52 protein-coding genes and 2 pseudogenes (1 of these 54 only partly in view) are annotated in these 57,671 nt (G+C 52.8%); 18 read left to right on the top strand and 36 right to left on the bottom strand.

All coding sequences use genetic code 11. From position 1 onward, the window contains the following. Window positions 1-675, top strand: the 3' portion of a protein-coding gene (locus ED901_RS21235) for a valine--pyruvate transaminase (RefSeq protein WP_056775902.1). The gene continues 585 nt to the left of window position 1, outside the view; the window shows 675 of its 1,260 coding nt (coding positions 586-1,260); its start codon lies beyond the left edge, outside the window; it ends in the stop codon at window positions 673-675. 70 nt (window positions 676-745) lie between these two features. On the opposite strand, the gene ibpB is transcribed toward ED901_RS21235, so the two are convergent. Further along, a complete protein-coding gene (ibpB, locus tag ED901_RS21230; protein ID WP_122097140.1) occupies window positions 746-1,180 on the bottom strand; it encodes a small heat shock chaperone IbpB in 435 nt (144 codons plus the stop codon). Between the two features lie 140 nt (window positions 1,181-1,320). Beyond that, complete coding sequence (ibpA, locus tag ED901_RS21220) at window positions 1,321-1,731, bottom strand: small heat shock chaperone IbpA (RefSeq protein WP_122097139.1); 411 nt, start codon at window positions 1,729-1,731, stop codon at window positions 1,321-1,323. A 393-nt stretch (window positions 1,732-2,124) separates the two neighbouring features. Here ibpA and ED901_RS21215 point away from each other — a divergent pair, with 393 nt between their 5' ends. Further along, window positions 2,125-2,502, top strand: coding sequence for a YceK/YidQ family lipoprotein (locus tag ED901_RS21215; protein ID WP_056775908.1), 378 nt, complete (start codon window positions 2,125-2,127; stop codon window positions 2,500-2,502). A 41-nt stretch (window positions 2,503-2,543) separates the two neighbouring features. Here the strand turns inward: ED901_RS21215 and ED901_RS21210 are convergent, their stop codons facing one another. From ED901_RS21210 to dnaA, 6 genes are all read right to left on the bottom strand, one after another. After that, complete coding sequence (locus ED901_RS21210; protein ID WP_122097138.1) at window positions 2,544-3,809, bottom strand: DUF3748 domain-containing protein; 1,266 nt, start codon at window positions 3,807-3,809, stop codon at window positions 2,544-2,546. 170 nt (window positions 3,810-3,979) lie between these two features. After that, window positions 3,980-4,795, bottom strand: a complete 816-nt coding sequence (gene yidA / locus ED901_RS21205) for a sugar-phosphatase (protein WP_122097137.1) — start codon at window positions 4,793-4,795, stop codon at window positions 3,980-3,982. A 142-nt stretch (window positions 4,796-4,937) separates the two neighbouring features. Beyond that, the gene (gene gyrB / locus ED901_RS21200) at window positions 4,938-7,352 is read right to left on the bottom strand and encodes a DNA topoisomerase (ATP-hydrolyzing) subunit B (protein ID WP_122097136.1); all 2,415 of its coding nucleotides are present in this window, start codon (window positions 7,350-7,352) and stop codon (window positions 4,938-4,940) included. Between the two features lie 19 nt (window positions 7,353-7,371). Further along, entirely contained in the window at window positions 7,372-8,460 is a 1,089-nt protein-coding gene (gene recF, locus ED901_RS21195) for a DNA replication/repair protein RecF (protein ID WP_056775916.1), read from the bottom strand. A 9-nt stretch (window positions 8,461-8,469) separates the two neighbouring features. Beyond that, window positions 8,470-9,570 carry a DNA polymerase III subunit beta gene (gene dnaN, locus ED901_RS21190; protein ID WP_013573353.1) on the bottom strand — a complete coding sequence of 367 codons (1,101 nt, stop codon included), beginning with the start codon at window positions 9,568-9,570 and terminating at the stop codon, window positions 8,470-8,472. A gap of 4 nt (window positions 9,571-9,574) precedes the next feature. Continuing rightward, window positions 9,575-10,966 (bottom strand): chromosomal replication initiator protein DnaA, encoded by a 1,392-nt coding sequence (gene dnaA / locus ED901_RS21185; protein ID WP_056775918.1) that lies wholly within the window; start codon window positions 10,964-10,966, stop codon window positions 9,575-9,577. A gap of 684 nt (window positions 10,967-11,650) precedes the next feature. Between dnaA and rpmH the strand changes: the two genes are divergently transcribed. The 5 genes from rpmH (at window position 11,651) to mnmE (ending at window position 15,508) form a co-directional block, all read left to right on the top strand. Beyond that, entirely contained in the window at window positions 11,651-11,794 is a 144-nt protein-coding gene (gene rpmH / locus ED901_RS21175) for a 50S ribosomal protein L34 (RefSeq protein WP_072158100.1), read from the top strand. A gap of 18 nt (window positions 11,795-11,812) precedes the next feature. Next, the gene (gene rnpA / locus ED901_RS21170) at window positions 11,813-12,172 is read left to right on the top strand and encodes a ribonuclease P protein component (RefSeq protein WP_072158101.1); all 360 of its coding nucleotides are present in this window, start codon (window positions 11,813-11,815) and stop codon (window positions 12,170-12,172) included. Beyond that, a complete protein-coding gene (gene yidD / locus ED901_RS21165) occupies window positions 12,136-12,393 on the top strand; it encodes a membrane protein insertion efficiency factor YidD (protein WP_072158102.1) in 258 nt (85 codons plus the stop codon). The genes rnpA and yidD overlap by 37 nt, the downstream gene beginning before the upstream one ends. A 2-nt stretch (window positions 12,394-12,395) precedes the next feature. Beyond that, on the top strand, window positions 12,396-14,030 hold the full coding sequence (yidC, locus tag ED901_RS21160) for a membrane protein insertase YidC (protein WP_056775922.1): 1,635 nt from the start codon (window positions 12,396-12,398) through the stop codon (window positions 14,028-14,030). A 113-nt stretch (window positions 14,031-14,143) separates the two neighbouring features. Further along, window positions 14,144-15,508 (top strand): tRNA uridine-5-carboxymethylaminomethyl(34) synthesis GTPase MnmE, encoded by a 1,365-nt coding sequence (gene mnmE, locus ED901_RS21155; RefSeq protein WP_122097134.1) that lies wholly within the window; start codon window positions 14,144-14,146, stop codon window positions 15,506-15,508. Between the two features lie 73 nt (window positions 15,509-15,581). Here mnmE and ED901_RS21150 read toward each other — a convergent pair whose 3' ends face one another. Beyond that, window positions 15,582-16,181, bottom strand: a complete 600-nt coding sequence (locus tag ED901_RS21150; RefSeq protein WP_122097133.1) for a short chain dehydrogenase — start codon at window positions 16,179-16,181, stop codon at window positions 15,582-15,584. Between the two features lie 98 nt (window positions 16,182-16,279). Between ED901_RS21150 and ED901_RS21145 the strand changes: the two genes are divergently transcribed. Then, on the top strand, window positions 16,280-17,167 hold the full coding sequence (locus ED901_RS21145) for a LysR family transcriptional regulator (RefSeq protein ID WP_122097132.1): 888 nt from the start codon (window positions 16,280-16,282) through the stop codon (window positions 17,165-17,167). On the opposite strand, the gene ED901_RS21140 is transcribed toward ED901_RS21145, so the two are convergent. Beyond that, window positions 17,161-18,441, bottom strand: coding sequence for a cytochrome c (locus ED901_RS21140; protein WP_240993993.1), 1,281 nt, complete (start codon window positions 18,439-18,441; stop codon window positions 17,161-17,163). The genes ED901_RS21145 and ED901_RS21140 overlap by 7 nt on opposite strands. Window positions 18,442-18,588: 147 nt before the next feature. Continuing rightward, window positions 18,589-20,484 (bottom strand): methyl-accepting chemotaxis protein, encoded by a 1,896-nt coding sequence (locus ED901_RS21135; protein ID WP_122097576.1) that lies wholly within the window; start codon window positions 20,482-20,484, stop codon window positions 18,589-18,591. Window positions 20,485-20,807: 323 nt separating this feature from the next. On the opposite strand from ED901_RS21135, the gene ED901_RS21130 reads away from it, so the two are divergent. After that, window positions 20,808-21,533 (top strand): 4'-phosphopantetheinyl transferase superfamily protein, encoded by a 726-nt coding sequence (locus tag ED901_RS21130; RefSeq protein ID WP_122097131.1) that lies wholly within the window; start codon window positions 20,808-20,810, stop codon window positions 21,531-21,533. Window positions 21,534-21,625: 92 nt separating this feature from the next. Beyond that, a complete protein-coding gene (locus ED901_RS21125; RefSeq protein ID WP_122097130.1) occupies window positions 21,626-22,195 on the top strand; it encodes an NADPH-dependent FMN reductase in 570 nt (189 codons plus the stop codon). Window positions 22,196-22,258: 63 nt separating this feature from the next. On the opposite strand, the gene ED901_RS21120 is transcribed toward ED901_RS21125, so the two are convergent. Both ED901_RS21120 and ED901_RS21115 read right to left on the bottom strand, forming a co-directional pair. After that, on the bottom strand, window positions 22,259-23,596 hold the full coding sequence (locus tag ED901_RS21120) for an NCS2 family permease (protein WP_056775940.1): 1,338 nt from the start codon (window positions 23,594-23,596) through the stop codon (window positions 22,259-22,261). Window positions 23,597-23,922: 326 nt separating this feature from the next. After that, window positions 23,923-24,726, bottom strand: a pseudogene (locus ED901_RS21115) (sugar phosphate isomerase/epimerase family protein); the annotation flags it as partial. Between the two features lie 121 nt (window positions 24,727-24,847). Between ED901_RS21115 and ED901_RS21110 the strand changes: the two are divergent. Next, a complete protein-coding gene (locus ED901_RS21110) occupies window positions 24,848-25,540 on the top strand; it encodes a TetR family transcriptional regulator (protein WP_122097128.1) in 693 nt (230 codons plus the stop codon). A 67-nt stretch (window positions 25,541-25,607) separates the two neighbouring features. Here the strand turns inward: ED901_RS21110 and phoU are convergent, their stop codons facing one another. The 23 genes and pseudogenes from phoU to ravA form a co-directional block, all read right to left on the bottom strand. Further along, window positions 25,608-26,336 (bottom strand): phosphate signaling complex protein PhoU, encoded by a 729-nt coding sequence (gene phoU / locus ED901_RS21105; protein WP_056775944.1) that lies wholly within the window; start codon window positions 26,334-26,336, stop codon window positions 25,608-25,610. Window positions 26,337-26,346: 10 nt separating this feature from the next. Beyond that, the gene (gene pstB / locus ED901_RS21100; protein WP_013577692.1) at window positions 26,347-27,114 is read right to left on the bottom strand and encodes a phosphate ABC transporter ATP-binding protein PstB; all 768 of its coding nucleotides are present in this window, start codon (window positions 27,112-27,114) and stop codon (window positions 26,347-26,349) included. An 87-nt stretch (window positions 27,115-27,201) separates the two neighbouring features. Beyond that, window positions 27,202-28,089: a phosphate ABC transporter permease PstA gene (pstA, locus tag ED901_RS21095; protein ID WP_122097127.1), complete on the bottom strand. Its 888-nt coding sequence runs from the start codon at window positions 28,087-28,089 to the stop codon at window positions 27,202-27,204. Between the two features lies 1 nt (window position 28,090). After that, window positions 28,091-29,047, bottom strand: a complete 957-nt coding sequence (pstC, locus tag ED901_RS21090) for a phosphate ABC transporter permease PstC (RefSeq protein ID WP_056775946.1) — start codon at window positions 29,045-29,047, stop codon at window positions 28,091-28,093. Between the two features lie 94 nt (window positions 29,048-29,141). Next, on the bottom strand, window positions 29,142-30,182 hold the full coding sequence (gene pstS / locus ED901_RS21085; RefSeq protein ID WP_122097126.1) for a phosphate ABC transporter substrate-binding protein PstS: 1,041 nt from the start codon (window positions 30,180-30,182) through the stop codon (window positions 29,142-29,144). A 210-nt stretch (window positions 30,183-30,392) separates the two neighbouring features. Beyond that, a pseudogene (gene rluF / locus ED901_RS21080) lies at window positions 30,393-31,118 on the bottom strand (23S rRNA pseudouridine(2604) synthase RluF); the annotation flags it as partial. Window positions 31,119-31,217: 99 nt separating this feature from the next. After that, complete coding sequence (glmS, locus tag ED901_RS21075; RefSeq protein ID WP_122097124.1) at window positions 31,218-33,047, bottom strand: glutamine--fructose-6-phosphate transaminase (isomerizing); 1,830 nt, start codon at window positions 33,045-33,047, stop codon at window positions 31,218-31,220. A 132-nt stretch (window positions 33,048-33,179) separates the two neighbouring features. After that, entirely contained in the window at window positions 33,180-34,547 is a 1,368-nt protein-coding gene (gene glmU, locus ED901_RS21070; protein ID WP_122097123.1) for a bifunctional UDP-N-acetylglucosamine diphosphorylase/glucosamine-1-phosphate N-acetyltransferase GlmU, read from the bottom strand. A gap of 271 nt (window positions 34,548-34,818) precedes the next feature. Further along, complete coding sequence (locus tag ED901_RS21065; RefSeq protein ID WP_056775953.1) at window positions 34,819-35,241, bottom strand: F0F1 ATP synthase subunit epsilon; 423 nt, start codon at window positions 35,239-35,241, stop codon at window positions 34,819-34,821. Window positions 35,242-35,274: 33 nt separating this feature from the next. Then, window positions 35,275-36,657: a F0F1 ATP synthase subunit beta gene (atpD, locus tag ED901_RS21060; protein ID WP_056775954.1), complete on the bottom strand. Its 1,383-nt coding sequence runs from the start codon at window positions 36,655-36,657 to the stop codon at window positions 35,275-35,277. Between the two features lie 32 nt (window positions 36,658-36,689). After that, window positions 36,690-37,553: a F0F1 ATP synthase subunit gamma gene (gene atpG, locus ED901_RS21055; protein WP_056775955.1), complete on the bottom strand. Its 864-nt coding sequence runs from the start codon at window positions 37,551-37,553 to the stop codon at window positions 36,690-36,692. A gap of 71 nt (window positions 37,554-37,624) precedes the next feature. After that, entirely contained in the window at window positions 37,625-39,166 is a 1,542-nt protein-coding gene (atpA, locus tag ED901_RS21050) for a F0F1 ATP synthase subunit alpha (RefSeq protein ID WP_122097122.1), read from the bottom strand. 12 nt (window positions 39,167-39,178) lie between these two features. Next, on the bottom strand, window positions 39,179-39,712 hold the full coding sequence (gene atpH / locus ED901_RS21045; protein ID WP_056775957.1) for a F0F1 ATP synthase subunit delta: 534 nt from the start codon (window positions 39,710-39,712) through the stop codon (window positions 39,179-39,181). Between the two features lie 14 nt (window positions 39,713-39,726). Continuing rightward, the gene (gene atpF / locus ED901_RS21040; protein ID WP_056775959.1) at window positions 39,727-40,197 is read right to left on the bottom strand and encodes a F0F1 ATP synthase subunit B; all 471 of its coding nucleotides are present in this window, start codon (window positions 40,195-40,197) and stop codon (window positions 39,727-39,729) included. 65 nt (window positions 40,198-40,262) lie between these two features. After that, window positions 40,263-40,502 (bottom strand): F0F1 ATP synthase subunit C, encoded by a 240-nt coding sequence (gene atpE / locus ED901_RS21035; RefSeq protein ID WP_004093904.1) that lies wholly within the window; start codon window positions 40,500-40,502, stop codon window positions 40,263-40,265. Window positions 40,503-40,552: 50 nt separating this feature from the next. After that, window positions 40,553-41,335 (bottom strand): F0F1 ATP synthase subunit A, encoded by a 783-nt coding sequence (gene atpB / locus ED901_RS21030; protein ID WP_056775961.1) that lies wholly within the window; start codon window positions 41,333-41,335, stop codon window positions 40,553-40,555. A gap of 22 nt (window positions 41,336-41,357) precedes the next feature. Next, window positions 41,358-41,756, bottom strand: a complete 399-nt coding sequence (gene atpI, locus ED901_RS21025; RefSeq protein ID WP_056775962.1) for a F0F1 ATP synthase subunit I — start codon at window positions 41,754-41,756, stop codon at window positions 41,358-41,360. A 648-nt stretch (window positions 41,757-42,404) separates the two neighbouring features. Then, on the bottom strand, window positions 42,405-43,025 hold the full coding sequence (gene rsmG, locus ED901_RS21020; protein ID WP_122097121.1) for a 16S rRNA (guanine(527)-N(7))-methyltransferase RsmG: 621 nt from the start codon (window positions 43,023-43,025) through the stop codon (window positions 42,405-42,407). Window positions 43,026-43,156: 131 nt separating this feature from the next. Then, window positions 43,157-45,046 (bottom strand): tRNA uridine-5-carboxymethylaminomethyl(34) synthesis enzyme MnmG, encoded by a 1,890-nt coding sequence (gene mnmG / locus ED901_RS21015; RefSeq protein WP_056775964.1) that lies wholly within the window; start codon window positions 45,044-45,046, stop codon window positions 43,157-43,159. A gap of 379 nt (window positions 45,047-45,425) precedes the next feature. Beyond that, entirely contained in the window at window positions 45,426-45,869 is a 444-nt protein-coding gene (mioC, locus tag ED901_RS21005) for an FMN-binding protein MioC (protein WP_056775965.1), read from the bottom strand. A gap of 88 nt (window positions 45,870-45,957) precedes the next feature. Further along, on the bottom strand, window positions 45,958-46,419 hold the full coding sequence (gene asnC, locus ED901_RS21000; RefSeq protein WP_056775967.1) for a transcriptional regulator AsnC: 462 nt from the start codon (window positions 46,417-46,419) through the stop codon (window positions 45,958-45,960). A gap of 14 nt (window positions 46,420-46,433) precedes the next feature. Beyond that, window positions 46,434-47,909: an ATPase RavA stimulator ViaA gene (gene viaA, locus ED901_RS20995; RefSeq protein WP_056775968.1), complete on the bottom strand. Its 1,476-nt coding sequence runs from the start codon at window positions 47,907-47,909 to the stop codon at window positions 46,434-46,436. Between the two features lie 2 nt (window positions 47,910-47,911). Next, complete coding sequence (ravA, locus tag ED901_RS20990; RefSeq protein WP_122097119.1) at window positions 47,912-49,420, bottom strand: ATPase RavA; 1,509 nt, start codon at window positions 49,418-49,420, stop codon at window positions 47,912-47,914. 267 nt (window positions 49,421-49,687) lie between these two features. Between ravA and kup the strand changes: the two genes are divergently transcribed. From kup to rbsR, 7 genes are all read left to right on the top strand, one after another. After that, window positions 49,688-51,556, top strand: a complete 1,869-nt coding sequence (gene kup / locus ED901_RS20985) for a low affinity potassium transporter Kup (protein ID WP_112165435.1) — start codon at window positions 49,688-49,690, stop codon at window positions 51,554-51,556. Between the two features lie 214 nt (window positions 51,557-51,770). Next, on the top strand, window positions 51,771-52,190 hold the full coding sequence (rbsD, locus tag ED901_RS20980; RefSeq protein WP_112165437.1) for a D-ribose pyranase: 420 nt from the start codon (window positions 51,771-51,773) through the stop codon (window positions 52,188-52,190). Window positions 52,191-52,197: 7 nt separating this feature from the next. Then, window positions 52,198-53,703, top strand: a complete 1,506-nt coding sequence (rbsA, locus tag ED901_RS20975; RefSeq protein WP_122097118.1) for a ribose ABC transporter ATP-binding protein RbsA — start codon at window positions 52,198-52,200, stop codon at window positions 53,701-53,703. 6 nt (window positions 53,704-53,709) lie between these two features. Beyond that, on the top strand, window positions 53,710-54,681 hold the full coding sequence (gene rbsC, locus ED901_RS20970; RefSeq protein ID WP_056775976.1) for a ribose ABC transporter permease: 972 nt from the start codon (window positions 53,710-53,712) through the stop codon (window positions 54,679-54,681). Between the two features lie 23 nt (window positions 54,682-54,704). Beyond that, window positions 54,705-55,595, top strand: a complete 891-nt coding sequence (rbsB, locus tag ED901_RS20965) for a ribose ABC transporter substrate-binding protein RbsB (protein WP_056775977.1) — start codon at window positions 54,705-54,707, stop codon at window positions 55,593-55,595. 70 nt (window positions 55,596-55,665) lie between these two features. Further along, window positions 55,666-56,595: a ribokinase gene (rbsK, locus tag ED901_RS20960; RefSeq protein WP_122097117.1), complete on the top strand. Its 930-nt coding sequence runs from the start codon at window positions 55,666-55,668 to the stop codon at window positions 56,593-56,595. Beyond that, the gene (gene rbsR / locus ED901_RS20955; protein ID WP_122097116.1) at window positions 56,596-57,606 is read left to right on the top strand and encodes a ribose operon transcriptional repressor RbsR; all 1,011 of its coding nucleotides are present in this window, start codon (window positions 56,596-56,598) and stop codon (window positions 57,604-57,606) included. The last annotated feature ends 65 nt before the right edge of the window (window positions 57,607-57,671 follow it).

Raw genomic sequence — 57,671 nt, 5'->3', positions numbered from 1 at the left:
ATCACCGACGAAGAGCTGATCCGCCTCGACGCACTGGCACAGCAAAAGAATATTCCACTGTTAATCGATAACGCCTATGGCGTGCCGTTCCCTGGCATCGTCTTTACCGACGCCACGCCGCTGTGGAATCCGAACATCATTCTGTGCATGAGCCTGTCGAAACTCGGCCTGCCAGGGTCGCGTTGCGGTATCGTGATCGCCGATGAGAAAATCATCAAAGCGATCAGCAACATGAACGGCATTATCAGCCTGTCTCCGGGCAGCGTCGGCCCGGCCATCGCTCATGAGATGATTGCGCGCGGCGATTTGCTGCGTCTTTCCGAAGAGGTGATCAAACCCTTCTATTTCCAGCGCGTGCAGGAAACCATTGCCACGCTGCGCCGTTATCTGCCGGAAGAACGTTGCCTGATCCATAAACCGGAAGGGGCGATTTTCCTGTGGCTGTGGTTTAAAGATTTACCGATCACCACCGAAGTGCTGTATCAGCGCCTGAAACAGCGCGGCGTGCTGATGGTGCCAGGCGATTACTTCTTCCCAGGGCTTGAGCATCCGTGGGCGCATACGCATCAGTGCATGCGCATGAATTACGTGCCGGACGCCGAGCAAATCGAGCGCGGCGTGCAGATTCTGGCGGAAGAAGTGGAAAAAGCGCACGCGGAAACGCAGGCACTCTGAGCCGATTTACAGGCATAAAAAAACCGGAGTTCGTCACCCCGGTTTTCTGTTTACGCTCAATGTTCAGATCTTATGACGGCTGGTTTTCCAGTGCAGGTTTTTCACTGCCGATCGCGATTTTCTGCGGTTGCAGCGCTTCCGGTACATCACGCACCAGGCTAATGTGCAGCAAACCGTTGACGAACTCGGCTGCTGACACATGCATATGCTCAGCCAGCGTGAAACTCAGGGTAAAAGGTTTGATGACCAGGCCCTGATGCAGGTATTCCACCTTCGTCTCCGCCTGTTCCGGCGTACCGCTGACGGTTAAACGCGGCCCTTCCACTTCTATATTCAGGTCACTTTGTTTAAAACCGGCCAGTGCCAGCGAGATGCGATAATGGTTATCGTCTGACTTCTCGATGTTATACGGCGGAAATGCCTGATCTGAACCCTGCATTGAACTGGCTAATTTATCGAAACCAATCCACTGACGCAGTAACGGGGAAATATCATAATTACGCATGGTGTAACTCCTTCTTTGAAGCGAGATTAACAATTCCGTCCTCCATTTTGGATGTGACGGTTCAGCTCCCTGACGGCGAGCCTAAACTTTTTCATTTTCTGACGGTCAATATCCTGATTAACGGGATAGCGACCGTTGAATTAACGAATGTCGATACGGCGCGGTTTTGATGATTCAGGAACAATACGTTCCAGATCGATATACAACAGGCCATTGGACAAATTAGCGGCTTTAATTTGGATATGCTCTGCCAGCTGGAATTTGCGTTCGAAATTACGCTCAGCAATGCCCTGATATAAATAAGTGCGGTCGGTTTCTGTCGGCGCATGCGCACCTTTAACCACCAGCATGTTGTCGTGAGCCGTGATGTCCAGCTCGGATTCTGCGAAACCGGCTACCGCGATAGCAATCCGGTAATGGTTTTCGTCAACCAGCTCGACATTATAAGGGGGATATCCGCCACCCTGATTCTGACCCGATTCGATGAGATTAAATAAACGGTCAAAACCAATGGCAGAACGGTACAACGGGGATAAATCGAAATTACGCATTCTTACTTCTCCTGATATTCAGCGAGTGTTTGTTTTAGCCCTCCGGTCGGACAGGCTGCAACGCATTCCTTCATAACAAACGGTCATGAGAAAAGATCCCTTACGGCGTATCTTTGTGCGTCTCCCTTTAAAAATGGAGACGAAAGGAATATTTTCAAGCGGGGAAAAACAAAAAAATTTCGTTTTCGTTGAACCGGAATAGCCAAAATACAGCACAACGACAGGCGAAAAATCAGGGACAGCAGGCAGTTTCCTGCAGGATTTCAAATAGTAATTACACTTAATGGGATCGCAGCCACAGAGCTACAGCTTGCTTTGTTAATTTTTTGTGTTGAGTGTTATAAGTCACCTTGACTTAAAAGCTCAGCCTGACAGCATAAGATGAGTTCTAACATGATGAAATTTGCATTAACGCCGCTGATGACAGGATGTGTTTTTTTAGCGACGAGCGGTTGCTCCAGCGTGATGAGCCATACAGGGGGTGACACCGGATATTATTCCGGCGCCCGTGCTGATGTGAATATGATAAAAAGCGATGACACCAGCTGGGCCATGACGCCGCTGCTGTTGATCGACTTACCTTTCAGTGCCGCGCTGGATACGCTTCTGCTGCCTTATGATTATTATCGCAGCGGGAAAGTGACGACGCGCGATCGCGTCAAAGCCAGCGAAGAACGCAATATTGCGCTGAGTAACGGGGTCGATATCGATCACATCCCGCCAATGACCACCTCCGATCGCGGTCACAAATCTTCGGCACATAAAAAGTAACCCCATGTAACCGGCCAGAACAGGCCGGTTTTTAACAAACGTTAATCACTGTCTGCCACGCAAATCTGCGCATATCCTTCCAACTGACGCATAAACGCTACTTTACGGCCATCCGGTGAATACACGACTGCATCAGCGCACGGCGCAATATCCGATCGTGGCGTTAACCGCTGCATCTCTCCGCTTTGCACATCCAGACGCATCACGCTGTTATCGCAGATCAGCGCCAGGGATTTTCCGTCCGGGCGCCAGCTGAACGCAGACTGAATTCCCTGAACGCCATGGCTGATTTGCACCGGCTCGCCGCCGTTGGGGGAAACCGTCCACACCTGCACCACCGCGTTATGATCTTTCATCAGAAAGGCTATCTGTGTGCCGTCCGGCGACGCACGCAGCCAGTGGCGCGGCTGGGTGGCGATGCCGTTTTCGGTAAACGTGATTCGCCGCTGCTTTACCCCCGCCGGTGGCGCAGGCAGCGTTTCAAGCGTGCCCTGCAAGGGTTTATCACCGGCCTTGCGGTAATCCGCATCATTTTCCGGCAAATCCACCACAAAGATTTCCGGGTGCTTTTCGCCCTCGGCTGAAAGCGTGTCGCCGATAAAGGCCAGTGCCCGGCGCTGACGGGAACCATCGGCTTTCACATAGCCTTCCTGTCCGATCCAGCCTTCTTCATAAGCGCGGTTGATGTCATCGCTGCCGGGCTGAGGAGCAGGGGTGGTGTCGCTGACCAGCACGCTGAAATGGCTGCCGTCGTATTCGCGGGGATGCTGTTTTGCTAAGGTCACCGGACAACCGGCAAGGGCGACGCCGACATTACGCAGATCAAGCACCGGATCGTGCTCATGCAAAACGTGGTCGTTATAGGTGAAACTCAGACGGGAGCCGTCCGGGCTGAAAACATGAACGTGCGTCCCCCCGCGCAACGCGCCGGGAGTGTAAGGCGCGGTGATGTCCATGGCATCCAGCGTGACGGCCTGTTCGCGCGCGGGTTCAGAGACGATGACTCCGCGACGATGATGGAAATCATACTGCCACTGGGCATCCGGATTTTCCGGGCCATGAATAAACGCGTAACGGGCGGGCTCATCCGGGCTGACCGTCACCACACCCACGTGTGCGCCGTCCTTCGCCTGGTAAAGCACCTGAGTTTCACCGGTTTCCACATTCACCCGCTCAATGGTTGAGCCGGTAAAAGAACCGCCATGCGGACGCACGTCATACACCAGCCACTGGCTGTCCGGCGTCCAGACGTTGATATTGGTGAGCTGATGCCCGCGGGCATCCGTAGTGAGTTGTTTTTCGGTCATGCGTTCAGGTGTGCCCTGCCGTTCAAGGAGTGCCTAAGAATAGGGGACTCAAACGGCAGTGGCAATCTTCAGCAATCGCCGACACCTTTCACTTCCCCGACCAGGAAGAGATAAGACAACGCCCCCATAATGCACCGGGGAAGAAAACAGGCCGCAACTATCAGAGAGGATCAGTGGCCCAGCACGAACTTATTCACGGCAAACGCCACACCGTCTTCGGTGTTGGTTTTAGTGACGAACTGGCTGACGGCTTTCACGCTATCGAGCGCGTTCCCCATCGCGACGCCAATGCCCGCAAACTCCAGCATAGCAATGTCGTTTTCCTGATCGCCCAGCGTCATTACGTTTTCGCGCGCGATGCCCAGTTTTTCCGTCAGCGTCTTCACGCCTTCGCCTTTATTGACGCGCTTATCCAGGATTTCGAGGAAGTACGGCGAACTTTTCATGATGGTATAGCGCTCTTTGGCTTGCGCCGGAAGCTGGCTGATGGCGCGATCCAGCAGTTCAGGATCGTCAATCATCATGATTTTTGGGAAGGTCAGCGACGGATCCATCTCCTCAGCCGGACAGAATTGCAACGGTATACCGGTGGTGAACGACTCATGCACGGTATAGCGGCTGACGTGGCGGTTGGCAGTGAACAGATCGGTTTTGGTCAGCGCCTGGAAATGCACGCCCAGCTCACGCGCGAGTTTCTCAAAGTAGTGATAATCGTCAATTTCGAGGGCTATTTCGGCAATCACGCTGCCATCTTTCGCATTATGCACCAGCGCGCCATTGTTGGTGATGCAGTAACAACCGTCCTGCTGCAAATCCAGTTCCTGCAAATAACGCTGCACGCCAATGAAAGGACGCCCGGTCGCCAGAACGATTTGCACGCCTTTGGCACGCGCATCGGAGAGCGCTTTTTTTACCGCAGGCGTGACTTCGTGCTGCGGATTGAGCAAGGTTCCGTCCATATCAATTGCAATCAATTCAATAGCCATAGCATCCTCAGAGTTTGATTAATCTTTCTCAATGCTAACGCGATCACCCGCTGTAAAGCCAGTCAGAATGCGGGCTGCGTCAGACGAAAAAAAAGTCCGAAGCGGTTTCCCGGTTCGGACTCTTTATCAGCTTATGCCACTATCAGATATCGATATTGGCCGCTTTCAGGGCGTTCTCTTCGATGAAGGCACGGCGCGGTTCAACCGCATCGCCCATCAGGGTCGTGAACAACTGGTCAGCCGCAATGGCATCTTTCACGGTCACGCGCAGCATGCGACGTTGTGTTGGATCCATTGTGGTTTCCCACAGTTGCTCAGGGTTCATTTCGCCCAGACCTTTATAACGCTGAATCGACAGACCGCGACGTGACTCTTTCACCAGCCATTCCAGCGCCTGCTCAAAGCTGGTCACTGGCTGACGGCGTTCGCCACGTTCGATGTAAGCGTCTTCTTCGATCAGGCCACGCAGTTTTTCACCCAACGTACAGATTTTGCGGTATTCGCCGCCCTGAATGAAGTCTGCATCCAGATCGTAATCGGTATCCACGCCGTGAGTACGAATACGCAGGATTGGCTCGAACAGCTGGTGTTCGAGATTTTCACGCACAATCGCACTGTAGCTGCTGCCGTGCTGCTCTTTTTCGTTGAGCAGGGACACCAGCGTTTCGATCCATTCCTTCACTTTCGCTTCGTCAGCGAGCTCAGCACCGGCTAAGGTTGGCTGATAGATCAGGTTGTTCAGCAGCGCACGCGGATAACGACGTTCCATACGGCCAATCATTTTCTGCACGCTGTGATGTTCAGCGACCAGTTTCTCCAGCGGTTCACCCGCCAGGGCTGGTGCATGGGCGTTGGCGTGTAACGTTGCCCCGTCCATCGCAATGGAGATCTGATACTGATCCATCGCTTCATCATCTTTAATATACTGTTCCTGCTTACCTTTTTTCACTTTGTACAACGGCGGCTGTGCGATAAACACGTGACCACGTTCCACAATTTCAGGCATCTGACGGTAGAAGAAGGTCAGCAGCAGGGTACGGATGTGTGAACCATCGACGTCGGCATCGGTCATGATGATGATGCTGTGATAGCGCAGTTTGTCCGGGTTGTATTCGTCACGGCCAATGCCACAACCGAGCGCGGTAATCAGCGTCGCCACTTCCTGAGAAGAGAGCATTTTGTCGAAGCGCGCTTTCTCAACGTTGAGGATTTTACCTTTCAACGGCAGAATCGCCTGGTTCTTACGGTTACGGCCTTGTTTTGCAGAGCCGCCCGCTGAGTCCCCTTCCACTAAATAGAGTTCGGAATGAGCCGGGTCACGTTCCTGGCAGTCAGCCAGTTTGCCTGGCAAACCAGCCAGATCCAGCGCGCCCTTACGACGGGTCATTTCACGTGCTTTACGGGCTGCTTCACGCGCACGGGCTGCATCAATGATTTTCCCGACAACGATTTTCGCATCCGCCGGGTTTTCCATCAGATAATCCACCAGCTTCTCGTTCATCAGTGACTCAACGGCTGTCTTCACTTCGGAAGAAACCAGTTTGTCTTTGGTCTGAGAAGAGAACTTAGGATCCGGCACTTTCACCGAAACCACGGCGATCAGGCCTTCACGGGCATCGTCGCCGGTGGCACTGATTTTGGATTTTTTGCTGTAGCCTTCTTTATCCATGTACGCGTTCAGCGTACGGGTCATCGCAGAACGGAAGCCCACCAGATGGGTGCCGCCGTCGCGCTGTGGGATATTGTTGGTAAAGCAGTAAATATTTTCCTGGAAACCGTCATTCCACTGCAACGCCACTTCCACACCGATATCGTCTTTCACGGTTGAGAAATAGAACACCGTCGGGTGAATTGGGGTTTTGTTTTTATTCAGGTATTCCACAAAGGCTTTGATACCGCCTTCATAATGGAAGTGATCGTTTTTGCCGTCGCGCTTATCCAGCAAGCGGATCGCCACACCCGAGTTCAGGAACGACAGTTCACGCAGGCGTTTCGCCAGAATGTCGTACTCGAATTCAGTATGATTGGTAAAGGTGTTAAAGCTCGGCCAGAAACGCACGGTGGTACCGGTTACGTCGGTATCGCCCACGACTTTCAAGGGTTCCTGCGGCTCACCGTGCACGTAAGTCTGGGTGTGCACTTTGCCTTCACGACGGATAACCAGCTCCAGTTTTTCCGACAGGGCGTTAACGACGGAAACACCCACGCCATGCAAACCGCCGGACACTTTGTACGAGTTATCGTCAAATTTACCACCGGCATGAAGTACGGTCATGATGACCTGAGCAGCTGAAACGCCCTCTTCTTCGTGAATGCCGGTTGGAATACCACGACCATCATCCTGCACGGAAACAGAGTTATCCGCATGGATCGTGACCTGAATCTCTTTACAGTGGCCCGCGAGGGCTTCGTCGATAGCGTTGTCCACAACCTCGAATACCATGTGGTGCAGACCAGTGCCGTCATCGGTATCGCCGATATACATGCCCGGGCGCTTACGCACCGCGTCCAGCCCTTTTAATACCTTGATACTTGAGGAGTCATAAGAATTCGACATCAACGTTTCTCGCTCATTTTTAGTCCTGTGATAGAACGGCTATTTTACCTTGTTCCACGCGGAACATCTTGCCCTTTTCACCCATCATGTCGGTCACTTGCTCAGCGCTTATCGCACTGACAAAAACCTGTGCCTGGGTGGCTTTCAGGCGATCGGCCAGCAACCGACGTCGGTCGGCGTCCAGCTCGGAGGCAAAATCGTCAAGAAGATACAGGCAACGCCGCCCGCTCTGTCGGGTGAGAAACTCACCCTGCGCTAATCTGAGCGCACACATCAGTAATTTCAGCTGCCCACGGGACAGCAAATCTTCCACCGGCGTGCCGTCGGCACGAATGCGGAAATCCGCTTTGTGCGGACCTGACGCGGTATACGTTAAGGCTCTGTCGCGTTCAAAATTACGCTCCAGCAACTCGCCGTACTCGGTTTCCTTGTCCCATCCACGCTGGAAAGAAAAACTGAGGGCGAATTCGGGCAGGAATTGCGCGCAGGTCGCGCTGATATCAGCCGCGATCGCTTCGCTGTATGCTGCCCGCCATTCGCTAATGCGCTCGGCTAACGGGATCAATTCCTGATCCCAGGCACGAATTTGCGCATAACGACTCACCTGTCGCAGCGCGGCGTTGCGCTGCTTGAGTAACCGTCGCAGGTTGCTCCAGGCGATAAAAAAACCGGGATCGTGATGGAAACAACCCCAGTCGATAAATGCCCGCCGGTACTTCGGCCCGCCATTAAGCAGGGTGAAACCTTCGGGGGTGATAAGTTGCATGGGCAGCATCTGGGCCAGTTCAGACACTTTGTGCCCGTCAGTGCCATCAATGCGCACTTTGCTGTCGCCCTGACGGCTTTTACTCAGACCGATCGAGACTTCGCGATCGCCACCATCATCCACACGCGCATGGAGAACAAACTCCGGCTGATCGTGACGGATAACGCGCCCGGCCTGCAAACTGCGAAAAGCGCGGCCATGCCCCAGGGTATACACCGCTTCGAGCACACTGGTTTTACCGCTGCCGTTGGGACCGACCAGAAAGTTAAAACCAGGCGACGGATCTAAATCCGCCGCCTCAATGTTGCGGAAATCTTTTATCAGTAAGCGCGTTAAGGCCATTAATTCAGACTAGAGCCTCATCGGCATGACAACATACGCGGCCGACTGGCTGGCAGCGTCTTCGATCTGCACGCTGGAGACGGAGTCCGTCAGCAGCAGATTAACGTCTTCGCACTTGAGCGCATTCAGCACATCGAGCACGTAACTGACGTTAAAGCCGATTTCCATTTCGGTACCTTCGTAACCGACATCCAAAATTTCTTCGGCTTCTTCCTGTTCCGGGTTATTCGCGGTGATTTTCAGCTGGTTATGGCTGACATACAAACGCACGCCGCGGAATTTTTCATTGGACAGGATCGCTGCACGGGCAAACGCCTGTTTCAGCAAATCGCACCCGGCCTGCAGCGTTTTGTCCGGATTTTTCGGCAATACGCGGCGATAGTCAGGGAAGCGACCGTCGACCAGTTTAGACGTAAAGATGAAGTCGCCGACGTGAGCACGGATATTGTTGCTGCCAATTTGCAGCTGCAATGTGGTGTCACCGCCGTCGAGCAGACGCACCAGTTCCATCACACCTTTACGAGGCACGATCACCGAATGCGACGGCAAAGACTGGCCGATAGGCATTGAACACACGGCCAGACGGTGGCCGTCGGTCGCGACGGTACGCAGTTCTTCACCTTCGGTTTCGAACAGCATGCCGTTTAAATAGTAACGAACGTCCTGATGCGCCATAGAGAACTGCGTGGCTTCGATCAGACGTTTCAACGTGGCCTGCGGCAGGGTGAATTCTACTTCGCTTTGCCAGTCGTCGAGATTAGGGAAATCTGTGGCCGGCAAGGTCGACAGCGAGAAACGGCTGCGGCCTGATTTTACCAGCATGCGGTCGCCGTCGAGAGCGACGGAAATTTCCGCGCCTTCCGGCAATCCACGGCAGATATCAAAGAATTTACGCGCCGGTACCGTGGTGGCACCCGCTTCATGTGGCTGAGACAGCGCGACTTTCGCCACCATCTCCATTTCCAGATCCGTCCCGGTCAGCGACAGCGCGCCATCCGTCACCTGTAATAACAGGTTACCCAGAATAGGCAGCGTTGGTCGTCCACCCAGCGGGCTACTGACCTGTTGCAGTGGTTTCAGTAAATGCTCACGTTCAACAATAAATTTCATAGCGCTAGGAAGATAATGTTCTGATTAAGTTGGAGAAATCTTCTTTGATGTCGTGACTTTCTTCACGCAACTGCTCGATTTTACGGCAGGCGTGCAACACCGTGGTATGGTCCCGACCACCGAACGCATCGCCGATTTCTGGCAGGCTGTGGTTGGTCAGCTCTTTCGCCAACGCCATCGCCATCTGGCGTGGGCGGGCTACCGAACGGGAGCGCCGTTTGGAAAGCAGGTCAGCGACCTTGATTTTATAATATTCGGCCACTGTTTTCTGAATATTATCGATAGTGACCAGCTTCTCCTGCAGCGCTAACAAATCACGCAGCGCTTCACGCACGAAGTCGATGGTGATCGCACGGCCGGTAAAGTTGGCGTTCGCGATCACGCGGTTCAGTGCGCCTTCAAGCTCACGCACATTAGAACGCAGACGTTTGGCAATAAAGAAGGCCACTTCACCCGGCAGACGGATATCATTCTCGTCAGCCTTTTTCATCAGGATCGCCACGCGGGTTTCTAACTCAGGCGGCTCGATCGCGACCGTCAGACCCCAGCCGAAACGGGATTTCAGACGATCTTCCACACCGTTGATCTCTTTTGGATAACGATCTGAAGTCAGGATGATCTGCTGATTGCCTTCCAGCAGGGCATTAAAGGTGTGGAAAAACTCTTCCTGTGAACGTTCTTTATTCGCAAAGAATTGAATGTCATCGATGAGCAACGCATCGACGGAGCGATAGTAGCGTTTGAACTCTTCGATGGCATTGTTTTGCAGCGCTTTGACCATGTCCTGCACAAAACGCTCGGAGTGCATGTAGACCACTTTTGCATTGGCTTTACGCGCCATAATGCCGTTGCCGACCGCGTGCAGTAAGTGGGTTTTACCCAAGCCGGTGCCGCCATAAAGGAAAAGCGGGTTGTACGCGCCACCCGGGTTATCTGCCACCTGACGCGCCGCCGCGCGGGCCAGTTGGTTAGACTTACCTTCTACGAAGTTGTCGAAAGTGTGTTTCGGGTTGACGTTAGAACGGTAAGACAACTCTGGTTGTACCGGCGAGCTGTCCCAGCTTGGACGGGAAGGTGCGAGGCGCGGAATAGCCGGTGCTGCCTGCGAACTGACGCTGGTGGCCACGGGCTGGCTGACGCGCTGAATCAACGGCTTACTGCCCACTTCAAAACGCAGCAACGGGGCATTCGCTCCACAGAAATCGTTAAGCAAGCCGTTAATATTATTTAAGTATTTGTCGCGAACCCAATCCAGGACAAAACGATTCGGAGCGTAAAGCGCCAGCGTATTGTCGTTGAGTTCCGCCTGTAGGGGGCGTATCCACATACTGAATTCTGTGGCAGGTAGTTCATCCTGCAAACGGGCAAGACATTGCTGCCAAAGCGAAAGTGACACGGCGGACTCCACTCGAACAAGATCAAAAAAGAAAAGGATCAGGATATTTTTTAAATCATGATTTTTGACACACGCTCCGCCCGTTGAATGGGGGAAATTTCTTTCACCACCCTGTCAGTGGCGTAAAGTCACGTGCGAACCGCTTTTTGCGGTTTTTGTCGACGGCATCCCGGCTGGGATCGCGATCGGAATGGCGGATCATAACGCAATCCGACACAGAGATCCTCCCCTTCCTGACAGTTTAGATCCTTTTTATCCACAGGCAGCGGTCGGCAAGTGGGTAAGCTTAGCCGATCCTTTTATAATTAGACGATGTAATCATCACTCTGGTGAAAAAATAGGACTCCGCTGAGGCATTTTTCATCAGTTTGCGCGCAAGATCTCAGCCCTGTGGATAAGGATCGCCCGAGGATCCTTGCGATTTATATCAGAGTCCGTATAATTCTCAGCCCTATGTGTCAAGCCTGTGTTCCTGATGGTCATAACCAGATGGATTTGCGGTGTGACCACAGGCCATTCTGGTAAACATTTGGACCCTTTCTGGCAATCTAAATTGACTCAGGACTGTACAGTTATTACAATCCCGCTTCTTTATATGTTGCGACAAGGGCATCGGTCGTATTTTCGCCGACATGTCTTCGCGTTTACTGATCAGTAATAATTTAAGTTTAGGTAGAAATCGCTATGAAACGCACTTTCCAACCGTCCGTATTGAAGCGCAACCGCACCCACGGTTTCCGTGCTCGTATGGCAACCAAAAATGGTCGTCTGGTTCTGGCCCGCCGTCGTGCGAAAGGCCGTACTCGTCTGTCAGCTGCTTCCAAGTAATAAAAGCTAATCGAATTAGTGGTTAAGCTCGCTTTTCCCAGGGAGTTACGTTTGTTAACTCCCCGTCATTTCACTTTCGTCTTCCAGCAGCCACAACGGGCTGGCACGCCGCAAATTACGATACTCGGCCGCCTGAACGAGCTGGGGCATCCCCGCATCGGTCTTACCGTCGCAAAAAAACACGTCAAACGCGCTCATGAACGCAATCGGATCAAACGCCTTACCCGCGAGAGTTTCCGACTGAATCAGCATGCGTTGCCGGCGATGGATTTTGTGGTAGTAGCCAAGAAGGGTGTCGCCGATTTAGACAATCGCGCGCTGACGGAAGCGTTGGAGAAATTATGGCGTCGACATTGCCGACAGGCACCCGCATCCTGATTAAACTGATACGTGGTTATCAGTTGTTCATCAGTCCTTTGCTCGGGCCGCATTGCCGCTTTCGACCAACCTGCTCTCAATACGGTATTGAAGCAATTGGTCGTTTTGGCGTGTTAAAAGGCAGTTGGTTGACTTTGAAACGCGTATTAAAATGCCATCCTTTGAACCCAGGTGGTGATGACCCCGTACCGCCGAAAACCGACAATAACAGAGAACTCTAACGATGGATTCGCAACGCAATCTTTTCCTCATCGCTCTGCTGTTCGTGTCTTTCATGATCTGGCAGGCATGGCAAACGGACCACGCTCCGCAACCGGCCAACCAGACCACGCAACAGACTGCGAACACTGCAAACGGTGATGCTGCTAACCAGGCTGTTCCTGGTAGCGGACAGGGCAAATTAATTACAGTTAACAGTGATGTGCTGTCATTAACAATCAACACCCGTGGTGGCGACATTGAGCAGGCTCTGCTGAAGGCTTACCCTACGACGTTGGGTTCTGACCAGCCATTCCAGTTGCTGGAAACCACTCCTAATTTCATCTATCAGGCACAAAGCGGTCTGACAGGTAAAAACGGTCCAGATAATCCGGCGAACGGCGAACGTCCTCTGTTCCAGACCAGCTCGGATACCTTCACGATGACCGAAGGTCAGTCTGAACTGCGCATTCCGATGACTTATACGGCGGCAAACGGGGCGATTTACACCAAAACCTTCGTGATCAAACGCGGTTCTTATGCGGTTAACGTTGAATACAACATCAACAACACCACATCTACCCCGCTTGATCTGACGATGTTTGGTCAGCTGAAACAAACCACCGATTTGCCTAAGCACCGTGATACCGGAAGCAATAACTTTGCTCTGCACACGTTCCGCGGCGCGGCATACTCCTCAAGCGATGACAAATATCAGAAATACGCGTTCGATAAGAGCGAAGTGCTGAATGTCACCACTCAGGGCGGTTGGGTTGCAATGCTGCAGCAGTACTTTGCGACTGCATGGATCCCGTCTGCGAAAGACACCAATACTTTCTTCACCACCACCAATAACGGTATCTCAACGATTGGCTTTAAAGGCACGCCGTTTACCGTTGCACCAGGTGCGCAGCAACAAGTTGCTTCCATCTTGTGGGTTGGCCCGGAAATTCAGGACAAAATGGCGGCTATCGCGCCTCACCTGGATCTGACGGTTGACTACGGTTGGTTATGGTTCATCTCTCAGCCACTGTTCAAACTGTTGAAATTCATTCAAGGGTTTGTCGGTAACTGGGGCTTCTCGATCATCGTAATCACCTTTATTGTCCGCGGTATCATGTACCCACTGACCCGCGCACAGTACACGTCGATGGCGAAAATGCGTATGCTGCAGCCGAAACTGGCCGCCATGCGTGAACGTATCGGTGATGACAAACAGCGCATGAGTCAGGAAATGATGGCGCTGTATAAGTCTGAGAAAGTGAACCCGCTGGGCGGTTGTCTGCCGCTGGTTATTCAGATGCCTATCTTCCTGGCACTGTATTACATGCTGTCTGGTTCCATTGAATTGCGTCATGCGCCGTTCATCCTGTGGATCCATGACCTGTCAGCGCAAGACCCGTACTACATTCTGCCGGTTCTGATGGGTATCACGATGTTCTTCATTCAGAAGATGTCGCCGACTACCGTCACTGACCCGATGCAGCAGAAGATCATGACCTTCATGCCGGTCATCTTCACCGTGTTCTTCCTGTGGTTCCCGTCTGGTCTGGTGGTGTACTACATCGTCAGTAACCTGGTTACCATTCTCCAGCAGCAGCTGATTTATCGCGGGCTGGAAAAACGTGGTCTGCACAGCCGCGACAAGAAAAAGTCATAAGTTAATGTCAGGGCGGGTTTCGTCCTGACAGCTAAACTTGGTGATAAAAAGACAAAGGCGGTCATTTGACCGCCTTTTGCATATCCGTAAAAAGACCAACAGAGAAAATTGCTATGAGCACCTCAGATACCATTATTGCCCAGGCAACGCCCCCCGGCCGCGGTGGTGTGGGCATTTTGCGCATTTCCGGCCGTGCGGCGCGTGATGTGGCACAGGCTGTCTTAGGTAAATTGCCAAAGCCGCGTTATGCCGATTATCTGCCGTTTCAGGATGCAGACGGCAGCACGCTGGATCAGGGCATCGCGCTGTGGTTCCCCGGCCCAAATTCCTTTACCGGCGAAGACGTGCTGGAACTGCAAGGCCACGGCGGGCCGGTCATTCTCGATTTGCTGCTCAGACGCATCATCGCGCTGGAAAACGTGCGTATTGCGCGTCCGGGCGAATTCTCTGAACGCGCTTTCCTCAACGATAAGCTCGATCTGGCACAGGCCGAAGCGATTGCCGATCTGATTGATGCCAGTTCAGAGCAGGCCGCGCGTTCAGCGGTGAACTCGCTTCAGGGCGCATTCTCTAACCGTATTCATCATCTGGTGGAAGCACTCACTCACCTGCGGATCTTTGTCGAAGCGGCTATCGACTTCCCGGATGAGGAAATCGACTTTCTGTCCGACGGTAAAATTGAAGCCAAACTCAATACGGTGATGGGCGATCTGGACGCGGTGCGCGCCGAAGCGCGTCAGGGCAGCCTGCTGCGTGAAGGGATGAAAGTGGTGATTGCCGGGCGTCCGAACGCCGGAAAATCCAGCCTGCTGAATGCCTTAGCTGGCCGCGAAGCGGCGATCGTGACCGATATTGCCGGGACGACCCGCGATGTGCTGCGCGAACATATTCATCTTGATGGTATGCCATTACATATCATCGATACCGCCGGTCTGCGCGAAGCCATCGACGAAGTTGAGCGCATTGGTATCGAACGTGCCTGGAATGAGATCGAACAGGCTGACTTAGTGCTGTTTATGGTCGATGGCACGACAACAGCCGCCACTGAACCTGCGGATATCTGGCCGGAGTTTATGGCCCGCCTGCCTGCCACATTGCCTATCGTGGTGGTGCGTAATAAAGCCGATATCACCGGCGAAGCGCTGGGTCAAACAGAAGTGAATGGTCACTCACTGATTCGCCTTTCCGCCCGTACCGGGGATGGCGTCGATTTGCTGCGCGATCATCTGAAACAGGTCATGGGCTTTAATCACAATATGGAAGGCGGATTCCTTGCCCGCCGCCGTCATCTGCACGCACTGGAAGACGCAGCACAACATCTGGTTCAGGGCAAAGATCAGCTGTTAGGCGCCTGGGCGGGGGAATTGCTGGCGGAAGAACTGCGGCTGGCACAGCAGTCGCTGAGTGAAATCACCGGCGAATTCACCTCCGACGATTTGCTGGGCCGTATTTTCTCGAGTTTCTGTATCGGTAAGTGATTTCTTCTTCGCCGAAACACAAAAACCCACATTGCAAAATGTGGGTTTTTTATTGTCTTCAGTGCGACGCGGATTACCACACTTTATAAACGCGGCCTGTCTGGGCACCTTCGACACTGCGTCGGTAGGCTTTTGCCACTCGTGCGGCCGGTGCGGCGTCGAAGCCGGGGAAAAACGGACCGTAACTTTTCAGCGATTCTTCGACAACCGTCGGGCTGACTACGTTGATACGGATCCCGCGCGGCAATTCGATGGCAGCGCCGCGCACGAAACCTTCCACAGCAGCATTCACCGTGGTGGCGTTGGCACCCTTACGGATCGGTTCCTCGGCGATAATGCCGCTGGTCAGGGTGATCGAGCCGCCATCATGCAGGAAGTGCTGGCCGATCAGACCGATGCGCACCTGCCCCAGCAGTTTGTCTTGCAGACCGGTGTTGAACTGTTCAGCCGTCATTTCGGTCAACGGGCCAAAATGCAGACTGCCGGTGGTCGCGATGATCGCATCCAGTTTACCGGTATGGTTGAAAAGCGCTTTGACGCTACTTTCATCGGTGATATCCACCTGAAAATCCCCGTGAGTCTTCCCCGCTGTGACCACGTCATGATTTGTCTCAAGCTCGCTGACCACGGCTTTGCCTAATGTTCCCGTCCCGCCAATCACTAAAATTTTCATCATGTGCTCCTCAGTTGGTGACAGGAACATCATTGACCAAACTTCAGGTTAGATATATAGAACGATTATTCACTCTGAACTAACCACAGGTTAGCAATATGGATAAATTACGGAATATGGAAGTCTTCGTCACCGTGGCTGAAACCGGAAATTTCAGCGCGGCGGCGGAGAAGCTGGGGATTTCTGCCGTGATGGTCGGCAAACATATTCAGCAACTGGAACGGCATCTGAGTACGCGTCTGGTGCAGCGAACCACGCGTAAGCAGAACCTGACCGAAGCGGGCGCTGTTTTCTACGAGAACAGTAAACGCGTCCTGGAGCAGGTGAAGTGGGCAGAAAGTACCGTGGAAGGGCTGCAAACCGCCCCCAGCGGGCTGCTGCGCATCAGCGCGCCGGTGTCGCTGGGGGCGAACGTGGTATCGCCTTTACTTGCGCGCTATCTGGAGGCATTTCCGCATGTGCAGGTCGAGCTGACACTGAGCAACGCCCGTGTGGATTTGATTGAGGAAGGGTATGACGCGGCGATCCGCATCGGGCCGGTGGGTGATGACCGGCTGGTCGCGCGACCAATGAAGCCTTATGAAATGGTGATTTGTGCCACGCCTGCCTACTTAAAAAAATTTGGAACACCCGCCACGCCGGAAGAACTGAAAAATCACTCATGTCTGATCCATGCCGTCTGGAATCACAGCGACGGCTGGAAGCTGACCAACACCGACGGCAGCACCTCGAAATGGCCGCTGTCCGGCCGCTATATTTCCAACGACGGAAACGCTCTGCGCTGCGCCGCCTTGCAGGATGCCGGACTGCTGCTGCAACCAAAGGTGTTACTGGCCGACGATCTGGCTTGCGGACGGATGGTATCGGTGATGGAGGATTTTGTCCCCGTTCCCAGACCCATCAGTCTGGTCTATCTGCCCGATTTCAGGCCGCGCCCGAAGCTGACCAGTCTGATCACCTTCTTTGCGGAACAGGCAGATTACTGACCGCTCTGGCCTGATGTGGTGGTGAGTTTACGCATCGCTTTCACCTGCGCGGCACTGACCGCTCCGGCCTGGTTTCCCCAGCCATGGCGGATAAAGGTCACCACGTCGGCAATCTCCCGATCGTCCAGCCCGGCAGAAAAGCCCGGCATTTTAGCCGCTTTCGTGTCGAACTGCGTCGCGGGTGCCGGTGAACCGTTCAGGACAAGATTGATAAGCGAGGAGGGATCGTCGCTGACCACCACCGGATTTTGCGCCAGCTGCGGATAACGGCCACGTTCGCCCTGCCCGCTGGAAAGATGACAATCAAGGCAGTTATCCAGATAAACCCTGGCACCAGGCACCGTGCTGTCTTCTGCCTCCAGCGCGATGGTCGTCGCATTATCATTAACCTGCGCGCGATAATTGCCGTCAGCCGGCAGTGATTTCAGGTAAACCGCAATCGCCTGGCGGTCAGTATCGCTGAGATATTGCGTGCTGTTGTGGATAACCTCAGCCATTGAACCAAACGCCGTCGCCCTGTCGGTGTGCCCGAGTTTCAGAAACTGGCTGATTTCCGCTTCGTTCCATTGCCCGAGCCCGGTTGTCGCATCTGCCCGTAAATTGGGTGCATGCCAGCCATCCACCGTCCCGCCGGAAAGATAATCCTGTGAAGTCTGATCCAGCGCCTTCTCCTGATACCCCAGACCGCGCGGCGTATGGCAGCTGCCGCAGTGCCCTAACCCCTGCACCAGATAAGCACCTCGGTTCCAGTCTGCGGTTTTTTGCGGATCGGAATACCCGATTTGCTGCACGGTAAACAGACTGTCCCATACCGCCAGCGGGAAGCGCACGCTCAGGGGGAAAGGGATGTCGCTGTCGCGATTTTTCTGGCTGACAGCCGCCACCTGATAGTGGAAAAATGTATATAAATCAGCCATATCTGCGTCAGTGATTTTACTGAAAGAAGGATAAGGCATCGCCGGATACACATGATGGCCATCCCGGGCAATGCCCTGACGTAATGCGCGACTGAAGTCATCTTCTGAATAGCTGCCAATACCGGTGGCGACGTCCGGGGTAATATTGGTGGTGTAAATGGCCCCCAGCGGCGTCAGCATTTTCAGGCCGCCGGCAAAAGGTTTACCGCCAGGTGCGGTATGGCAGGCGGCACAATCTCCGGCACGCGACAGGTATTCGCCCCGTTTGATTTGCGCAGGATCCGGGCTGGATGCTGCATGAGCGCCGGTAAACATCAGGCAGATCATCATGATAAATCCGCCCTGTATCGCTTTCATTCATCTTCTCCCGCCGTGCCAGTGCGTTAAGTGTGCGACGGTTCCGGCCAGATTGCCGGATATATCGCGCAAAATTAAAAAAGCCCGGCGGTAAAATGCCGGGCTGAAGGGGGCAGCGCAAAAATCAGCGGATCCTGCTTTAGAGGATCACAACTTAAACCCGGCAACCACGGTTTGCAGCTGAACGGTTTGATCCTGCATCGCCTGTGCGGCGGCTGACACCTGTTCCACCAGCGCAGCGTTTTGCTGGGTGGCGTTGTCGAGCTGGGTGATCGCGACGTTCACCTGCCCTATACCGAGGCTTTGCTCCTGACTTGACGACATAATTTCATTCATCAGCGTCGCCACGTTATTCACACCGCCCATGACTTCATCCATGGTGGAGCCCGCCGTCGCCACCAGCTGGCTGCCGGTGGCAATATCCGCCACCGAGTCTTCAATGAGTTTCTTAATTTCGCGGGCAGAGGTCGCTGAACGCTGCGCAAGGCTGCGCACTTCGGATGCCACGACCGCAAAACCACGCCCCTGCTCACCGGCACGGGCCGCTTCCACCGCCGCATTCAGCGCCAGAATATTGGTCTGGAAGGCGATGCCGTCAATCACGCTGATGATATCGACGATTTTGTGTGAAGAACGGGTGATCGACCCCATCGTTTCAACCACCTGTTTCACCACTTCCGAGCCTTTTTCAGCAACGGCAGAGGCTTCGCGCGCCAGCTGGTTGGCCCCTTCCGCGTTAGCGGCATTCTGTTTCACCGTGCTGGTCAGCTCTTCCATTGACGCGGCCGTTTCAACAATTGAACTGGCCTGCTCCTCGGTACGTGCGGAGAGATCGAGATTTCCGCTGGCGATCTGCCGTGATGCAGAGGTAATGGCCAGACTGCTGTCGCCGACCTGACGGAGGATCGTTTGCAGGAACGACAGGAAACTGTTGAAGCTCTGATTGATGTCATTGAATTCCGGACTGCGGCTTTCCGGTAAGCGACGGGTAAGATCCGCGCCCCCCGCCGAAAGCTGGCTGATATTTTTATGCAGCGCAGAAAGCTGACGCATGAACATCTTGATGACCACAATCAGTACAATCAGTAACAGCAATACCATCGGGATTTGCACCATGCCAAGGCTGGCAAGAATACTGTGCGTGCGCGTCAGCAACTGGCTGGTCGGCATGTCCGTGACGATGTACCACGGTCCCTGAATTTTGCTCATGAACATCGTGTGAGACGTGCCGTCGCTGTCGTAATCAGTCATCAGTTCGGGCTGGTTATCTATCTGGTCAAGGCTCTGACGGATTTGTGCCACCAGCGCTGACTGTTCGCCTAATGAAGCCAGCTTTGGCAGTTTTTCATCGCTGGCGTGGCTGGTGCCAACGATGGTGCCGTCCTTCTCAACGATATAAATCTTACCGTTAACCTTCTTCTCCATCGCGATCACCAGCTGGTTAAAGAAGCCCAGCGTGACGTCAATGGTGGCAACGCCCCATTGCTTGTCGCCTTTATAAATCGGCATGGCGCAGTTAGTGCGCGGCTGCGTGCTGGCATCATCGAAATACGCCGGTGCCCAGACACACTGTCCTTTTTGGCCTTTTGACGCCGCCAGATACCAGGACTGATCAAAGTAGTTAGGTGATTCAGCGCTGTTCCAGAAGGTGTTAACCGTCAGGAGATTATTATTATTGCGTGCAAAAAAGGTGCTGAATTTGATTTTTGCGGGATCGCGCTGATTCGGCAACGGCCAGATGCCGCCGCCAAAGACAGCAGAATCACCGTACTGATCGACCAGCGCGGGCAGCAGGCGATCGATACTGTCGCTGTCCATTTGTGCGACAGTTTGCGTGATGGTACGGACCTGTGATTCCACTTTATTCAGGCGATCGTTAATCGCGATCGCCACATCCGCCACCTGACTGGCAACCAGCTTACTCTCGGTTTGTTTCAGTTGGGGTGCGATAAAGACCTGGATAACAATGAGCGTAACGATGATCAGCACAATAAAAAACAAGCTGATCAATGCGATAAAGCGAGATTGTGTTGTTTTTAACATTTTAGGGTACTCACCGGCAAAGCAGCGAGATCGCTGCTTAAATACTAACGGCATTTTCTGATGTTTCTTTATGTTGCTATAGTAGATATATCTGGTGGTCAGATCATCCGGGTGAAAAACCAGAACATCGTGTTGATGAGATCTCTTCTCACCATGAGGGTAAATACGTGATAGCGCTCACTAAAACGTTATGAAAATCTTTCTGAAAAGTAAAATAAGTGTGGTGTGCCGCGGGTTTTAATCAGTTTTTAATGATTTCTCTTAATGTTATTCTTATCTGATATTGAGAAAATATGGTCGAACCATTAATCATGGAGTGAACAATGGCGTGCCATTTTGCAAGATGGGCAGTAACGGATGCAGAACCTGATACTCACCGGGTGCCCAAAGACATCGTATTATCCGCAAGAAACCTTTCCGAAAAACAGCGCCGTCGCTTTCTGAACGGGCGCGTTCTGCTCGCAGAAATGATTTTCTATCTTTACGGCATCCCCGAACTGCCCAACGTCATTACCTTGCCCAGCGGTCGCCCAAGTTTTGAATCTTCTGATCTTCCCGATTTCAGCCTGGCCTATGCCGGGAGTACGGTCGGCGTATTGATCAGCAGCGAAGGTAAAGTGGGGCTGGATCTGGAAATCATTCATGCCCGCAGTGCGCTGGTTAATCCTCAGCAGCAGGAGCAGTTGTCCGCCGTCGAGAAAACCTGGATTGCCATGCAGTCCGATCCCATCGAGTCTTCATTGCAGTTGTGGTGCATCCGTCAGAGCATGTTGAAAATGTCCGGGATGAATGAGCAGAATCCGCTGACGCTGAGTCTGAATCCTGCCTCGGGGCGATTACGCTCGACCGTGACGCCGGAGGCGCAGGTGATGAGCGACATCGAAGGGCCGATCACCTGGGCGTGCGCGCAGTCGCCGTCGATAATTCGTTTGCAGTGCTGGCGTTATGAACCGGAAAATGGCTTTACCCGCACGCAAACCCTGTCAGTTGATCAGCAATCCGAATCACCGCATTACATGAAATTCATCAGCCTGCCGCCTGCTAAATAAAACTTCACCTATGTTTTCATTAACCTTATATATCGCCATGTCGTTTTTCGTTTAAGGTAGAACCCAAACGTTATCCATAACAGGAGTTAACCATGTCAGCTCAGCCACTGAAGTTTGTCACACTGTTAGGTAGTCTTCGCAAAGGGTCTTATAACGCGATGGTCGCCCGCTCGCTGCCGAAAGTCGCGCCAGCCGGTGTCACGATTGAAGCGCTGCCGTCGATAGGGTCTGTGCCGCTTTACGATGCGGATATTCAGCAGGAAGACGGGTTCCCGGCCGATATCGAGGCCATTGCGGAACAAATCCGTCAGGCCGACGGGGTGATCATTGTGACGCCGGAATATAACTACTCGGTGCCCGGTGGTCTGAAAAACGCTATCGACTGGATTTCACGCCTGCCTGACCAGCCTTTAGCCGGTAAACCGGTACTGATCCAGACCAGTTCAATGGGACCGGTAGGCGGAGCACGTTGCCAGTATCATCTGCGTCAGATTCTGGTTTTCCTGGATGCGATGGTGATGAACAAACCTGAGTTCATGGGCGGCGTGATCCAAAGCAAAATCGATGAGCAGACCGGTGAAGTGATTGATCAGGGGACGCTGGATTTCCTCAAAGGCCAGCTCACTGCCTTTGCGGATTACACGCACCGCGTCAGCAAATAACTCTCTGTCTCAGAAATGCAAACAGCCCGCAAATGCGGGCTGTTTTTTTTATCGTGACAAAAATCAGTGTGCGTCGACAAACGCGATTTTCAGCACGAACAGTAAGGCCACCACGACCACGCACGGGCTGATTTCTCTCCAGCGGCCGGTGCCCAGTTTCATCACCACGTAAGAGATGAAGCCCAGCGCGATACCTTCGGTGATCGAGAAGCTGAACGGCATCATCACTGCGGTCACGAACGCCGGAACGGCTTCGGTCAGGTCATCCCATGACACGCGCGCCAGACTAGACGTCATCAGCACGCCGACATAAATCAGTGCACCGGCGGCCGCGTATTCCGGCACCATACCCGCCAGCGGGGAAATGAAGATCACCAGCAGGAACAGTAAACCGGTCACCACTGCCGTCAGGCCGGTACGCCCGCCCACAGACACGCCAGAGGTGCTTTCGATGTAAGCCCCTACCGAAGATGTGCCGATGAACGCGCCCGCCACAGAGGCCACGCTGTCAACGTACAGCGCCTGCTTCATCTGCGGGAATTTGCCCTGCGCATCCGCCAGACCGGCTTTGTCGGTCACACCGATAAGCGTACCGGAGGAGTCAAACAGGTTCACCAGCATGAAGGAGAAAATGACGCCCGCCAGACCGATGTTCAGCGCACCTTTCAGATCCACCTGACCGACAACGGTGGTGATACTTGGCGGCATCGACCAGAATCCGTTGTAGTGCACATCGCCAATCATCAGGCCAATGCCGGTGGTAACAATGATCGACACCAGCACAGAGGCGTGGAAATTACGCGACGCCAGCACGGCGATAATAAAGAAGCCCAACACACCCAGCAGAACGTTGTGTGAGGTCAGGTTACCAATGGTCACAATGGTGTCCGGATTTGGCACAATAATTCCGGCATTTTTCAGCCCCATCATGCCGATAAACAACCCGATACCGGCGGTGATCCCCACACGCAGGCTGACCGGAATATTGGCTATCATCCAGTAACGGATACGGAAAATGGTCAGCAACAGCAAACCCACCGCGCCCCAGAAAATCGCGCCCATCCCGACCTGCCAGGAAACGCCCATCGCGCCCACCACCACAAATGCAAAGAACGCATTCAGCCCCATTGCCGGTGCCAGCGCGACAGGCAGATTAGCGATCACGCCCATCAGGATGCTGCCGAAGGCGGCAATCAGACAGGTGGTCACAAAGACGGCCTGTTTATCCATGCCCGCGACACCCAGAATCTGCGGGTTCACGAAAACGATGTAGACCATGGTCAGGAAGGTGGTTAAACCGGCGATAGTTTCAGTGCGAACCGTCGTACCGTGCTGGGTCAGTTTAAACAGACGCTCAGCCAGTCCTTTACCACCGGTCGCATTGCTGTGTGGTGTGCTCATGTGTGAGTTCCAAAATGGGGGAAAAACAATCGGGGGGTATCCTAAGGATTTTAGCGGAAAAGCGCCAGCACTGGATGGGGAGGATTACATCACTCGTTCGGGCCGGATTCCATAACTCACATCAATGTATTCAGAATAAACACGCAACCACCTGAATAAGTTTTACGCTCTGCCGTTCAGGCAACTCAGGGAAGCGTTCAGACACTGCATAAATCCGGCACAGGTCGTCAACCCGGGGACCTGCGCGCCTGATGACCGCCAATATGTCACGTCCGCAATGACATATTGGCGATGAATCAGTCTTCGGAAGTGATCTGATGATAAGCCTGCATGCGTTTTTCCAGCTCGGTGAGCGAGCGCAGACCATCCGCCAGCGGCAGGATTTTATCGTTGAAGATTTCCAGTGACCACGGCCCGCTGAAGCCTTTTTGATTCAGCGTACTGACAAAATCCACCAGCGGTAAATCGCCTTGTCCGGGATAGCAGCGGTAACTGCGGCTCCATTGCTGTACGTTCATGTCTTTGAAGGGCGCGTCGGCCAGTTGCAGGAAGCTGATTTTATCCAGCGGAACCTCGTCCAGACGGTCGAGATTATCGCCGACGGCCAGCACGTGAAAGCTGTCCAGTACAATGCCCAGCGCCGGGTGATTGACCTCACGCACGCGATCCCAGGCCTGCAGATAGCGGTTAACGTGTTTCCCCCACGCCAGCGCTTCGTAGCCGATGCGGATAGCGTACGGCTGCGCCATGTCGGCCAGGGCAGCCAGATCGGCAATCTGTACCTCGCGTTCGGCAGAGCTGTCGGCGTCGGTGTTGCTGCACACCAGCAGATGATCGCAGCCCAGTTCGCTCATGAGATCAAACTGACGCCGGGCGCTGGCGAGTTTTTCAGGCCGTTTTTCCGGCGCGACGCCTTCAAAATCGCGAAAAGGTTGCAGCAGGAAGATACGCAACCCCAGAGAATCCGCCAGATTGCGGATAGCGACCGGTTTGACCGGGTTTTTCAGTAAATCATCTTCAAAAATTTCCACACCATCAAACCCGGCAGCGGCAATCGCCTTCAGTTTTTCAGGCAGGGTGCCGGGCACAGAAACCGTCGCAATGGAACGTAATCGGGAAGTTGCAGGCAAAATAGCGTCCTTTTTATCAGGTTTCGGTTCTTACAGTAGTGGACCCTGAACCCTCGTTCGTCAAGTGTTGCGGGCAGGTACGCACGGATTGTCGCCAGGCTGATTGTAACCGGGCGAATCAATGGTTAATCTCTGGAGCGTAAATGTGGTTAACGATGAGGGTAAGACGCTGAGCAGCCAAAGTTCCCCGGCGCCGGGACGTAAAAATGATCCGATAGGCCTGAAGCAGCGCATTTTCGACAGCGCACTGGCTGAGTTCGCCGAATCGGGCCTGATGGGCGCGCGCATGGAAAATATCGCCGCCAACGCCAACACCACAAAACGCATGGTGGTCTATCACTATAAGACCAAAGAAGCGCTGTATTTGCTGGTGCTGGAGCACGTGTACCGTGAGATCCGCCAGCATGAGCTGGCGCTGGATTTATCGGCGTTTCCGCCGGCAGAAGCCATCGTGAAGCTGGTGGAAGCCAGTTTTGATTTCCACGTCTCGCATCCGGAATTTATCCGTATTGTCTCCACCGAGAACATGCTGCGCGGGCGTTTTATCCGTCAGTCCACCAGCATTCGTGAGATCAATAAATCCGCGTTAACTTTGCTGGAAGATATTCTGGAACGGGGAAAGCAGAGCCATCTTTTTAAAGATGATGCGCAGGCGCGCGATGTGCACCGGCTGATCAGCAGTTTGTGTGTTCACCAGGTGGCTAATCAGTACACCTTCGGCGCGTTATTTGAAAATCCTGATGAAGTGGATTTACAGGTCGCGCATTATCGCCAGCTGGCGGTCATGGTGGCACTGCGATACGTCATGAAATAACCCGCTGATCGGACAGCAAAAAGGCCTCAACGGAGGCCTTTTTCATTGGGACTGTGTCACCGACCGGTTACTCTTTTTTCTCTTTGCTGTCGGTCAGTAATTTATCCAGGGCATCACCGCCGACGTGACGGAAATCCTGACCTTTCACGAAGTAGAAGATGAATTCACAAATGTTCTGACAACGGTCACCGATACGCTCTATAGAGCGGGCGCAGAACAGCGCAGTCAGCACGCTCGGAATCGTGCGTGGATCTTCCATCATGTAGGTCATCAGCTGACGCACGATGCCTTCATATTCCTGATCCACTTTTTTGTCTTCGCGGTAAATACGCACGGCTTCGTCGAGATCCATGCGCGCAAACGCATCGAGCACGTCATGCAACATCTGCACGGTGTGGCGGCCCAGTGACTCCAGGCTGACCAGCAATGGCTGATGCAGATGAGAGAATTTTTCCAGCGCGGTACGGCAGATTTTATCCGCCACGTCACCGATGCGTTCCAGCTCGGAAATGGTTTTGATGATCGCCATCACTAAGCGCAGATCGCTGGCGGTCGGCTGGCGCTTGGCAATAATGCGCACGCAAGCTTCGTCGATCGCCACTTCCATCATGTTCACTTTGTCATCACCTTTGATGACCTGCTGCGCCAGCTCCGCGTCCTGATTGTGCATCGCGGTGATAGCGTCCGTCAGTTGCTGCTCAACCAGCCCGCCCATTGCCAGCACCTGAGTGCGGATGTGTTCAAGCTCTGCATTGAACTGGCCGGAAATATGTTTATTTAAGTTCAGGTTATCCATTTTTCTTACCTCAACCGTAACGGCCAGTAATGTAATCTTCGGTCTGTTTACGCGCTGGCGAAGTGAACAGCGAGTCAGTGTCGCTGTATTCGATCAGTTCGCCCAGATACATAAACGCAGTGCGGTCTGAACAACGCGCAGCCTGCTGCATGTTGTGCGTCACAATCACTACCGTGTAATCGGATTTTAATTCGGTAATGAGCTCTTCGATACGGCCCGTGGAAATCGGATCCAGCGCCGAACAAGGTTCATCAAGCAGCAACACATCAGGGCGGATCGCGATACCGCGCGCGATACACAGACGCTGTTGCTGGCCGCCTGACAGGCTGTAACCGCTCTGGTGCAGCTTGTCTTTGGATTCATTCCACAATGCCGCTTTGGTCAGCGCCCACTGCACGCGCTCGTCCATATCGGTACGGGAAAGTTTCTCAAACAGACGCACACCAAAGGCGATGTTGTCATAAATCGACATCGGGAACGGCGTCGGTTTCTGGAACACCATGCCAACTTTGGCGCGCAGCAGGGCGATATCTTGCTTATCGACCAGAATGTTTTCGCCGTCGAGCAGGATTTCGCCTTCCGCGTGTTGCTCAGGATACAGCTGATACATTTTATTGAACGTGCGCAGCAGCGTGGATTTCCCACAGCCTGACGGGCCGATGAAGGCGGTGACTTCGTTCTTGGCAATATCCAGGGAAATATTTTTCAACGCGTGGAATTTGCCGTAATAAAAGTTCAGATCGCGAACCTGAATCTTGCTGTTGGATGCGTCAGTCATTCTCAGACATCTCTCTTATTCGTGCGCCGCATCGCGACGCAGGGAAAACAGTGAGGCCAGCCGACATCGCCTGCCCTCAATAATGAATTATTGTTTTTTCTGCGCGAAAATCACACGCGCCAGAATATTCAGCAACAGCACGCAAAGCGTAATCAGCAGCACGCCCGCCCACGCAAGTTGTTGCCATTCACCGAACGGGCTCATCGCGAACTTAAAGATGGTCACCGGCAGGTTGGCAATCGGCTGCATCATGTCGGTGCTCCAGAACTGGTTGGAGAGCGACGTGAACAGCAGCGGCGCGGTTTCACCGGCGATACGGGCAATCGCCAGCAAAATACCGGTGATAATGCCGGAAACCGACGCTTTCAGCGTGATGGCCGAAATCATCTTCCACTTTGGCGTACCCAGTGCGTAAGCCGCTTCACGCAGGCTGTCCGGCACCAGTTTGAGCATGTTTTCGGTGGTACGGATCACAATCGGGATTTGCAGCAGCGCCAGCGCCAGAACGCCCGCCCAGCCGGAGAAGTGCCCCATTTTCGCCACCATGATGGTGTACACAAACAGGCCGACGACGATAGATGGCGCAGAAAGCAGAATGTCGTTGATGAAACGAATAAACTCCGCCAGCCAGGATTTACGGCCATATTCAGCCAGATAAATCCCCGCCATCACGCCCAGCGGCGTACCGATCACGGTCGCCCACAGAATAAGTAATCCGCTGCCTGCGATGGCGTTCGCCAGACCGCCGCCCGCGGTATTCGGAGGCGGGGTGTTTTCGGTAAAGAGCGCCAGCGACATGCCGTCTACGCCTTTCACTACGGTCGTAAACAGGATCCACACCAGCCAGAACAGACCGAATGCCATGGTCATCATCGACACCATCAGCGCCAGACGGTTCTTCTGGCGACGCCATGCCTGGCGTTTACGGCGCGATTCCAGCAGTTCAGGTGTGCTTTGCATTTCGAGTGTCGTCATCTTAACGGCCCTCTTTCTTAGCCAGGCGCAGAATCATCACTTTCGACAGCGCCAGAACAATAAAGGTGATAACAAACAGGATGAGGCCGAGTTCCATCAGCGCGGCAGTATGCAGACCGGCTTCCGCTTCAGCGAATTCGTTGGCCAGCGCCGAGGTAATACTGTTGCCCGGCATATACAGCGAGACGCTGTCGAGCTGGTAGGTGTTACCGATGATAAAGGTCACCGCCATGGTTTCACCCAATGCGCGGCCAAGGCCTAACATCACACCGCCAATCACGCCGTTTTTGGTGAACGGCAGCACGATGCGCCAGATCACTTCCCACGTCGTACAGCCAATGCCGTATGCAGACTCTTTCATCATCACCGGCGTTTGTTCAAACACGTCACGCATCACAGAGGCGATGTAAGGGATGATCATGATGGCAAGGATCACACCGGCGGCCAGAATACCGATACCAAAACCGGGACCGGCGAACAAGGCGCCGACGATCGGAATGCCGGAGAGCACGTCACCGACAGGCGTCTGGAAATACTGCGCAAACAGCGGTGCAAAGACGAACAGCCCCCACATGCCGTAAACAATACTGGGGATGGCCGCCAGCAGTTCGATAGCAATACCCAGCGGGCGCTTCATCCAGTTAGGGGCAAGTTCGGTGAGGAATAATGCGATACCAAAGCTGACCGGTACGGCAATCAGCAAGGCGATAATCGAGGTCACCACGGTGCCGTAAATCGGTACCAGTGCGCCGAATTGTTCGTTCGGGGCATCCCAGGTTTTAGTCCACAGGAAGGATAAACCAAACTTTTCGATGCTTGGAAGGGAAGCAATAAACAGCGAGACGATAATACCGCCCAGCATTAATAACACGATCAGCGCAGCCAGTTTGACCAGCGCGCCGAAGATGATGTCACCGTTTTTGCTTGGTGCCTTAATAGCCGGCTTGTATTCAGCCATACCACTCTCTTTTAATTCAGATTTAATTCCCTCCCCGGCCGGAGAGGGAATGAAGCAGAAGACTTGTACTCTATATCAGACGTAAGGTCAGATCCTAGTACAGTGCTTTACCGCTGGAATCTTTAATGTTGGTTTTCCAGGCTGCGCGGATCTGTTCAACAACAGAGTCAGGCAGTGCGGCGTAATCCAGATCGGTCGTCAGTTTGTTGCCGTTTTTGTAAGCCCAGTCGAAGAACTTCAGCACTTCAGTGCCTTTCGCTGCATCGGCCTGGTCTTTGTAAATCAGGATGAAGGTGGTGGAGCTGATTGGCCAGGCGTTATCACCTTTCTGATTCGTCAGATCCTGAGCGAAGGTTTTCTTCCAGTCAGCGCCTTTGGCTGCTGCGCTGAAGGATTCTTCCGTCGGGGAAATCGCTTTACCGTCAGCATCAACCAGTTTGGTGTATGCCAGGTTGTTCTGTTTAGCGTAAGCGTATTCTACGTAGCCGATGGAGCCTGGCAGACGCTGTACGAAGGCCGCGACGCCGTCGTTACCTTTACCGCCCAGACCGGTAGGCCAGTTAACGGTAGAACCTGAACCGATTTTCTCTTTCCACTCGTTGTTCACTTTCGCCAGATAGCTGGTGAACACGAAAGAGGTGCCTGAGCCATCAGCACGGCGAACGACCGCGATGTTGGTGTCTGGCAGTTTCACGCCCGGGTTCAGCTTAGTGATCGCCGCGTCGTTCCACTTTTTGATTTTGCCGAGATAGATATCACCCAGCGTTGCGCCGTCCAGCGTCAGTTGACCGGATGTGATCCCAGGGATGTTTACCGCCAGTACCACACCACCGATTACGGTTGGGAACTGGAACAGGCCGTTTTTGTTCAGATCTTCTTCTTTCATCGGCGCATCAGAGGCACCGAAATCGACAGTCTTGGCGATAATTTGTTTCACGCCGCCGGAAGAACCGATGCCCTGATAGTTCACCTGGTTGCCGGTTTCTTTCTGGTAAGCATCCGCCCACTTGGCGTAAACAGGGGCAGGGAAGGTACCGCCAGCACCAGTCAGATTACTGGCAGCGAAAGCAGACATTGCTGTGAGGGAAAAAGTCGCTGCTACAAAACCGGCGACGGTGTTACGCATCAATTTCATGTTCCACTCCTGGTGGTTTTAAACTTCCCGACTTAATGTCGACGTTAATTAAAGTGTTTGGCACAGGAGGAAAATAGGACAATTAGGTGACAGTAAAATGTACGTTATATGACAGTTTTATGACAGCGGTCACAATTGGACCGAAGTGGGCAATCCAGAGGAAACAGGGGATGGTTTTGGGGGTAAAACGGGCTTTCAGGGCGATTATTGATCGGAAACCGAATGTTCGATACGCCTGAACAACTCACTCCGCTCCTCGCCGGTTAACTCGCGCGATTCCCCCGGCGGCAGCGCGGCAAGATGGATATTCATGATCCGCACGCGCTCAAGCCGTGTGACTTCATAGCCAAAATATTTCGCCATGCGGCGGATCTGACGGTTAAGCCCCTGCACCAGGGTAATACGAAAGACGTCATCTGATTCTTTGATCACTTTACAGGCTTTCGTTACGGTTCCCAAAATCGGGACACCGGCGCTCAGACCGAGAATCAATGCGTCGGTCACCGGTTTGTTAACGGTCACCACGTACTCTTTTTCGTGATCATTACCGGCGCGCAGGATCTTATTCACTACATCGCCGTTATTGGTCAGCAGAATCAGCCCGTGCGAATCTTTATCCAGACGCCCGACGGGAAAAATGCGCTGGCTGTGACGGATGAGCAAACCAATGTTATCCGCCAGACCGTCATCCATTGTGGTGATGATCCCCACCGGTTTGTTCAGGGCGATCAGCACCAGGTCATCCTGGTCGCGCAGCCCGATCTGTTGGCCATTCACGTTCACCACATCACCCGGAAATACTGGCGCGCCAAATCCCGCCTGCTTATCGTTGATAAAGACCAGCCCCTGCCCGACGTAACGATCGGCGTCACGGCGCGAACACATGCCGCTATCGCTTATGTATTTGTTAATTCGAACGGAAGGAGTGGTCAGCATTCAGCAGTGCCTTTCAGTTAAAGGCGGACTATACCCTGTTGCTGCTCAGAAATAAAAAAAGCGCCCGCAAGGGGCGCTAGCAACGGAAGGAGCAGAGTCTTATTCTACCGTGACGGACTTCGCCAGGTTACGTGGCTGGTCTACGTCAGTCCCTTTAATCAGCGCGACATAATAGGACAGCAGCTGTAGCGGAACGGTGTAGAAAATCGGTGCAACAATCTCTTCAACGTGAGGCAACTGGATGATTTTCATGCCTTCGCTGTCGGTGAAACCGGCATTCTGATCGGCGAAGACATACAGCAGGCCACCACGGGCGCGCACTTCCTCGATATTCGACTTCAGTTTTTCCAGCAGTTCATTATTTGGCGCAATCACGATCACCGGCATATCGGCGTCAATCAGCGCCAGCGGGCCATGTTTCAGCTCGCCAGCAGCATAGGCTTCTGCATGAATGTAAGAGATCTCTTTGAGCTTCAGCGCACCTTCCATCGCGATCGGGTATTGATCGCCACGACCGAGGAACAGGGCGTGATGCTTGTCAGAGAAACCTTCTGCCAGAGATTCGATGGTTTTATCCAGCGATAACATCTGTTCAATACGCGCTGGCAATGCCTGAAGTGCATGAACAATATCGTGCTCAACCTGAGGCGCCATGCCTTTCAGACGGCCCATACGCGCTACCAGCATCAGCAGAACGGTAAGCTGAGTGGTGAACGCTTTGGTGGAAGCCACGCCGATCTCAGTGCCCGCTTTGGTCATCAGCGCCAGATCGGATTCACGCACCAGCGAGGAACCGGCAACGTTACAGACAGCCAGAGAACCGAGATAACCCAGCTCCTTAGACAGGCGCAGTGCAGCCAGCGTATCAGCCGTTTCCCCGGACTGAGACAGCGTGATGATAAGGCTCCCCGGACGCACGGCGGATTTGCGATAGCGGAATTCGGAGGCGATTTCCACATCACACGGCATGCCGGCCAGCGCTTCGAACCAGTAACGCGCGACCATGCCTGAGTTATACGACGTCCCGCAGGCGATAATCTGAATGTGCTGAACGCGTGACAGAATATCGTCAGCTTTTTCACCCAGTTCGCTCAGGTTCACTTCACCGTGGCTGAAACGTCCTTCCAGGGTGTTTTTGATTGCCAGCGGCTGTTCGTAAATCTCTTTCTGCATGTAGTGACGGTAAACGCCTTTATCACCGGCGTCATACTGCACTTTAGATTCAATTTCTTCGCGCTCAACGGCATGACCATTTTTGTCATACACGCTGACAGAGCGACGTTTAACTTCTGCCACATCACCCTCTTCCAGGAACAGGAAGCGGCGGGTAACAGGCAGCAGCGCCAGCTGGTCTGAAGCGATGAAGTTTTCACCCACGCCACGGCCAATCACCAGCGGGCTGCCGGAGCGCGCAGCGACCAGAACGGACGGATCGCGTCTGTCCATCACGACGGTGCCGTATGCGCCACGCAGTTGTGGGATAACACGCTGAACCACTTCCAGCAGCGTGCCGCCCTGAAGTTGTTCCCAATGCACCAGATGCGCGATCACTTCGGTATCCGTTTCAGAATCAAAACGGTAACCGCGCTCGATCAGCAATTCACGCAAAGGCTCGTGGTTTTCGATGATGCCGTTATGCACAACCGCAATATAATCAGATACATGAGGATGGGCATTCGCTTCTGAAGGTTCGCCGTGCGTTGCCCAGCGGGTGTGAGCAATGCCGGTGCCGCCGTGCAAGGGATGTTGATCCAGTGCATCAGCCAGCATCTGTACTTTGCCGACACGACGTAAACGCCCCATCTTCCCTTCCGCATCAATCACAGCCAGACCGGCTGAGTCATAACCGCGGTATTCGAGACGGCGTAAACCTTCTAACAGAATTTCAGCAATATCGCGTTGCGCTACTGCGCCTACAATTCCACACATCAGTTTTATTCCTATTGAAGGTCTTTCGGACCTTTTTTGATGCCTGACCTGATTTATCCGCGAGCCCCGTTTTCCGGTGTACCTGCGGTTCCCCGAGCCTTGTAGAAGTTGGGGATTATTATGTAATGCTTATTATTTCTTCACCGGTTTTTGCCAGTCAGGTTTATGCACCTGAGGCACCCGGCTTAACAGTAAACCGTTGTCGGGAACATCGCGCGTGACAGTGGTGCCCGCCGCGATGGTCACGTTGTTACCGATACTCACCGGCGCCACTAACTGGGTGTCAGAACCGACGAAAACATCGTTACCAATAATCGTTTTGCTCTTGTTCACGCCATCGTAGTTACACGTGATGGTGCCCGCGCCGATATTCACGTTATCGCCGATATCAGCATCGCCGAGATAGGAAAGATGGCCGGCTTTAGAGCCTTTGCCTAAACGTGATTTTTTGATTTCAACGAAATTGCCGACGTGGGCATTTTCAGCCAGCTCAGCGCCGGGACGCAGACGGGCAAATGGCCCGACCGTGCAGCCGCTTTTCAGCACGGCGTCTTCGAATACGCTGTAAGGGCTGATTTCGCAGTCATCGCCGATGACGCAATTTTTCAGCACGCAGCCAGCGCCGATTTTGACGCGGTCGCCCAGTTTTACGTGGCCTTCGATAATCACGTTTGTGTCGATCAGCACGTCGATACCGTGAGACAGTTCGCCACGCAGATCAAAACGCGCCGGATCCATCAGCATGACGCCTTCCAGCAGCAGACGCTCGGCCTGTTCGCTCTGATATACGCGCTCGAGACGCGAAAGTTGCAAACGGTTATTTACGCCATCCACTTCGCTGTTGCGCGCAGGATGTACGGTAGCGATCTGGTGACCTTCCGCATGCGCCATCGCAATAATATCGGTGATGTAGTATTCACCCTGCGCATTGTTGTTGTTCAGTTTGCTCAGCCAGCGTTTCAAAGAGGCACCGTTAGCCACCAGGATGCCGGTATTGATTTCCTGGATTTTAAGCTGTTCTTCGCTGGCATCTTTCTGTTCGATAATCCCGGTCACCGTGGCGTTTTCACGCACAATCCGGCCATAACCGGTGGGGTCTTCGAGCACAACGGTCAGTAAGCCAATGCCACCTTCCGGTTTCGCTTTGAGCAATTTTTCCAGCGTATCGACCGAAATTAACGGGACATCGCCGTACAGCATCAGCACATCTTCATCATCGGCAAAGAAAGGCGCTGCCTGTTGCATTGCGTGGCCGGTGCCCAACTGCTCCGCCTGCAATACCCAGTTCAGATCACTGCCTGCCAGATTTTTCTTCAGCAAGTCGCCACCATGGCCATAAACCAGGTGCACGTTTTTCGCCCCCACCTGAGTGGCCGCGTCAATAACGTGTTGCACCATTGGCTTACCCGCCAATGAATGAAGAACTTTAGGAAGGTTGGAGTACATGCGTGTCCCCTTGCCTGCGGCAAGGATCACGACACTCAGTGCGCTGTTCGACATAGGTAACCTGACAAATCCAATTTGAGTGACAAAAGTAACCCGTTCAATGGTCGGATTACTACATATTTCGCTTCAAAAACCACCCGCAGGCCGCAGCCTGTAAGGGTTGTACACGCTATAGACTACAGCAAAAAATCTGAGGGTAAAACGCCCACTTATCCGGCAAGTATTCCATTAAAAGCCCTGTTTCGCTTTCGGACAAATGCTAGAAAGTGGCTTATTTAAAGGCAAAAAAAAAGCGACCCAAAGGTCGCCTTTTAAACTGATGTCTTTACATCGCTTTCCTGGTCAGTTCGATAACGCGAAGTTTCGCGATCGCCTTGGCCAGTTCTGCTGACGCCTGAGCGTAGTCAACGTCGCCGTGAGAACTATTGATATGTTCTTCCGCTTTGCGCTTAGCTTCAAGCGCGCGCGCTTCGTCGAGGTCTTGCCCACGGATTGCAGTATCAGCCAACACGGTTGTTGCATTCGGCTGCACCTCAAGGATGCCGCCGGAAAGATAGATATACTCTTCTTCCCCGTGTTCTTTAACAATGCGCACCATGCCAGGCTTGATGGCGGTGAGCAGCGGAGCATGCCCCGGGAAAATACCCAGTTCGCCTTCGCTACCCGTCACCTGGATCTTTTGTACCATGCCGGCAAACATACGTTTTTCCGCACTGACAACATCCAGATGGTAAGCTTTTTCAGCCATGTCATCCTCTCTCAATACCACAACAAACTAGCGTTACAGTTTCTTGGCTTTTTCCACTGCTTCTTCAATGGTGCCAACCATGTAGAACGCTTGTTCCGGCAGGTGATCGTAGTCGCCGTCCATAATGCCTTTGAAACCACGAATGGTATCTTTCAGCGATACGAACTTGCCCGGAGAACCGGTAAAGACTTCGGCCACGAAGAATGGCTGGGACAGGAAACGCTGAATCTTACGCGCACGGGATACAACCAGTTTGTCATCTTCTGACAACTCGTCCATACCCAGGATCGCGATGATGTCTTTCAGTTCCTGGTAACGTTGCAGAATGGACTGCACGCCACGAGCCACATCATAGTGTTCCTGACCAACAACCAGTGGATCCAGCTGACGGCTGGTGGAATCCAGTGGGTCAACCGCCGGGTAAATACCCAGAGACGCGATCTGACGGCTCAGTACCACGGTCGCATCTAAGTGAGCGAAGGTGGTGGCTGGAGATGGGTCAGTCAAGTCATCCGCAGGGACGTAAACGGCCTGTACGGAGGTGATAGAACCACTTTTAGTTGAGGTGATACGTTCTTGCAGAACGCCCATCTCTTCCGCCAGTGTTGGCTGATAACCTACCGCAGAAGGCATACGGCCCAGAAGTGCGGACACTTCAGTACCGGCCAGGGTGTAACGGTAGATGTTATCGATGAACAGCAGGACGTCACGACCTTCATCACGGAATTTCTCCGCCATGGTCAGGCCGGTCAGTGCCACACGCAGACGGTTGCCTGGTGGCTCATTCATCTGGCCATAGACCAGGGAAACTTTGTCGATAACGTTGGAGTCGGTCATTTCGTGGTAGAAGTCGTTACCCTCACGAGTACGTTCACCCACGCCAGCAAACACTGAATAACCGGAGTGCTCGATCGCGATGTTACGGATCAGCTCCATCATGTTTACCGTTTTACCTACACCCGCACCACCGAACAGACCGACTTTACCGCCCTTAGCGAACGGGCACATCAGGTCCATAACTTTGATACCGGTTTCCAGCAATTCCTGGGAGTTCGCCAGCTCTTCATAAGAAGGGGCCGGACGGTGAATTGAACGACGTTCTTCTTCGCCGATTTCACCTTTCATGTCGATTGGTTCACCCAATACGTTCATGATGCGACCCAGAGTCGCTACACCAACCGGAACTTCAATTGGGTGTTCCAGGTTGTTCACTTTCAGATTGCGACGCAGGCCATCTGATGTACCCATTGCGATACAACGAACAACGCCGCCACCCAACTGCTGCTGAACTTCCAGCACCAGTTTGGAGGTACCGTTTTCTACCTCAAGAGCATTGTACACATTCGGTACTGCATCCTGAGGGAACTCGACGTCCACCACGGCGCCGATTACCTGGATAATCTTTCCAGTAGCCATCTTGAATCCTCTACGTAATTCGTAAACCTAGCTTAAACCGCGGAGGCTCCCCCGACGATCTCGGTGAGTTCCTGAGTGATGCTGGCCTGACGAGCTTTGTTGTATACCAACTGCAGCTCTTTGATCAGGCTGCCGCCGTTATCGGTTGCGGCTTTCATCGCTACCATTCGCGCGGCCTGTTCGCTGGCCAGGTTTTCTACGACGCCCTGATAAACCTGGGATTCCACATAGCGACGCAGGAGGGTATCCAGCAGTGCTTTAGGGTCCGGCTCATACAGGTAATCCCAGGATTTTTTCGCCAGTGCGCCGTCTTCTGCCGGTGGCAGAGGCAACAGCTGTACGATGCGTGGTTCCTGAGACATGGTATTGACGAATTTATTGCTGACAACGCATAACTTGTCTAAACGACCTTCGTCGAAAGCCTGCAGCATCACTTTTACCGGTCCGATCAGTTCTGACAGAGAAGGGTTATCCCCCATGCCAGTGACCTGAGCAACAACGTTGCCACCCACGGAGCCGAAGAAAGAGGCTGCTTTGGAACCGATCAGGGCGAGATCAACTTCGACACCTTTTTCGGACCAGCCTTTCATCTCTGCAAGCAGCCTTTTGAACAAGTTAATGTTCAGACCACCACAAAGACCACGGTCGGTAGACACCACCAGATACCCGACGCGCTTAATTTCACGCTCATCCAGGTAAGGGTGCTTATATTCCAGATTACCTAACGCAAGGTGACCAATCACTTCACGAATGGTTTCTGCATAAGGACGGCTGGCCGCCATACGTTCCTGCGTTTTACGCATTTTGGAGGCGGCGACCATTTCCATCGCTTTAGTGATCTTTTGCGTGTTTTGCACGCTGCTGATCTTACTACGTATCTCTTTTCCGCCGGCCATCTCTGCTTCTCCTCATGACCAAACGGCCTGCTGCTTATCTGCCTTAAGCAGGGCAGCAAGGCCGCTTAGTGTTACCAGGACTGGGTTGCTTTGAAGGTATCGAGGATTTTTTTGAATTTACCCTCGATCTCATCGTTATACGCACCAGTTTGGTTGATTTGCTGCAGAAGCTCGCCGTGCTCACGGTCGGCAAACGCCAACAGTGCCGCTTCGAAGCTACCGACTTTGGACAACTCAACGTCTTCCAGATAACCACGTTCTGCTGCGAAGATGATCAGAGACTGCGCCACGATTGACATCGGTGCGTATTGTTTCTGTTTCAGCAACTCAGTCACTTTCTGACCGTGGTTCAGCTGTTTACGGGTTGCCTCATCCAGATCGGAAGCGAACTGGGAGAACGCAGCCAGTTCACGATACTGTGCCAGTGCGGTACGAATACCACCGGACAGTTTTTTCATGATCTTGGTCTGAGCAGCACCACCAACACGAGATACCGAGATACCCGGGTTAACCGCAGGACGAATACCGGCGTTAAACAGGTTGGATTCCAGGAAGATCTGACCATCGGTAATCGAGATTACGTTGGTCGGAACGAACGCGGAAACGTCGCCCGCTTGCGTTTCGATGATCGGAAGCGCAGTCAGGGAACCGGTTTTGCCTTTCACTTCACCCTTAGTGAATGCTTCAACGTATTCGGCGTTAACACGCGCAGCACGTTCCAGCAGACGGGAGTGGAGATAGAAAACGTCGCCTGGGTAAGCTTCACGACCTGGTGGACGACGAAGCAACAGGGAAATCTGACGGTAAGCAACAGCCTGTTTAGACAGGTCATCATAAACGATCAGTGCGTCTTCGCCGCGGTCACGGAAGTATTCACCCATTGCGCAACCGGAGTACGGTGCCAGGTATTGCAGTGCAGCAGATTCTGATGCAGTCGCAACAACAACGATGGTGTTTTCCAGTGCGCCGTGCTCTTCCAGTTTACGTACCACGTTAGAAATGGTGGACGCTTTCTGGCCGATAGCCACATAGATACATTTGATGCCGGAATCGCGCTGGTTGATGATCGCATCGATCGCCAGAGCTGTTTTACCGGTTTGACGGTCACCGATGACCAGTTCACGCTGACCACGACCGATTGGGATCATGGCATCAACGGATTTGTAACCTGTCTGCACAGGCTGGTCTACGGATTGACGTTCGATAACGCCAGGTGCGATTGCTTCGACAGCTGAGAAGCCGTCATGCTCTACCGGACCTTTACCGTCGATAGGTGCACCCAGGGTGTTAACAACGCGACCTAACAGGCCACGGCCAACCGGAACTTCCAGGATACGACCTGTACATTTTACTTTCATCCCTTCGGCGAGGTCTGCGTAAGGGCCCATAACAACGGCACCTACAGAGTCACGCTCCAGGTTCAGGGCGATAGCGTAACGGTTACCCGGCAACGCAATCATTTCCCCTTGCATGACATCGGCCAGGCCGTGCACGCGGATGATCCCGTCACTGACGGAAACGATAGTACCTTCATTGTGAGCTTCGCTCACTACATTGAACTGAGCAATGCGCTGCTTTATCAGTTCGCTGATTTCGGTGGAATTCAGTTGCATGCTCCAGTCCCCTTAAGACTGCAAGACGTCTGCCAGGCGTTCTAGACGACTGCGAACGCTGCCATCAATCACCATATCACCTGCACGGATAATGACACCGGCAAGAACAGACTTGTCAATTTTGCAATTCAGCTTAACTTTGCGAGACAAACGTTTTTCCATAGCAGCAGCAATTTTTGCCTGCTGTTCTTCCGAAAGTGGACTTGCTGAAGTGACTTCAACCTCAGCACTAGCCTCTAGAGAGGCGCGCAGTTCGATGAACTGCTGCAACACTTCCGGAAGAACGCGTAAACGTCCATTTTCAGCCATCACCCTAATCAGGTTCTGGCCTGCGTCGTCGAGTTGTTCACCACATACAGCAATAAACGTCTTGGACAGCGTTTCTGGTGCAGTCGCACCGGAAAGCAGCTCTTCAATCATTTCATTGCGTGTGACTTCAGCCGTGAACGCTAACATAGACTGCCAGCGATCTAAGCTTTGGTGCTCAACGGCAAAGTCAAAAGCTGCTTTGGCGTAGGGGCGAGCTACAGTTACAAATTCAGACATCAGCCCCTCCCTCCTTACAGTTCAGCGACCAGTTTATCAACGATGTCGCTGTTAGCAGCTTCATCCACGGAACGTTCGATGATCTTCTCGGCGCCAGCAATGGCCAAAATCCCGACCTGTTTACGCAACTCTTCACGTGCACGTTGGCGTTCGGCGTCAATCTCTGCCTTAGCTTGCGCTACGATCTTGTTACGTTCCTGCTCGGCTTCGGTCTTCGCTTCGTCGACGATCTGTGCTTTACGCTTGTTCGCCTGGTCGATGATTACCTGAGCTTCAGCTTTGGCTTTCTTCAGTTGGTCGGTCGCATCGGCTTGCGCTAAGTCCAGCTCTTTTTTGGCACGTTCAGCAGAAGACAAACCTTCAGAAATTTCTTTCTGACGTTTTTCGATGGCAGCCATAATTGGCGGCCACACGTACTTCATACAGAACAGGACAAACAGGACAAACGCGATAGCCTGGCCGAGGATTGTTGCGTTAAGATTCACAGCACAATGCCTCTTTCAAAGTGAAATATTTGATGTAGTTCGTTTAACCGTGAGCAAGCTCAGTGTTAAGCGACAGCAAACATCACGTACAGACCCAGACCAACAGCAATCATTGGGATTGCATCGACCAGACCCATAACGATAAAGAACTGTGTACGCAACAGAGGGATCAGGTCAGGCTGACGTGCAGCACCTTCCAAAAATTTACCACCCAAGATGCCGATACCGATTGCAGCACCGATTGCCGCCAGGCCCATCATCACAGCGGCAGCCATGTACAGCAGATCCATACTCAGGTTTTCCATGACAGTCTCCAGTTTGTTTCAGTTAAAACGCAGTAGTGTTGAAAGAAAAATCAGTGTTTTTCAGATGCCATCGAGAGATAGACAATCGTCAGAACCATGAAGATAAAAGCTTGCAGCGTAATGATCAGGATGTGGAAAATGGCCCAAGGCACACTCAGAATCCACTGTGACCACCACGGCAGCAGGCCAGCAATAAGGATGAAGATCAACTCACCCGCATACATATTGCCAAACAGTCGCAGACCCAGTGAAACTGGTTTAGACAGCAGGCTGACACCCTCAAGAATCAGGTTAATCGGAATGAAAACCGGATGATTGAATGGCTGCATTGTCAGTTCTTTAACGAAACCGCCAACGCCTTTCATCTTAATGCTATAGAAAAGAATCAGAATGAATACGCCAAGTGCCATGGACAACGTGATGTTCACGTCAGCCGTAGGAACCACACGCAACGCTGGCAGACCAAAGATGTGCTCGCCGATGAAGGGCAGCAAATCGATTGGCAGCAAATCCATCATGTTCATCATGAACACCCAGACGAAGACAGTCAGAGCTAAAGGCGCAATGACTTTGCTTTTGCCGTGATACATGTCACGCACGTTGCTATCGACGAAGCCGACAACCAGCTCGATGGCCGTTTGCAGTTTCCCCGGAACACCACTGGTGGCATTTTTAGCGACGCGATGGAAGATAACCAGAAAGAGTACTCCGAGGAACACGGAGAAAAACATCGAATCGATGTTAATCGACCAGAATCCCGTCCCTATCTGAAGCTGAGTCAGATGGTGACCGATATACTCTTGTGGAGTAGAGATTTCTCCTGATGCAGACATGATGCCTCTTACCCTTTAGTAGTTAAGTACGGTAACTGTTAATGACGGCCGGTGCCAAAATCTGAGTCATCAACACCGATAAATAGGCCAACCCCAACGGAGCGAAAGCCGCCTTGAACAGGCCAAGAGCAATAATCATGAAGATTATCGTCACCAGCACCTTCAGCGCTTCTCCGATAGCAAAGGACCAGGCAACCCGTCCAGAGACCGTTGTTTGCGCCTGATGGCGCCATGCAAACAGCATGAACAGTACATTTGGTACCCAGGCGGCCAACCCACCCATAAGAGCGGAAAGGGTCCATTCCAGGCTTTTGAAACCAAATACTGCACTGAGCAGAACAAAGGTCAATAACTGCAGTAGTAACAGCTTTCTGGCAACCTTCACACTTTGCGTACTGTGTAAAATACCGGATACAGACATGACGTTTGTTCTCTCCGTATCAAGTACCTAGCTGGAGGTATGCTGAATGCCGTATATCACTGCCTTTACTGTTTTGAGTCAAGCAGCAAAAACCGAGCAAATTATACGGTGCACAGGAACGAATTCAATGGATAAGTAGCGAAAAGGTGAACAATTATTTAAATTTTCCTCTTCATCACTATTTTGATAACGAAACTATAGCTGAATTTGCCCTTTTTACTTTGCTTCGGTTATTTCATCCCCCGACAAAGAAGCGTGCACTGGATCACATAATTAACCGGAGCCCTTTTATATACCCTGGGCGTCCGGATTGTCTTTAGCTAAACCGGCTTTTTAAAGATGTTATAAATCATCATGTTAAGAAATTTGCGATTGAGAAAACATCTTATTTAAAAATAGACACCCTTCATTGATACATCTACCCAACAAATAACAACATTTTCATTACAAGTTGAATATCAGTCGTTCAATGCCGATTAAATTTCACAAGTGACTATCTCGGTACGGATTAAAATAAAACGTCGCAAAAATGCTATCAGTGTGTAAAAAACCGGTGATTTGTAGAAAGTCACCGCTATTTAATTAGCCTGCTCATTTTTACTCTGATAACACACACATTTTTTAAGGATTAATTGATAATTCTCAACTTTAGTTTGCATTAAGAATTATCAGATGCCGTTCTCCGTCAAGTTCCGGTACCTGCAGTTTCACCACACTTTCCAGTGTGATACCGGCGGGTAAGGCGGCGAGCTCATCATCGGGGCACACGCCCTTCAGCGCATAGAAACGCCCCTGCCCTTTCTTCGGTAAATGGTGGCACCAGGACAACATATCCTGCAACGAGGCGAAGGCACGGCTTATGACGCCATCGAATGGGGGTTCAGAGTCAAACTCTTCAACCCGGCTTTGGACCGGTGTGATGTTCTGCAGCCCCAGTTCATGCTGAACCTGGCGCAGGAAGCGTACGCGCTTACCCAGGCTGTCCAGCAGCGTAAAGTGTGAATCAGGGCGAACGATGGCGAGAGGAATGCCTGGCAGGCCCGGGCCTGTGCCGACATCAATAAAACGGCTGCCCTGTAAATGCTCGTTCACCACAATGCTGTCCAGAATATGTCGCACCAGCATTTGCATCGGATCACGCACGGATGTCAGGTTGTAGGCTTTGTTCCACTTATGCAGCAGTTCAACATAGGCAATCAGTTGGTGTTTTTGCTGATCGGGTAACGCTATTCCTGCCGCAGCAAGCAGCGAGTCCAGTTTCTTTTGCACAGTGAAAATCCTCTGACAGAGTCGGTATTCCGGGAACAGCCCGGTGGGGGAATGATAAAGCAGCCAGAAAGGCGGGAAAAGCAGGATTTAACCGCCCGTTAGAGCAACAGGGCGGTTATCAGAGAGGTGACTCAGGCGCTGCGACGCAGCAAGCCTTGTTTTTTCAGCCAGATCAGCAAAATGGAGATTGCAGCCGGAGTAATACCGGAGATCCGCGAAGCCTGACCGATCGATGTCGGCTTGTGATCATTAAGCTTGGCGATCACCTCGTTAGACAGACTGTTCACCTGACGGTAATCGAGATCGGCAGGCAGCACCGTATTCTCATTTCGCAGCTGTTTGTTAATCTCTTCCTGTTGACGGGCAATGTAACCTTCGTACTTGATCTGAATCTCAACCTGCTCAGCGGCTTCTGCATCAGGGACTGATGGCGCAAAGGGGGACAGCGTTGTGATCAGCGAATAAGTCATTTCCGGACGACGCAGCAGTTCTTCCGCGCTGGCTTCTTTTGAGAGCGGAGCTGACAAGTGTGCATTGATCTCTTCCACCTGCGCGTGATGAGGATTTACCCAGATACCACGCAGACGCTGACGTTCTTGTTCGATCATTTCGAGTTTCTGGTTAAAGCGAGCCCAACGCACATCGTCGACCAGGCCCAGTTCACGGCCTTTTTCCGTCAGACGTAAATCAGCGTTGTCTTCACGCAGCATCAGACGGTATTCAGCACGTGAGGTAAACATGCGGTACGGTTCTTTAGTGCCCAGCGTACACAGATCGTCGACCAGAACCCCCAGGTACGCCTGATCGCGGCGTGGGGCCCAGCCTTCATCTTCAGTGGCGCTGCGTGCTGCGTTCATACCCGCCAGAAGGCCCTGGGCTGCTGCTTCTTCGTAGCCTGTGGTGCCGTTGATTTGTCCGGCAAAGAACAGGCCTGCGATGAATTTGCTTTCCAGCGTCGGTTTCAAATCACGCGGATCAAAGAAATCGTACTCAATGGCGTAGCCAGGACGAACGATCACCGCATTTTCCATACCCTGCATGGAACGTACGATCTGCATCTGAACATCGAAAGGCAGGCTGGTTGAAATTCCGTTCGGATAAACTTCGTTGCTGGTCAGGCCTTCCGGTTCAAGGAAGATCTGATGAGAATTACGATCGGCAAAACGCATTACTTTATCTTCGATCGACGGGCAGTAACGCGGGCCGATCCCTTCGATGATCCCGGCATACATCGGGCTGCGATCCAGATTATTACGGATCACGTCATGGGTTTTTTCGTTGGTATAGGTCATGTAGCACGGGATCTGGCGCGGATGTTGCGACGCGTTGCCCATGAAAGAGAATACCGGTGCAGGATTATCACCGTGCTGTTGAGCCAGTACGCTGAAATCAATTGAGCGAGCATCGATACGCGGAGGTGTCCCGGTTTTAAGGCGGTTTACGCGTAGCGGTAATTCACGCAGGCGCTGAGAAAGGGAGATCGCAGGAGGATCCCCGGCACGGCCACCGCTGTAGTTTTCCAGACCGATGTGGATCTTGCCATCAAGGAATGTTCCGACGGTCAGTACGACAGTTTTCGCGCGGAATTTCAGACCCATTTTGGTCACGGCGCCAACCACGCGATCGTTTTCCACAATGAGATCTTCGACGGACTGTTGGAAGATCATCAGGTTTGGCTGATTCTCTAATGCCGTACGTACCGCCTGGCGATATAACACACGGTCAGCCTGGGCACGTGTTGCCCTGACGGCCGGGCCTTTACTCGCGTTTAGTATCCTAAACTGAATGCCCGCATGGTCGATCGCTGTGGCCATCAACCCGCCGAGAGCGTCCACTTCTTTAACCAGATGTCCCTTCCCGATCCCGCCAATTGCCGGGTTACACGACATCTGTCCCAGCGTGTCGATATTGTGGGTTAACAACAAGGTCTGGCGTCCCATTCGTGCAGAAGCCATGGCAGCTTCAGTACCTGCATGACCTCCACCGATGATAATGACGTCAAATTGATCCGGATAAAACATGCGACTGCACCTCAGCGTTCAAGCGAACTTTCTTTGTATGGCGTTGGGAGGAGGGATTCTACTCAAGTTTAGAGCTTCCACAAGCCCCGGAGGATCTTCCCTAATTAAAAGAAGATCTTTTTTATTTAAAGATCTCTTATTAATACTTCTATTAGGATCGCGATCCTCTGTGCATAAGTCATTTTTGTCTATGAAGATCAGTATGCTAAGAAGGATCGAATGCTGTGAATGATCGGTGATCCTGGACAGTATAAGCTGGGATCAGAATTGAGAGTTATGCACAGCCTGAAAAGCGTACAGCAGTTGTTAGAGGGATAACTACGGGTTTTACACTGCTTTAAAGCATAGTTATCCACATCTGATCGCCTGAAATTTACACTTATTTGAGTAAATTAATCCAATTGATCACCCAAACCTCTGCGGGATCCTCAGGAATTTCATGCTGAGTCACGTCGATCTCAAGACGATCGCCGATCCGTTTTGCCCCTAATGAGGTCAGTTTCTGATCCAGCGCGTTGATCGCACCGCAGAAGGTATCGTATTCGCTGCTGCCCAAACCTAAGGCACCAAAACGAACATTCGACAGATCCGGTTGCTGATCTTCCAGCTGTTCCATGAAGGGTTGCAGGTTATCCGGTAACTCACCGGCTCCGTGCGTAGAGCACACCACCAGCCAGATCCCTTCTGAAGGCACTTCATACAGCTCCGGGCCATGAAACGTCTGTGTGGAGAAACCTGCTTCTTCCAGCTTCTCTGCCACGTGTTCGGCAACATATTCGGCACTGCCAAGCGTACTGCCACTGATCAGGGTTATGTCAGCCATAGAACTCTCACCCGAGAAAAGGAAGACATTGTACGCTGTGAATGAGCTGGGATCTACCTGTGGATAATAGGGGGATAGAAATCAGTGATCAGGGCTGGATAGTACGTGTGATGGGGTTTTGCAGGGAGATCAGTGTCTCAGTGGACTGGATCTCGTCTATGGTCTGGATCTTGTTGATAAGTACGTGTTGCAGGGAATCAATGGAACGGCACATGATCTTAATGAAGATACTGTAGTGACCGGTGGTGTAATACGCTTCGACCACTTCTTCGATGCTTTCCAGCTTTTTGAGGGCTGAAGGATAGTCCTTGGCACTCTTTAATATAATGCCGATAAAGCAGCACACGTCGTAGCCGAGCTGTTTGGGGTTCACAGTGATATGCGCGCCGGTAATAATGCCCGCCTGCTTCATCTTCTCAACGCGTACGTGGATGGTTCCCGGACTGACGGTGAAGACCTTTGCCAGTTCGGCGTAAGGCGTCCTGGCGTTGTCCATCAATGCATTAAGGATCCCGCGATCCAGCTCATCGAGCTGATAAATTTCTGACATGGTTATCTTTCTCTTTAAGGTGAGTTTCTTTGCCAGCGGCGCTGCACGCGGCTTTTAACGCCGGTATCAAAGCGCCAGATATGATCGAAGATACGCAAGATCCCGGGCTTTCCATAATGTGACATCGCTAAGGCGTGGAAACGATGCTGCTTTTCCTTTTGCAGCATTTTGACTTTCTTTTGCACTTCGTCAGGCAGCCGCTGGGCGATGAAATCTGAGATTACAATAGCATCAGCATCGTGCCATTGCGGCGAGGCTAGCTTGTCCAATGTGGCACTCAGGCAGGCCGCCAGATCGGTACCACCGCGAAAATGCTGGCCGAGAAAACGCAGTGCCTGATCCAGTCCGCCGCTGGACGTCAGTTCATAGTGGATCACTTCACTGGCAAACAACATGATGTAGCAGCGACGGTTATCCGCAAGAGCAATTCTCAGCAGCGCCAGGCAAAAAGCTTTCGCACACTGTTCATTGAAGCCGCCCATAGAACCGGAAGTGTCCACGCACACCACAAACGGGCCACGCGGTTGTGGTTCCTGTTGCTGATGCACCACCGGGCGCTTTACCACTTTCTCGCGCCAGACGTCGCCTTGCAGGCGGTAAGTCATCAGGCGTTTTTCCAGCAAACGGCGATAAAATTCGAACTCCAGTTCGGGGATCCCCAGCGTGCCCAGTTCGGTGGGCATCAGTCGCAAGATATCATCGCTCTGATGGATGCCATTCACTTCTTCCGGCACCGTAGCGGGTTCGCGCACCATCAGGCGGTGCGTCTCCATTTTAGCATCTTCATGTGGACTGGTTTTGACCGTCTGGCTGCGTCCGAGTTGTTCGGCCAGACGCATCAGTTCAGGCTGCTGTTGCAGGAACGCACCGAAGCGCGCCAGTGACTGAATGTCACCGCGCAGGCGCTTTCCTTTACTCATGTCCCACAGACGGCCTGCCGCGGTATCGTTCTCCGCTAATAAAGGAGACAGCTCGCTGCTGAGTTCCAGCCGTTGCAGTAATTCTTCCTGCAATTTCTCCTGTTCCTGTTCCAGTAACTGATGATGAACGTTCACCGTCTGGAAGGTCAGGTTCAGGCGCCAGCGCTGAAGAAACAGCGTTTGAAAACTGTTACCGGTCTGCGCCGTACGCGAGGCTTCATTGTTTTCCTGTAACGTGCGGGCTTCAGTGGTGAAAGGCGAATTGAGGCGGATTAACTCATCAATAAGTGCCGGTAGCCCGGTCTGGAAGGTGGTGACATCCCTCTGCTGACAGTGCTGATAAAGGTAGAATTCTTTCGCCAGATCCGGCGGTACGGGCGTTTCGTGGATCCTCTGACGCAGCCGTAACTTCCATTCAGGAAGATCTTTGGTCAGTGCGCGCTTCAGCCGGGGAAACTTCTCGAAAAACACTGACAGCGCAGGCGCGGCCAGAAGCCCCACAATAAGTTCTTCGATGATTTCCGTTTCGCTGATAGCCAGCAGCAGATCCAGAGATTCCAGGCTGAACATGGTTAGTGTCCGCTGAACGTCTGTTGCTGATGGCGTAACTGCTCGGTGACCTGCAACAGACTGGCTTCGATTTTTGCCATCCATTCTGCCGGTACAAACAGACAGTTTTGCTGCTGGCTGAATTCCTGCCGCTGCCGGGTCAGTTTTGCCGTCAGATCGCTCAGCGTATTCTTCATTTCGTCAGGCACGGCGATATGTTCATTGCCCGGCAACGTCAGCGGCGTGCTTTGACGGCTGACGTCCAGCACCAGCAGTTGCTGTTTATCATCAATCTCAGCATCAAGAGTTTGCGCAAAACCAATACCGTTCAGTTTGGCTTTCAGGATGCCGCCTTTATTGAGCCACTCTTCCAGCGCCTTGTGGTCGAAGAGCAGATGCGTGACTTTGATTTCATGCAGGTGCAAAGGCGTTTGCAACAACAGCGTCAGGCTGCTGGCGGAAAGAGTGTCTGGCAGGCTGTGCTGAGGTTTCCGGCTGAAAATTCCGGCTTTTTTGCTCAGTTTGATCGACTGGCGCGAGCTTTGTTGCTGCTGATATTGCATCCATTGCTGATCCAGTTGCTGGATTTTCATCAGGAGTGTTTGCTGATGATAAGCCTGCTCGGTGATCAGCTGTTCAATCTGAGTTTGCAGAAGATGGTAGGTATTGAGGTCATGCCAAAGGCAGTCTTTCAGCAGGATCAAATCGACAGGTGTGATGGTGTTCCGTCCGCTGAAAAAGGCGCAGGCCTGCAACAGACGCAAGGCTTTCTTCCAGCGCCGATCCGACACATACGGCGCTGTATCAAGGGCATCAAGGCGCTGACGAAGCTGGAATATCAGTTCGAAGCACTCGTCCGGCAGACTGACTTTATCTATCTCGCCTTGCCATTGCTGATACTCTTCATCGCTGATGCTCAGAGATTCAGCCACCGGATTGGCGCTTTCGTTAGTCCTGCTGGTCAGCAGGGAGCGGAAATTTTGCTTATCCTGTACCTTATCGAGCCACAAACGGATAAGCATGCGGTCGTATAACGCTTCCAGGCTGCCGTCGGCTTCGGGCAATTCATTGGATGCGCTGACCAGCAAACGCAAAGGGATCGCCTCTTCGCGTTCGCCATTACGAAAGCGACGTTCGTTAATCGCAGTCAGCAAGGTATTGAGGATGGCGGGACCCGCTTTCCATATCTCATCCAGGAAGACGATTTCTGCTTCCGGCAGATACCCTTCGGTCAGACGCAGATAACGGCCCTCATCTTTCAGGGCCTGAATCGAGAGCGGACCAAAGACTTCTTCCGGCGTGGAAAATCGCGTCATCAGATATTCAAAGGCGCGTGCATGGCGGAAGGCATACTTCAGACGACGGGCGATCAAACTTTTCGCAATGCCCGGCGGGCCCAGCAGAAAAACGCTTTCACCGCACAGTGCGGCCAGCAGGCATAAACGAATGGCGTCCTGTCGTTCGTACAAGCCATGTTCCAGTGCGTTAGCAAGACGGGCGATCCGTTCTGCCAGAAGGGGAGATTGCGCCATACTGTCTCTTCCGGTTTCCATTTAGATATTGAATAGTGTACTGGCTCGCAGCGATAAGCCATGATTATTTTTCACTGTATAGCTTGTTGATTACTAAAAATTTTCTATTATCAGAATTGTGACCTCGTTCATCTGAACGCCGGTTTAGCTGCACATTTAAGGGTAGGCAATCTGATTTATTCGTGCATACTGTGCGCCTTTTAGTGGGCATCATTGGACTGAGCGCACGCATCGCTTACGGATGTTCGAGCAAAAAAGAAACGAAATATGAGCACTGAACATAAACGGTCACTCCCAGCAGTAACCCTGGCCGCCATTGGTGTGGTCTATGGCGACATTGGTACCAGTCCTCTCTATACCTTAAGAGAGTGTTTTTCCGGACACTATGGTTTCAATGTTGAGCCTAGCGTCGTATTTGGTTTTCTTTCTCTGATTTTCTGGATGCTGATCCTGATTGTGTCGCTCAAATACCTCACTTATGTGATGCGGGCGGACAATGCGGGCGAAGGCGGTATTTTGACGCTGATGTCTCTGGCGGGCAGGAATACGTCCTCACGTACCACGGCGGTTCTGGTGATCCTCGGCCTCATCGGGGGCAGCTTCTTCTATGGTGAAGTGGTGATCACGCCGGCCATCTCAGTGCTTTCCGCGATGGAAGGTCTGGAGATCGCGGCACCGTCCCTTGATCCTTACATCGTTCCTCTTTCTATTACTGTCCTGACGTTGCTTTTCATTATTCAGAAACACGGTACCGGTATCGTGGGTAAACTTTTTGCCCCGGTCATGCTGGTGTGGTTCCTGACGCTTGCGGTTCTTGGCGTGAACAGCATCATGCAGAACCCGGAAGTGCTGCGTGCCATGAACCCGATGTGGGCAGTTAACTTCTTTATTGAGCATAAATCCTTCTCCTTCCTGGCACTCGGCGCGGTGGTTCTGTCGATTACCGGTGTGGAAGCGCTGTATGCCGATATGGGTCACTTCGGGAAATTCCCGATCCGTCTGGCCTGGTTCACCGTGGTATTGCCGTCTCTGGTTCTGAACTATTTCGGTCAGGGCGCGCTGCTGCTTAAAAATCCGGAAGCGATCAAAAACCCCTTCTTCCTGCTGGCTCCTGACTGGGCGTTGATTCCGTTACTGGTTTTAGCCACGTTAGCGACCATCATCGCTTCTCAGGCGGTGATTTCCGGTGTGTTCTCCCTGACGCGTCAGGCTGTGCGACTGGGCTACTTACCGCCAATGCGCATCATCCACACCTCGGAAATGGAAGCGGGTCAGATTTACATCCCGGCCATAAACTGGTTGCTGTATTTCGCGGTGGTTATCGTTATCGCCAGCTTCGAGCACTCAAGCAATCTGGCGGCGGCGTACGGTATCGCCGTGACCGGCACCATGGTGCTGACCAGCATTCTCTCCTGCACGGTGGCGCTGAAAAACTGGCACTGGAAACCGTTCCTGGTGGGGATTTTGCTGATCGGTCTGCTGTTTATGGATATTCCACTGTTCGCCGCGAATGCCACGAAACTGTTCTCCGGTGGCTGGTTGCCGCTGACGCTCGGTTTGTGCATGTTTATCGTGATGACCACCTGGAAAAGCGAGCGCTTCCGTCTTATGCGCCGCATGAACGAACACGGGAATTCTCTCGAGGCAATGATCGCTTCTCTGGAGAAATCGCCGCCGGTTCGTGTTCCGGGCACCGCTGTCTACATGTCCCGTGCCATCAACGTCATTCCTTTTGCCTTACTGCACAACCTCAAGCACAACAAAGTGCTGCATGAGCGGGTGGTCTTGCTGACGCTGCGAACGGAAGATGCGCCTTATGTGCATAACGTCCGGCGCGTCACCATCGAGCAATTGTCGCCGACGTTCTGGCGGGTGGTGGCGAGTTACGGATTTAAAGAAACGCCAAATGTGGAAGAGATCTTCCATCGCTGCGGTCTGGAAGGGTTGCCGTGCCGGATGATGGAAACGTCGTTCTTTATGTCGCACGAATCGCTGATCCTGACCAAGCGCCCTTGGTATCTCTACTTCCGCGGTAAGCTGTTTATGGCCCTGAGCCGAAACGCCCTGCGCGCGCCAGATCAGTTTGAGATCCCGCCGAACCGCGTTATCGAACTGGGTACTCAGGTGGAAATCTGACGTTCATTTGAGTCTCTGACAGGGTACCTTCGGGTACCCTGTTTTGTTTGCGCGTAATCCTTTCTGAAACGACTAACTCAAATTGCCCTCTGATTTCTGAATCATTCAGCGAAACGTTTCGACGCTGATCACAATTCCATCACATCTTCGTTGCCTTGTGCGGACATTTTCATAAACTCATCCGTGAGCGAAACGTTTCGCTGTAGGAGTCAAAATGAAGAAGTCACCGCTGTTAAATGCCGAAATCTCAACTGTTATTGCCCGGTTAGGTCATACCGATCAGCTGGTTATTGGCGATGCCGGACTTCCGGTGCCAGCAGCTTGCCAGCGCATCGATCTGGCGCTAACCCAGGGAGTTCCCACCTTTTTACAAGTCTTAGAGGTAGTGACACACGAGATGCAGGTTGAGCGGGCTATCCTCGCAGAGGAAATCCTCACGAAAAATCCTCAACTCCATGAAGCGTTACTCGCCCGATTGACACAACTCGAACAACACCAGGGAAACACCATTGCTTTGGATTACGTCAGCCATGAGGCATTCAAAGCGCAAACCGAAAAAAGTCGGGCTGTCATCCGCAGCGGGGAATGTTCGCCGTACGCGAATGTGATCCTGTGTGCCGGCGTAACCTTCTGAGGCCTTTATGCAACCTTTGCTGCAACTGACAGGGATTGATAAAGCCTTTCCCGGCGTAAAAGCACTTTCCGGCGCGGCGCTCAGCGTTTATCCGGGACGTGTCATGGCGCTGGTGGGTGAAAACGGCGCGGGTAAATCCACGATGATGAAAGTGCTGACCGGCATCTATCAAAAAGATGCCGGTTCAGTGCATTTCCTCGGAAAGGAAACGGTGTTTAACGGTCCGAAAGCGTCGCAGGAAGCCGGGATCGGCATTATCCATCAGGAATTAAACCTGATCCCTCAACTGACCATTGCCGAGAATATCTTCCTTGGCCGCGAGTTTGTGAACGGTTTTGGCCGCATCAACTGGAAAAAGATGTATGCCGAGGCCGATAAACTGCTGGCGCGCCTGAATCTGCGTTACAAAAGCAACCGGCTGGTGGGGGATTTATCCATCGGCGACCAGCAAATGGTCGAGATTGCCAAAGTGCTGAGCTTTGAATCCAAAGTCATCATTATGGATGAACCGACGGATGCCCTGACCGATACCGAAACCGCCTCTCTGTTCAGCGTCATTCGTGAGCTGAAAGCGGCTGGCTGCGGTGTGGTGTATATCTCCCACCGTATGAAAGAAATCTTTGAAATCTGCGACGACGTCACCGTTTTCCGCGACGGGCAGTTCATCGCTGAGCGTCCGGTCACTTCGCTGGAGGAAGACACGCTGATTGAAATGATGGTTGGCCGTCGCCTCGAAGAACAATATCCCCGCATTAGTCATGAACGCGGTGCGCTGCGTTTGCAGGTGCGTAATGTCAGCGGGCCGGGCGTGGATAACGTCAGCTTTGATCTGCACAGCGGCGAAATCCTCGGCGTTTCCGGGTTGATGGGGGCGGGTCGTACCGAACTGATGAAAATCCTGTATGGCGCGTTGCCGCGCAAAAGTGGCAACGTTTCACTGGATGGCCGCGAAGTGGTGACTCACTCACCGCAGGACGGGCTGGCGAACGGCATCGTTTACATTTCCGAAGACCGCAAACGTGATGGTTTAGTGCTTGGAATGTCAGTGAAAGAGAACATGTCGCTGACAGCGCTGCGTTATTTCAGCCACGGCGGCGGACGTCTCAAACATGCTGATGAACAACAGGCTGTCGGAGATTTCATTCGTCTCTTCAATATTAAAACGCCATCGATGATGCAGCCTATTGGCCTGCTCTCCGGTGGTAATCAGCAAAAAGTGGCGATTGCCCGCGGATTAATGACGCAGCCAAAAGTCCTGATCCTCGACGAACCGACGCGCGGCGTTGACGTCGGTGCAAAAAAAGAAATTTACCAGCTTATTAACCAGTTCAAGCGCGAAGGGCTAAGCATCATTTTGGTTTCCTCAGAAATGCCTGAAGTCATTGGCATGAGTGACCGGGTTCTGGTGATGCACGAAGGTCATTTAAGCGGTGAATTCCCGATAGCACAGGCTACGCAAGAAGTGTTGATGGCAGCCGCTGTCGGCAAGCAATACCGCGTGACGCAGGAGTAATCAGATATGAGTTCTCAGACATTATCAGCCAAAAAGCGCTGGATCAGTAAAGAGTGGTTGTTGGAGCAGAAGTCTCTGATTGCGCTGCTGGTGTTGATTGCCGTTGTCTCTTCAATGAGCCCGAATTTCTTCACAGTGAATAACCTGTTTAACATTCTTCAGCAAACCTCCGTTAACGCCATTATGGCCGTGGGCATGACGCTTGTGATCCTGACATCGGGCATTGATTTATCCGTCGGCTCTTTGCTGGCGCTGACCGGTGCGGTTGCCGCCTCGATTGTCGGGCTGGAAGTGAATGCCTTTGTAGCCGTCGGCGCCGCGCTGGCGCTGGGGGCGGCGGTGGGCGGCGTCACCGGTATGATTGTCGCCAAGGGTAAAGTGCAGGCATTCATCGCCACGCTGGTCATGATGCTGCTGTTGCGCGGTATCACGATGGTGTACACCAACGGCAGCCCGATCAGCACCGGTTTTAATGATGTGGCAGATGTCTTTGGCTGGTTTGGTATCGGTCGCCCGCTGGGTATTCCGACACCGGTCTGGCTGATGGCCGTGGTGTTTATTGCAGCCTGGTACATGCTGCATCACACCCGGTTAGGGCGCTATATCTACGCGCTGGGCGGTAATGAATCCGCGACGCGCCTGTCAGGTATCAGCGTTGATAAAGTTAAAATTATCGTCTACTCCCTGTGTGGTTTGTTAGCCGCTCTGGCCAGTATCATCGAAGTGGCACGCCTGTCTTCTGCGCAGCCTAACGCGGGTACCGGTTACGAGCTGGATGCGATTGCCGCTGTTGTTCTGGGGGGAACCAGCCTGTCCGGGGGTAAAGGACGCATTGTTGGAACGCTGATCGGTGCACTGATCCTTGGCTTCCTGAATAACGGTTTGAACTTATTAGGTGTTTCTTCCTACTACCAGATGATCGTGAAAGCAGTTGTCATTCTGCTGGCGGTTCTGGTGGATAACAAAAGCAACAAATAAACTCTCCTACAGGACTTATGACCATGAATATGAAAAAACTGGCTGTCTGGGTTTCCGCCGCAGCGATCACCGCTTCTTTCAGTGCTAACGTGATGGCGAAAGACACTATTGCCTTGGTCGTTTCAACGCTGAACAACCCGTTCTTCGTTTCCATGAAAGATGGCGCGCAGAAAGAAGCCGACAAACTGGGCTACAACCTGATTGTTCTCGATTCTCAGAATAACCCGGCGAAAGAACTCGCGAACGTGCAGGATCTGACCGTTCGTGGCACGAAGCTGATGCTGATTAACCCGACCGATTCTGATGCCGTAGGCAACGCCGTAGCAATGGCAAACCAGGCCAAAATCCCGGTGATCACCCTTGACCGCCAGGCAACCAAAGGGGTTGTTGCCAGCCATGTCGCTTCTGATAACGCCTTCGGCGGGAAAATGGCCGGTGATTACATCGCGAAAAAACTGGGCGAAAACGCCAAAGTCATCGAACTGGAAGGGATTGCGGGGACGTCCGTTGCCCGTGAACGTGGTAAAGGTTTCGCTCAGGCAGCTGAAAAACACCATTTCCAGATCCTCGCCAGCCAGCCTGCTGACTTCGACCGTACCAAAGGTCTGAACGTTATGCAGAACTTGCTGACTGCGCATCAGGACGTGCAGGCCGTGTTCGCTCAGAATGACGAAATGGCGCTGGGTGCATTGCGTGCTCTGCAAACTGCCGGTAAAACTGACGTTCTGGTTGTCGGCTTCGACGGCACTGAAGACGGTATTAAAGCGGTAAACAGCGGCAAAATGGGCGCGACCGTGGCACAGCGTCCGGAACAAATTGGCGTGATCGGTGTTCAGACTGCCGATAAAGTGCTGAAAGGCGAAAAAGTCCCGGCGGTTATCCCGGTTGATTTGAAACTGGTTGCTCAGCCGTAAAATCCGCATGATTGATGCTGTAACAAGCGCCTCCTGACGGGAGGCGCTCTTTAAACTCAGGGATTTCCACATGAAGACAGGCAAACTGGTGGTACTCGGCAGTATCAACGCTGACCACATTCTGAATATCAACCACTTCCCGCAACCGGGCGAAACGGTGATCGGTAAGCAATACACCGTAGCTTTCGGCGGTAAAGGTGCGAATCAGGCGGTAGCCGCCGGCCGCAGTGGCGCAGATATTTCGTTTATTGCCTGTGTGGGAGACGACGATATTGGCGAACGGGTTCGCAAACAACTGGCCAGTGACCAGATTGATACGCACCCGGTTGAAGCCATCAAGGATGCCACCACCGGCGTTGCGCTGATTTTTGTGAATGCGGAAGGTGAGAACGTTATTGGTATTGATGCCGGGGCGAATAATGCCGTCACGCCTGAGTACCTCGATCGTTACAAACAGCAGGTCATCGAAGCCTCGGCTTTATTAATGCAACTGGAATCCCCGTTAGACACGGTGATTGCGGCGGCGAAAATAGCCAAAGAACACGACACTCAGGTGATTCTTAACCCTGCACCGGCTTGTGAATTGCCGGACGAATTGCTTTCGCGGGTGGATATCATCACTCCGAATGAAACCGAAGCTGAAAAGCTGACCGGTATTAACGTCGACAATAATGAAGATGCCGCACGTGCTGCAAAAGCCCTGCATGACAAAGGTATTGCGACCGTCATTATTACGCTGGGGAGTAAAGGCGTCTGGTTGAGTCAGAACGGTGAAGGGAAGTTAGTCGCAGGTTTCCGTGTGAAAGCCGTCGATACCATTGCGGCTGGTGATACCTTTAATGGCGCCTTAGTGACCGCTTTGCTCGAGGGCAAGCAGATGGACAGCGCGGTACGTTTTGCTCACGCCGCGGCAGCGATTGCCGTGACGCGTCCCGGTGCGCAACCTTCTGTTCCGTGGCGTAAAGAAATAGACGATTTTCTCGCACAGCAGGAGGCCTGATTGGCCACCATGAAAGATGTCGCCCGCCTCGCGGGCGTTTCAACCTCTACCGTTTCTCATGTCATCAACAAAAATCGTTTTGTCAGTGAAGCTATTGCCGGCAAAGTGAATGCCGCCGTAGAACAGCTCAATTACGCGCCTTCAGCCCTTGCCCGCAGTCTTAAATTGAATCAGACCCGCACTATAGGCATGTTGTTGACCGCCAGCAGTAACCCGTTTTATTCAGAAGTGGTGCGGGGGGTTGAACGCAGTTGTTATGAACGTGGTTACAGCCTGATCTTGTGCAATACCGACGGCGATGCCGAGCGCATGAATCGCAGCCTGGAAACTCTTCTGCAAAAGCGGGTCGATGGCCTGCTATTAATGTGCACCGAAAATCACCGGCCTTCGAAAGATGCCATCAGCCGCTATCCTTCTTTACCCATAGTAATGATGGACTGGTCGCCGTTTGACGGCGCGAATGACGTCATTCAGGACAATGCCCTGCTGGGAGGAGAGATGGCGACGGAATATTTGATCCGTCAGGGCTATCGTAAAATCGCTTGTATCACCGGGCCGCTGGATAAAACGACAGCGCAGGAACGGCTTAATGGTTACCGTCAGGCGATGAACAACGCTGGCCTGGCAATTTTACCGGGCTATGAAGTCAGTGGAGATTTTGAATTCGAAGGTGGCGTCCCGGCGATGGAAAAACTGCTGGCACTCCCCGAACCGCCTCATGCAGTGTTTGCCGGAAATGATGCCATGGCCGTCGGCGCCTATCAGGCTCTCTACCAGCGCGGATTACGTGTGCCTGACGATGTGGCTGTCATCGGCTACGATGATATCCAGCTGGCGCAATATATGATGCCACCGCTGACGACTATCCATCAGCCGAAAGATTCGCTGGGTGAACTCGCTGTCGATGCCCTCTTGCATCGCCTGCAGGACCCGGAGGCGGAACCGCAAGTCCTGGTACTTACGCCGGAACTGGTTGTGCGTCAGTCCGTAGGGTCATTGGTCACTAAGTAACAGACGCTGACAGGCCAGCAGTGCCGCATTGGCATCGCTGGCAAGAATGGCATCGGTCAGGCGCT

This window comes from Rahnella sp. Larv3_ips (assembly GCF_003697865.1).
In the GTDB taxonomy this organism is placed as follows: domain Bacteria; phylum Pseudomonadota; class Gammaproteobacteria; order Enterobacterales; family Enterobacteriaceae; genus Rahnella; species Rahnella rivi.
This window is presented reverse-complemented; position numbering and strand designations above follow the sequence as displayed.

Excerpts from the sequence above, each read along its gene's own strand:
- mioC (WP_056775965.1), bottom strand. The coding sequence starts at position 45,869 with ATGGCTGACATAACCCTGATCAGTGGCAGTACGCTTGGCAGTGCCGAA.
- atpD (WP_056775954.1), bottom strand. The coding sequence starts at position 36,657 with ATGGCTACTGGAAAGATTATCCAGGTAATCGGCGCCGTGGTGGACGTC.
- atpB (WP_056775961.1), bottom strand. The coding sequence starts at position 41,335 with ATGTCTGCATCAGGAGAAATCTCTACTCCACAAGAGTATATCGGTCAC.
- pstC (WP_056775946.1), bottom strand. The coding sequence starts at position 29,047 with ATGGCTGAATACAAGCCGGCTATTAAGGCACCAAGCAAAAACGGTGAC.
- ED901_RS21145 (WP_122097132.1), top strand. The coding sequence starts at position 16,280 with ATGGATAAATTACGGAATATGGAAGTCTTCGTCACCGTGGCTGAAACC.
- ED901_RS21150 (WP_122097133.1), bottom strand. The coding sequence starts at position 16,181 with ATGAAAATTTTAGTGATTGGCGGGACGGGAACATTAGGCAAAGCCGTG.
- ravA (WP_122097119.1), bottom strand. The coding sequence starts at position 49,420 with ATGGCGCAATCTCCCCTTCTGGCAGAACGGATCGCCCGTCTTGCTAAC.
- ED901_RS21120 (WP_056775940.1), bottom strand. The coding sequence starts at position 23,596 with ATGAGCACACCACACAGCAATGCGACCGGTGGTAAAGGACTGGCTGAG.
- rbsC (WP_056775976.1), top strand. The coding sequence starts at position 53,710 with ATGAGTTCTCAGACATTATCAGCCAAAAAGCGCTGGATCAGTAAAGAG.
- ED901_RS21065 (WP_056775953.1), bottom strand. The coding sequence starts at position 35,241 with ATGGCTGAAAAAGCTTACCATCTGGATGTTGTCAGTGCGGAAAAACGT.
- yidC (WP_056775922.1), top strand. The coding sequence starts at position 12,396 with ATGGATTCGCAACGCAATCTTTTCCTCATCGCTCTGCTGTTCGTGTCT.
- rbsK (WP_122097117.1), top strand. The coding sequence starts at position 55,666 with ATGAAGACAGGCAAACTGGTGGTACTCGGCAGTATCAACGCTGACCAC.
- yidD (WP_072158102.1), top strand. The coding sequence starts at position 12,136 with ATGGCGTCGACATTGCCGACAGGCACCCGCATCCTGATTAAACTGATA.
- asnC (WP_056775967.1), bottom strand. The coding sequence starts at position 46,419 with ATGTCAGAAATTTATCAGCTCGATGAGCTGGATCGCGGGATCCTTAAT.
- ED901_RS21130 (WP_122097131.1), top strand. The coding sequence starts at position 20,808 with ATGGCGTGCCATTTTGCAAGATGGGCAGTAACGGATGCAGAACCTGAT.
- rbsB (WP_056775977.1), top strand. The coding sequence starts at position 54,705 with ATGAATATGAAAAAACTGGCTGTCTGGGTTTCCGCCGCAGCGATCACC.
- phoU (WP_056775944.1), bottom strand. The coding sequence starts at position 26,336 with ATGGATAACCTGAACTTAAATAAACATATTTCCGGCCAGTTCAATGCA.
- ED901_RS21210 (WP_122097138.1), bottom strand. The coding sequence starts at position 3,809 with ATGACCGAAAAACAACTCACTACGGATGCCCGCGGGCATCAGCTCACC.
- atpA (WP_122097122.1), bottom strand. The coding sequence starts at position 39,166 with ATGCAACTGAATTCCACCGAAATCAGCGAACTGATAAAGCAGCGCATT.
- ED901_RS21110 (WP_122097128.1), top strand. The coding sequence starts at position 24,848 with ATGGTTAATCTCTGGAGCGTAAATGTGGTTAACGATGAGGGTAAGACG.
- rbsD (WP_112165437.1), top strand. The coding sequence starts at position 51,771 with ATGAAGAAGTCACCGCTGTTAAATGCCGAAATCTCAACTGTTATTGCC.
- ED901_RS21140 (WP_240993993.1), bottom strand. The coding sequence starts at position 18,441 with ATGAAAGCGATACAGGGCGGATTTATCATGATGATCTGCCTGATGTTT.
- kup (WP_112165435.1), top strand. The coding sequence starts at position 49,688 with ATGAGCACTGAACATAAACGGTCACTCCCAGCAGTAACCCTGGCCGCC.
- recF (WP_056775916.1), bottom strand. The coding sequence starts at position 8,460 with ATGGCCTTAACGCGCTTACTGATAAAAGATTTCCGCAACATTGAGGCG.
- pstS (WP_122097126.1), bottom strand. The coding sequence starts at position 30,182 with ATGAAATTGATGCGTAACACCGTCGCCGGTTTTGTAGCAGCGACTTTT.
- mnmE (WP_122097134.1), top strand. The coding sequence starts at position 14,144 with ATGAGCACCTCAGATACCATTATTGCCCAGGCAACGCCCCCCGGCCGC.
- atpH (WP_056775957.1), bottom strand. The coding sequence starts at position 39,712 with ATGTCTGAATTTGTAACTGTAGCTCGCCCCTACGCCAAAGCAGCTTTT.
- dnaN (WP_013573353.1), bottom strand. The coding sequence starts at position 9,570 with ATGAAATTTATTGTTGAACGTGAGCATTTACTGAAACCACTGCAACAG.
- atpE (WP_004093904.1), bottom strand. The coding sequence starts at position 40,502 with ATGGAAAACCTGAGTATGGATCTGCTGTACATGGCTGCCGCTGTGATG.
- atpI (WP_056775962.1), bottom strand. The coding sequence starts at position 41,756 with ATGTCTGTATCCGGTATTTTACACAGTACGCAAAGTGTGAAGGTTGCC.
- pstA (WP_122097127.1), bottom strand. The coding sequence starts at position 28,089 with ATGACGACACTCGAAATGCAAAGCACACCTGAACTGCTGGAATCGCGC.
- ED901_RS21125 (WP_122097130.1), top strand. The coding sequence starts at position 21,626 with ATGTCAGCTCAGCCACTGAAGTTTGTCACACTGTTAGGTAGTCTTCGC.
- pstB (WP_013577692.1), bottom strand. The coding sequence starts at position 27,114 with ATGACTGACGCATCCAACAGCAAGATTCAGGTTCGCGATCTGAACTTT.
- rpmH (WP_072158100.1), top strand. The coding sequence starts at position 11,651 with ATGAAACGCACTTTCCAACCGTCCGTATTGAAGCGCAACCGCACCCAC.
- viaA (WP_056775968.1), bottom strand. The coding sequence starts at position 47,909 with ATGTTCAGCCTGGAATCTCTGGATCTGCTGCTGGCTATCAGCGAAACG.
- gyrB (WP_122097136.1), bottom strand. The coding sequence starts at position 7,352 with ATGTCGAATTCTTATGACTCCTCAAGTATCAAGGTATTAAAAGGGCTG.
- ED901_RS21135 (WP_122097576.1), bottom strand. The coding sequence starts at position 20,484 with ATGTTAAAAACAACACAATCTCGCTTTATCGCATTGATCAGCTTGTTT.
- yidA (WP_122097137.1), bottom strand. The coding sequence starts at position 4,795 with ATGGCTATTGAATTGATTGCAATTGATATGGACGGAACCTTGCTCAAT.
- ibpB (WP_122097140.1), bottom strand. The coding sequence starts at position 1,180 with ATGCGTAATTATGATATTTCCCCGTTACTGCGTCAGTGGATTGGTTTC.
- atpG (WP_056775955.1), bottom strand. The coding sequence starts at position 37,553 with ATGGCCGGCGGAAAAGAGATACGTAGTAAGATCAGCAGCGTGCAAAAC.
- rbsA (WP_122097118.1), top strand. The coding sequence starts at position 52,198 with ATGCAACCTTTGCTGCAACTGACAGGGATTGATAAAGCCTTTCCCGGC.
- ED901_RS21215 (WP_056775908.1), top strand. The coding sequence starts at position 2,125 with ATGATGAAATTTGCATTAACGCCGCTGATGACAGGATGTGTTTTTTTA.
- ibpA (WP_122097139.1), bottom strand. The coding sequence starts at position 1,731 with ATGCGTAATTTCGATTTATCCCCGTTGTACCGTTCTGCCATTGGTTTT.
- mnmG (WP_056775964.1), bottom strand. The coding sequence starts at position 45,046 with ATGTTTTATCCGGATCAATTTGACGTCATTATCATCGGTGGAGGTCAT.
- glmS (WP_122097124.1), bottom strand. The coding sequence starts at position 33,047 with ATGTGTGGAATTGTAGGCGCAGTAGCGCAACGCGATATTGCTGAAATT.
- glmU (WP_122097123.1), bottom strand. The coding sequence starts at position 34,547 with ATGTCGAACAGCGCACTGAGTGTCGTGATCCTTGCCGCAGGCAAGGGG.